Origin of the sequence: Aquidulcibacter paucihalophilus, from assembly GCF_002105465.1 — a bacterium.
In the GTDB taxonomy this organism is placed as follows: Bacteria; Pseudomonadota; Alphaproteobacteria; order Caulobacterales; family Aquidulcibacteraceae; genus Aquidulcibacter; species Aquidulcibacter paucihalophilus.
This window is the reverse complement of sequence record NZ_NCSQ01000165.1, coordinates 57,672-115,342: the sequence shown is the minus strand read 5'-3', so window position 1 is coordinate 115,342 and position 57,671 is coordinate 57,672. Positions and strand designations below refer to the sequence as shown.

The window sequence follows — 57,671 nt, the reverse complement described above, 5'->3', positions numbered from 1 at the left end:
CTAATCCAGCGCGCAACTTCAGCAGCCCTGAACAGCCTGATCGACGAACGTTTGCAATTGCAAGAAGCTGCAAAGTTCAAAGTGGATGCGTCTGACCGCGAAATCGACCGCATTTTGGCCAATCAAGCCCGTCAGAATGGGGCGACCTTGGAAACCTTCTTCCGGGACCTCGCTGATATTGGCGTTTCGGCTCAAAGTTATCGCGACAAGACCCGCGCCGAAGTTGTGTGGCAGCGTATTGTCAGCGGACGATTTGGCTCTCGTGTGCGGGTCAATCGGGATCAGGTTAAGGCCGCGCTTGATCGTATTTTGGCCAATACAAACAAGCCTCAATATCTGATTTCTGAGATTTTCTTGGAAGATGAAAATGCCCAGAGCGCGCCGCAAACCCTTGAAGGGGCACGGACTTTGGTGCAGCAATTGCGCGCGGGAACTCCATTCCAACTGGTTGCGCAACAATTCTCCTTTGCGCCTTCTGCCTCCACCGGCGGCGATATGGGGTGGATCACCTTAGGCGAGTTGAAAGCCGAAGTTGCCACAGCGGTGGAGCAAATGACGCCCGGAACGGTCAGTGATCCAATCGTCGTGCCCGGCGGCGTGATGATTGTCTCAGTGCGTGAAAAGCGCGAGCCCAGCCCACCCAAGGCCAAACTCAAGCTCAAAGAAATGACTCGTAAGGTCCCGGCAGGCGCAGATGAAGCAACGTGGCGGCGGGCCGAACAAGCCGCCCGCGGCAGCCGTGATGCGTTGCGCAATGGCTGTGATGGTGTGAATAGAGCCGCACAGCGCAGTTCGCTGGAAGTAATCGATTATGGTGAAATCCAAGACGAGGATTTGGGCGAACCCTTCCGCAGCCAAGCCCTAGGCCTTTCGAATGGTCAAGCCAGTGCGGTGTTCCGGTCAGAAACTGGTGTGCATGTTATGGTGCTGTGTGACCGCGAAAATACGGGGTCGGACATCCCAACTCTCGAGCAATTGGAAGACCGCCTGTATGAACAGGAATTGGCCCTGATCGCCCGCCGCTATTTGCGCGATATCCGTCGTGAAGCGGCGATCATCCAGCCCTGATCGCGTGGCGTTCGCTTTGTCAGGATACAAACGACCGCTGGTCATTTCCATGGGCGATCCAGCAGGCATTGGTCCAGAAGTTATAGCCAAGGCTTGGCAGGCCTTACATACAGGCCCAACCCCATTTTGTGTGTTGGGCGATCCTGCCCTATTTAGGTCAATTCCAACCCAACTTATCACACAAGTTTCTGACTCTCTTGCAGTTTTTAAAGACTCGCTCCCCATCCTCCATGGCTTTGAAACGCCTGGCGTTGTTGTTGGCCAGCCAGATCCTGCCCATGCTGAGGTGGTCTTGCGGGCGATTAAGCAGGGCGTCGACTTAGTCTTGTCTGGCCAAGCCCGCGCGCTGGTTACCGCCCCGATTGCGAAATCCGTCCTTATGGCCGCGGGCTTTCGTCATCCCGGCCATACTGAATTTTTGGGTGCCCTGTTGGAAGCCGCCCCATTCGAGCAGACACGCGGGCCCGTCATGATGTTGGCGGTAGATGGTCTGCGGGTGGTGCCTGTCACCATTCATTGTGCACTGTCCGAAGTGCCGCTTCGTTTGACGCAAGAGGCAATCATTCATGCCGCACGTGTGACGTCGGAGGCCTTAACACGTGATTTAGGCGTGAAGTCTCCGCGCCTGGTTGTCGCAGCACTCAACCCACATGCCGGCGAAGACGGGGCCTTTGGCGATGAGGAAAGCCGCATCATTGCGCCTGCCGTTTCGGCACTTCAGGCCATGGGCTTGAGTGTGCGTGGCCCCCTGCCCGCCGATAGTCTGTTCCACGCAGAAGCCCGCGCCACCTTTGATGCAGCCATTTGCATGTATCACGACCAAGCCCTAATTCCGCTGAAGGCGCTCGACTTCTGGGGCGGCGTAAATGCGACTCTCGGCTTGCCAATCATTCGGACGAGCCCGGATCATGGGACGGGCTTTGACATTGCCGGGCGCGGCCTTGCGCGTCCCGAATCCATGATCGCCGCCATCCAAATGGCCGCAACAATGGCAGAAGGGCGCAGTAATTCATGAGTGGGGACTTGCGACAAGCGCTTGAAGAGGCAGATTTGTTCGCCCGAAAAAGCTTGGGCCAGCATTTTCTCTTAGACCTTAATCTCACCGGAAAAATCGGCCGATTAGCAGGAATTCAACCAGGTGAAACTGTTTTGGAAATCGGTCCCGGTCCGGGCGGGTTGACCCATGCTCTTTTAGCTAGCCCAGCAGCAAAAGTCATAGTGGTTGAAAAAGACCCTCGTTTTGTGGCCCATCTTGGCCGCTTCTTTGCCGACCACTTAGATCGACTGTCCGTGATTGAGGCCGATGCGCTCGCCATTGATGAGGCAGCGCTTTTGGCCAGTCATGGGGCGAAGGGTCCAGCTCGAATCATTTCAAATCTGCCCTATAATGTCGGCACGCCACTTTTGGTGAAATGGCTGAAAGCAGGGCCGTGGCGGGGCCCGATGTGTCTGATGTTTCAAACCGAAGTGGCCGAACGTATTTGTGCTCGCCCGGGCAGCTCCCATTATGGGCGATTGGCGGTGCTTGCTGCGGCCCGTTGCACGGCCCGTCTGGCGCTGCATGTGCCCCGTCTGGCCTTTGTGCCGCCACCCAAAGTGGAGAGCGCGATTGTGGTTTTGGAGGATCATCAAAGCCCGTTTGACGATCTTGCTGGCCTTGAACATCTGACCGCCCACGCTTTTGGCCAGAGACGCAAAATGCTCCGCGCCAGCCTCAAGGGTCTGGGCAATTGCGAGGCGATTTTGGATGCGGCCGGGATTAACCCTACCGCTCGCCCCGAAACAATCGAGCCTGAAGGCTTTTTTGCGTTGACCAAGGCGTGGCGGGCACAGGCCTAGTCGCAGTCATTTTGAGGGGCGATGTTATCAAAAATGCCGCTCGCCGCGCCCCACATCCGAAGCCGCAAAGTTCCCTAAGATCCCCGCCTTCTGCTTTGTTCCTGCGGGGACGACATCATAGGGGGGCGAGGCAACCTAAGCATCTTGCGCCACTTTGGCAGGCTGGCTTGGATCATAGGCCAGAATGGGGGCGAGCCAGCGTTCGGCCTCGCGCATCTCCATCCCTTTGCGAATGGAATACTCGCTTACTTGATCGCGGTCGATCCGGCCGACACCGAAATATTCCGCCTGCGGATGGCTGAAATAAAGGCCCGATACCGAGGAACCCGGTAACATGGCAAGGCTTTCGGTCAACTTCATACCAACTTTAGCTTCTGCATCTAAAATACGGAACAATTGATATTTTTCAGTATGGTCAGGTTGGGCTGGATAGCCAGGAGCCGGGCGAATGCCGCGATATTTCTCGCCAATCAATTCATCCACCGCCAATTGCTCATTCGGTGCATAGCCCCAATGAATCTTGCGAACGAGTTCATGCATCCGCTCAGCAAAAGCCTCGGCCAAACGATCGCACAAAGCTTGGAACAAAATGGCGGAATAATCATCATTGGCATCTTTAAAGGCTTGGGTGCGTTCGCGTTCGCCATGACCGGCTGTCACTGCAAAGCCACCTATCCAATCCTCCACCCCTTCTGGGGCGACAAAATCTGCCAGTGCCAAATTGGCGCTGCCTTCGCTCTTGATCATTTGTTGGCGCAAGGTGTGGAAAGTCGCTTCCCGCTTGGTGCGGCTTTCATCTTGCCAGATGGCAATGTCATCCCCAACCCGATTGGCGGGCCAGAAACCGATCACGCCCTTGGCCGTCACCCATTTTTCGGCGACCATTTTGTCCAACATGGCACGTGCATCGGCATAAAGCGGCTTGGCCGCCTCCCCCACAATCTCATCTTCCAAAATGGCCGGGAATTTGCCGTGCAATTCCCAAGTGGCAAAGAAGGGTGTCCAGTCAATGACGGGGACCAAATCTGCCAGCGGATAATCGTCAAATACGCGGGTGCCGATAAAGCTGGGCTTAGGCGGGCTATAGTCGGTAAAGTCCAGCTTGGCCGCATTGGCGCGGGCCGCAGCCAAAGTCGCGCGTGGACGCTTGTCTTGCCCAGCAAAGTGGGCGAGGCGGGCGCGCTCTTGATCTTCAAGCGTTTCTTGAATGAGGTCTTGACGATCCTCGCCCAATAGCTTTTGCACAACAGGTACGGCTCGACTGGCGTCCGTCACGTAAAGAACCGGGCCTTTGTAATTGGGCGCGATCTTGACCGCTGTATGGGTGCGCGACGTGGTTGCCCCCCCGATCAGCAACGGCATATCGCCAAAGCCTTGACGCTCCATCTCGCTCGCCACCCAGCTCATCTCATCCAAGGAAGGCGTGATCAGACCGGACAAGCCAATAATGTCGACCTGATGCTCTCGTGCGGCTTCAAGGATTTTCTCGCAGCTGACCATGACGCCCAAATCGACCACATCAAAGCCGTTACATTGCAACACAACGCCGACAATATTCTTACCAATATCGTGCACATCGCCCTTCACGGTCGCCATCAAGACCTTACCTGCAGCCTGATCTTGGGTGCCAAGCCGCAGCTTTTCTTCCTCCATAAAGGGCAGAAGATGGGCGACAGCTTGTTTCATGACGCGGGCAGACTTCACCACTTGTGGCAAGAACATTTTGCCTGAGCCAAACAAGTCACCCACCACATTCATCCCGTCCATCAACGGGCCTTCAATCACATGCAACGGCCGTTCCGCTTCAAGGCGGGCGGCTTCGGTATCTTCAACAATGAATTCGGTGATGCCATGCACCAACGCGTGAGCCAGCCGCTCCCGCACTGGGGCGTCTCGCCACGTCATGTCCTTGACGGCGGCCTTTTGGCCACCCTTGCCGCGATACTCCTCAGCCGTTTCCAGCAAGCGTTCAGTCGAATCAGCGCGACGGTTCAAGATGACATCTTCGCAGCGTTCACGCAGTTCAGGGTCAATGGAGTCATAAACCGCCAACTGCCCGGCATTGACGATGCCCATATCCATGCCGGCTTTGATCGCATGATAGAGAAAGACGGCGTGCATCGCTTCGCGAACCGGCTCATTGCCGCGGAAGGAGAAGGAGACGTTGGACACCCCGCCCGACACATGGGCATGAGGCAAGGTTTCGCGAATGATACGCGTTGCCTCGATAAAGGCTACGCCATAATCATTATGCTCTTCAATCCCCGTTGCGACCGCAAAAATATTCGGGTCAAAAATGATGTCTTCGGGAGGGAAGTCGAGCTTATCGCGCAGGAGGTGATAAGCACGGGTACAAATCTCAACCTTGCGATCAACTGTATCGGCTTGGCCCAATTCATCAAAGGCCATCACGACGGCGGCGGCCCCATAACGGCGCACTTTCTTAGCTTGCGCCAAGAATTGGGCTTCACCCTCTTTCATCGAAATCGAGTTGACGATAGGTTTGCCTTGGGTGCATTTCAAGCCGGCCTCGATGATTTCCCACTTAGAGCTGTCGATCATCAAGGGCACTTTGGCGATATCGGGTTCGACCGAGATTAGATTCAAGAAGGTCGTCATCGCCTTCACGCCATCAATCAGCGCTGCATCCATATTGATGTCGAGCACATTCGCGCCACTTTCGACCTGTTGCAGCGCGACCGCCAAGGCGGCGGTATAATCGTCATTCTCAATGAGCTTACGAAACTTGGCAGAGCCGGTTACATTGGTCCGCTCGCCGACGATGACGAAATTGGAGAAAGGATTGGTCAAAGGCTTCTCGATCACGCTGATGCGGTAAAAGGTTCAAGGCCAGAAAGCCTCAAGGCGGTTTGAATCACGGGGGCAACACGCGGCTTACCATGGCTGGCAGCATGGGCGATGTGATGAATATGATCCGGTGTCGTGCCACAACACCCCCCCATCACATTGACCAGCCCTTCTTGCGCCCAAGGCGTCATGGTTTGGCACATATCGTGTGGTGTTTCGTCATAGCCGCCAAAGGCATTGGGCAGGCCCGCATTAGGATAGACGGACACCCGGCAGCTTGCCACCCGCGACAATTCTGCCAGGAAAGGACGCATTTCATTGGGACCTAGGGCGCAATTCAAGCCGACCGACCACGGGTTTACATGGCGCACGGCGTTCCAAAAAGCTTCAACCGTTTGACCAGACAAGGTGCGACCCGACCGATCTGTAATCGTGCCGGAGATCATGATAGGCACATTCTCGCCCCGCTGTTCAAGCACTTCGGAGATGGCATACAGCGCAGCCTTTGCCACCAAGGTGTCAAAGATGGTCTCGACCATCAAGAAGTCGACCCCACCATCAAGCAGGCCAAGCGTCTGCTCGCGATAAGCAACAACCATTTCATCAAATGAAGCAGCCCGGTAGCTGGGATCATTGACATCAGGTGACAAAGACAGAGTCTTATTTGTGGGCCCAATAGAGCCAACAACTACCTTGGGCGCGTCGGCTGTTTCAAAGGCTAAACAAGCCTGGCGAGCCAGTTTGGCAGCTTCGAGATTAAGCTCATAAGCCAGTGGCTCAAGCGCATAATCGGCTTGGCTGATCGTGGTCGCATTGAAACTATTGGTCGAGATTAGGTCCGCGCCAGCCTTCAAAAAGGCCTCATGAATGCCATAAATGATGTCGGGCTTTGTCAGCACCAATAAATCATTATTGCCCTTTAGGGGATGACCATGGTCAGCAAATCGGGTGCCGCGATAATCTTCTTCCTCCAATTTGAAGGTCTGGATCATCGTCCCCATCGCGCCATCTAGGATCAGGATGCGGTCTAAGGCAATGGCTTCGATCTTGGCCAAACGGTCTTGGCGGCTTGGAAAATGGGTCATGCCGCATCCTTGTCAGTGGTAGGCGTTTTGAGACCCAACCGACGACAGGTAGCAAGCGAGAGCTCTGCGCGGTTGAGGGTGTAGAAATGAAAGCGATCAACGCCTTCGGCTTGCAGCTTAAGGCACAGGTCTGCGGCAACCGAGGCGGCTACCATATCGCGTACCTCCGGGCTCTGATCGAGCCCCTCAAACGCTTGTGCAAACCAAGGCGGAATGCTGGTCCCGGTCGAAGTCGCCATACGTGTGTAGCCCGCAACATTTCCAACAGGCATGATGCCGGGCAGCAATGGAATTGTAACGCCAGCCTTGGCCGCCGCATCGCGGAAGCGCAGATAGACATCGGCCTCGCAAAAGAATTGACTAATGGCGCGGGTGGCACCCGCGTCAATCTTGGCTTTCAGCACATCGATATCATGCTGCAGACTGGGGCTTTCTGGATGCTTCTCTGGATAGAAACTCACCGAGATTTCAAAGTCTGCGATCCGACGCGCCGCAGCCGTAACTTCTGTCGCATTCATATAGCCGTCGGGATGGGGTTCAAACTTGGTGCCAACTCCAGTCGGGGGATCGCCGCGCAAGGCAACGATGTGGCGAACGCCAGCCGCCCAGTATTCCCGCAAAACCTCATCAACTTCCGCTTTGGATGCGGCAACGCACGTCAAATGGGCGGCAGGTTGGAGCGAGGTCTCATCCAAAATGCGCTTGACGGTGCGGTGCGTGCGCTCGCGCGTAGAGCCACCCGCGCCATATGTCACGGACACAAAATCAGGTGCAAGCGGTGCCAAGCGGGAAACAGCATCCCACAATTTCGCTTCCATCGCCTCCGATTTGGGCGGAAAGAACTCAAATGAAATGGTGGGTTGGCTCATGAGGTAATCCTAGATTCTAATTGCTTGGTAGTGGTGGGGGCTGGCTTGTTTGATGGCAACTCAGCCTTCCACAAGGTAACCGCAAGCCCTGACTGGCCGGCTTCTGGGGCGATATGCTCAACCGCATCCACCACCAAACCAAACTGCTCGCACCAATTTGTGACTTCGTGATCTGAGAAGCCCAAGCGCCGGTGGGCGTGGACTTGTCGCAACTCTTCAAACGCATGGGGCGCAAAGTCAGCTATCAGCAATGTTCCCCCAGGCTTGAGTATCCGGGCCGCCTCTTTGATTGCCGCCTGGGGTTCTGGCAGATAATGCAAAACCTGATGAATGGTCACAAGGTCAGCGCAATTATCCTCATAAGGCAGGCCCAAAATATCTGCCTGCCGGACCGAGGCTTGACCGCTGCCAGTATCGTCTAGGCGGGCACGGGCCAAAGCCAACATCTTCCGGCTCGAATCAACCCCTTCTGCGCGACGCGCTTGCGGAGCAAATAATTCGATCATGCGACCTGTGCCAGAACCGAGATCTATATGAAGAGAGAAGTTTTGACCGGCAACAGCCTCTACCAAGCGCGCTTCGACGAGGGCCTCTGGTTGATGCAGACGACGCAAGGCATGCCATTCGTCCGCTGCTGTTTCAAAATAGGCACGGGCCAATTCTTCGCGTTGAACTTGGACTTGTGCCAAGCGTTCGAGGTCCCGCAGAAGCATAGAATCATCCTTATCCACCTCATCCAAGATAGCGCGGATAATACGCCCCACAGAACCATCCGTCTTTAAGCGAAAGAATACCCATGCTCCTTCCGGACGTCGTTCCAGCAAGCCTGCCTCAGCCAAAAGTTTTAGATGACGCGAAACCCTAGGCTGGCTTTGATTAAGCACGGTGGACATTTCGCCTGCGGCGAGTTCGCCACGCGCGAGAAGAACCAAAATCCGCAACCGCGTTGGTTCCCCAATAGCCCTAACGATGTCGACAAGTTTATCCATGCTCAATCCTAACATGAAGATATAAACATATCTTTATATGATATAGCAAGGACTTTATGCGACACAGCAGACAAAGGGGTTTGAAGTCGCTGAAAACCTCCATACAGAGTAATCATGATAGATACTATGGCTACAACTACACCGGTCACCATTCATACAGACGGTGCGTGCTCGGGTAATCCCGGCCCAGGCGGCTGGGGTGCGATTCTGCAATTCAATGGTAATGAAAAAGAGATTTATGGCGGCGAGGCGCTAACCACCAATAATCGGATGGAGCTTATGGCTGCCATTATGGCACTGGAGAGCCTCAAACGCCCCTGCCCTGTGATTATTTATACCGATAGCCAATATGTGCGCCAAGGCATTACGGCTTGGATCCATGGCTGGAAAAAGCGGCAGTGGCGCAAAGCCGATGGAAAGCCAGTCCTAAATGCTGATTTGTGGCAACGCCTCGACCTGGCCAACAAAACGCATCAAGTGGACTGGCGCTGGGTGAAAGGCCATGCGGGTGATCCGATGAATGAGCGAGCAGATGCTTTGGCCCGTCAAGGCACAGAGTTTGCCCGCTCTACAAAGGCTTAGATGTCGGCGTACATATGGGTCTCAGCGGCTGCCCCTTCGTGGGTGACAGCACCCAGATAGGCAGGTCCAACCAATTTTGCATACTTGGCAATGGCACCGGAATTATAGTTGGTCTTGCGCGGCTTCCACGCCGCACGACGCGCAGCCAGCACCTCCTCAGAGACCTCGAGATTAATGGTTCCAGCCTGGGCATCAATAGCAATGATGTCGCCATTTTCAACAAGCGCAATTGGGCCGCCTACGGCCGCTTCAGGTCCGACATGGCCGATGCACATGCCACGCGTCGCACCAGAGAAACGACCATCGGTGATAAGGGCCACATCGCCGCCACGGCCAAGGCCATAAAGTGCCGCAGTCGTGGATAACATTTCGCGCATACCAGGCCCGCCGCGGGGACCTTCATAACGAATGACTAAGACCTCACCCGCCTCAAAAGCTTCGTTGGACACCGCCTCAAAGCAGGCCTCTTCGCCATCAAATACGCGCGCAGGACCGCGGAAGGTCAAATTGGCCAGACCCGCAATCTTCAACATGGCTCCTTCTGGTGCCATCGAACCCCACAGACCAACAACGCCGCCATTTTCGGTCAAAGGGGCTTTGACGGGGCGAATAACCTTTTGGTCGGGATTCCAAGTCACTTGTTCGATGTTTTCGCCCAAAGTCTTGCCCGTAACGGTCAGGCAATTGCCATCGATCAGATTTTCATCGAGCAGCGCGCGCAAAAGCATTGGCATACCACCGGCTTCACCCATATCTTTGGCGACATATTGGCCACCCGGCTTGAGATCAGCAATCCATGGCGTCAACATGAAGGCGTCGGCGACATCCTTCAGGGTAAACTCAATGCCGGCCTCATGCGCCATCGCGGGCAAGTGCAAGGCTGCGTTGGTTGAACCACCCGTCGCAGCAACCACAATTGCCGCATTCACAAAGGCTTGGCGGGTGCAAATGTCGCGCGGACGCAGATTGCGCGCGATCAAATCCACAACCGCATGGCCAGAAGCAACCCCATAAGCATCTCTGTCTAGATAAGGCGCTGGTAACGAGGAAGATAAGGGCAGACTAAGCCCGATTGCTTCGGCGACACAGGCCATTGTATTGGCGGTGAATTGGCCTCCACACGCACCATCGCTTGGGCACGCATGGCGTTCAATTTCGCACAATTCTTCAAAATCCATTCGGCCAGCTGCATGTGCGCCAACGGCCTCAAACACTTCTTGAACCGTGATGTCTTTGCCTTTGTGCTTGCCTGGGAGAATGGAACCGCCATAGAGGAAAACGCTTGGAACATTGAGGCGCAGCATGGCCATCATCATCCCGGGCAAGCTCTTATCGCAGCCTGCAACCCCGACCAAAGCATCATAAGAATGGCCCCGGATCGAAAGTTCGACAGAATCGGCAATCACTTCGCGCGAGACAAGTGACGAGCGCATTCCTTCATGACCCATCGCAATCCCGTCGGTGACCGTGATTGTGCAGAATTCACGCGGCGTGGCGCCAGCTTCTTTCACCCCAGCGGCCACCGCATGGCCCTGTCGCATCAAAGCGGTGTTGCACGGTGCACTTTCATTCCAGCACGTGGCAACGCCAACAAATGGGGCTTCAATCTCACGTGTGCCAAGCCCCATCGCGTAATAATAGGAGCGGTGTGGCGCGCGGGCTGCCCCCAATGTAACGTGGCGACTTGGCAGTCTTGATTTATCCCAAATGCGAGTGGTCATGGCTATTCCTCATTAGTCTCCAGCCTTATGGCGCGGGATCTATTCTTTTAAAAGCGCATCAGTGGATTTGTGACCATTTGTTGCAGGCCCAATCGGAGCGAGTGCCCACGATCCGGTCGCGCCTACCCTTTGAAACCGGTCGCAACCATAAACAATTCCACACTTTCAGCACGGCTGGAGGGTGGTTTTGCATGGCGAACCTCTTTGAAAGATTGCTTCAACCGTGTGAGGATTTCAGTCTCGGTTCCACCTTGGAACATTTTGGTTACAAATGCGCCACCAGGTGCCAAAACGCGCATCGCAAAATGCGCAGCGGCTTCAGACAGAGCCGCCGTACGCAAATGGTCAGTCTGCTTGTGGCCAACCGTGTTGGCTGCCATATCACTCATCACGAGATTGGGTTGCCCCCCCAGCAAAGCGATCAGCTGATCTTCCATGCCCTCCGCCAAAAAATCACCCTGAATAATTGTCGCCCCCTCAATCGGGTCCATCGGCAAGAGGTCAATCCCTACAATCGCTGCGGCACCGCGGCGAGCAACGACCTGCGTCCAGCCGCCAGGCGCCGCGCCTAGGTCGATAATACGACCATGATTTGGAATAAGTCTGAATTTCTCATCTAATTCAATGAGCTTATAGGCAGAGCGTGCTCGCCAGCCGTCGGCGCGTGCCTTGTGGACATAAGGGTCATTCAACTGGCGCTCGAGCCAGCGTGCCGATTGAGCCGTACGATTCTTTCCAGTCTTTACACGCGTGGGTGTTGCGCGGGTGTCGGTTTGGCCGACATCAAACACAACCCGCCGCCGGCGCTCTGGCAGCGCAGGTGGTGGCCCCTTCTTCGCCCATTTCCCCTTGTCTTTCTCATCACTCATGATTTGGCCCGCCTGCGCCTGCGCCGGCGGCGCGGTGGTTCTAACATAGTTAGGATTAGCCCCTCACGCAGGCCACGATCGGCAACACGAAGGCGAAGACTGGGCCAGCGATCCAAAATAGCTTCCAAAATAGCTGCCCCCGCAAGAACAAGATCAGCCCGATCTGGTCCAATACAGGGTTCTGCCGCCCGTCCGGCTTTGTCTCGTGCTGTCAGGTTCGCGATCGCAGCCCGCGTATCCTGTTCTGTGATCCAAAGCCCGTCGACGAGTCTTCGAGAATAACGCGCCAATCCAAGGTGCACGCCAGCTAGACTTGTAACAGCACCAGATGTTCCGACGATATGGGCCTTGCCCGACATTAAATGGTCGCGAACTTCATCGGGGGCTGAAAAGCCAGCCACATGATCGGACGCACATTGCTTCATGGTCGCATACCAACTGACGGTATCGCCATGTTCTGGAAACTGGTCGGCTAAGGTTACAACGCCAATCGGGGCTGAAAACCAATGCTCAAGTTTAGGTCGACGGTCAGGTCCTCGGTTAATGGCCCAGGATAATTCTGTTGAGCCCCCGCCAATATCGACAACCAAGGCACCAACGCCCGTAGGATCGAACAAATCGGCGCAGCCAATAACTGCAAGGCGGGCCTCCTCATTTGGACTAATCACCTCAAAACGAACCCCCGTCTTTCGGGTAATTTCCTTCAAAAAGGATGGTCCGTTACGGGCCGCGCGACAGGCCTGGGTGGCGACGCAGCGGACCCGAGTAGGCTTGTGACGCGCGATCTTTTCTGAACAGGCTTGGATGGCTGCAAAGGTTCGCTGCATCGCCCTGTCAGATAGAAGTCCCGTCGCCGAGAGGCCTTCGCCCAGCCGCACAATTCGCGAAAAGGAATCAACCACACGAAATCCGCCCGGCGCACGCTGTGCGACCAGCAGTCGACAATTATTGGTCCCAAGATCCAAAGCAGCAAAGCACTGCGCAGGATCGTGCGACGCGTGGACGCTCTGTGGCGGGCTTCTTACCAGTCCCGTCGCAAGCGTTGAAAGGCCGCCGGCCATGTCAAACCTCTGTTGCGCCAATATTCAGCGCTTCGTTGCACCTATCGTAACATCCTATTGGCGAAGGGCAATCTCTGCGCATGTATCGTCCGGGGTGCTTGCACGTCGTAACAATCGTGCATAACTCTTGGGCTCAGGAAAGGAGAGCCCTCGCATGTTGAATCAAACAGCCAAGTTTCGGATCGGAGAGATCGTGCGCCACCGCCTCTTTCCATTCCGGGGCGTTATTTATGATGTCGATCCCGAGTTTGCTAACACGGAAGAATGGTGGCAAGCGATCCCAGAGAATCTGCGTCCCCGTAAGGACCAGCCTTTCTATCATCTCCTAGCGGAGAATGACGAAACCCATTATGTCGCCTATGTCTCTGAACAAAATCTGTTGCCAGACACATCGGGTGAACCGGTCGAGCATCCAACGGTACCAGAGCTTTTTGCCGATTTTGACGGCAAGTCCTACATTCGAAAGCCAGACTTGAAGCTCAATTAGAGCGAAGGCTGATTGGAGAAAGGGGGTCGGTTGTGAATACAAAAGATAGGGACAGCATCCCACCCCCACATGCCGCTGCTGATTGGACGATTGATCAGAATTGGGCGGCCTATCGTGAGGAAGAGCACCAGCGTTGGACTCGGCTGCATGAGCGGCAGATGGAGATCCTGCCCGGGCGCGCCTGTGAAGCTTTTTTAGAAGGCTTATCTGTGCTTGACCTTCACGGCGAGGGCATTCCCGAATTTAAAACGCTAAACCGGCAACTTGAGGCTATATCTGGTTGGACCATCGTCGCGGTTCCAGGGCTTATCCCGGATATCGTCTTCTTTGAACACTTGGCGAACCGCCGGTTTCCAGCGGGCAACTTCATCCGCTCTGAAGCCGAATTCGATTATATCGAAGCCCCGGACGTGTTCCACGATATCTTTGGTCACGTCCCCATGCTGACCAACCGCGTCTTTGCTGACTATATGCAAGCCTATGGCCAAGGCGGACTGCGCGCCCAAAACCTGAACAGCCTCGACGCGCTAGCGCGGCTCTATTGGTATACGGTCGAATTTGGTTTGATCGCGTCAGCAAATGGTCCGCGAATTTATGGCGCGGGCATATTGTCGTCGCCGGCCGAGAGTTGCTTCTGCTTAGAATCCCGTTCGCCAAATCGGATCGGTTTTGATCTGATGCGTGTCATGCAGACACGCTATCGTATTGATGATTTCCAAGAAACCTATTTCGAAATTCAAGACTTCAACGACTTGTTTGAAGCAACTTCGCAAGATTTTGCGCCTTTGTATAAAGCATTAGAAATAGCCCCCGATTACCCACCCGGTCAGACACTGGCACGAGATCGGCTAATTCAAGTCGGGGACCAAACCTATGCAAACAAAACCCGCCTAACTTTAACTCACTGATTCGATGACACCCTAGCACGGGTGCAGAGGCGGCTAGCTCGCGGAGAGTACGTCCCCTCGGCAATCGTTTTGGTCAAACAAAAAAGGCCCGGCGAAACCGCCGGGCCTTCTGATTAGCTTGTGACAAGATCACTGGAAGGTGAAGGTCACTTCTGCACGACGGTTCAAGGGTTCCTTGACGCCATCTGCAGTTGGCTTTGCAGGCTTGGATTCACCAAACGCTTCGCCAGTCATCAAATCGCCTGGGACGCCACGGGCGACCAAAGCTTCACGGACAGCAACAACACGCTTTTGAGACAGCTCAATGTTGTATTGTGGCTTACCGGACAAGTCAGCGTGACCTTGGATCAATGCTGTCCGATAGTTGCAGCTTTGAGCCGACAACTCTTGCACCGCATTATCCAGCACGCTGGTCGCTTCCGCAGTCAGGAACGACTTATTGTGCTCGAAATACACCACAAGCGAGCGGCCGTCACACACAGGTGGTGGTGGCGGTGGTGGCGGTGGTGGTGGCGGTGGAGGTGGTGGTGGCGGAGGTGGTGGTGGTGGCGGAGGTGGTGGTGGCGGTGGTGGCGGCGGAGCCGGTGGTGGTGGTGGTGGTGGTGGAGCTGCGAAGGAATAACGCAGACCCAAGCCAAGGCCACCAATGCCTGGCAAACCGCTGGTACCCGAACCAGCACCCAATGTCAGCGGGGTCGTGGTCGAACCGCCGAACGAATTCGAACGAACGCGGCCAGTACCTGCAAACGACAAGTCAGCAACGTTGACATAGGTATAGGTGATGTCAGCGTTCAAACGCTCAGACAACTTCAAACCAAGACCAGCCACCAATTGCCAAGCAAAGCCCGTGTCGCTGTCGTTGATCGAAACGGCAGAAGCGCGGCTCAAAGCCAACAATGGGCTTGAAGCGTTTGCCTTGTCGAACGATCCAGCCAGCAAATCGACGCGTGCTAAGCCGACGCCAGCACCAACGAATGGGTTGATGTTACCGTCACGGTTAAAGTCATAAATGCCGTTGACCATTGCGGTCCAAACGCCAATGTTACCAACCGTAGAAGAGACGCCGCTGTCTTTGAAGCCAGCATTGCCCTTGGCCAATTGTGCTTCAACGCGGAAACCGTTCTCGAAACCATAGCCTAATGCAATGTTTCCGCCCCAGCCGCCATCGCCCTTGGCACCCTTGCCAATGATGTAAGGCGACTGACCGACGCCCGATGGGTTGACAGGAGCATCAATATCTACGCTGCCACCAATGCTGTAGCCAGTGCCTGCGCTACCATACCAGCCATCGGCGGATACGATACCTGGCGCGGCTGCCAATGCGAGGACCGCAGTGGCGCAAAGCCAAATTCTCTTCATGGGTCTATTTCCCTCATAAATCGATAACGCCCGGTTGGGCGCTCCACAAACCTAATAAACGATGAAATTGAGAGGTCAACCACTTGCTTAAGGGTTAGTCATGTTCGAAACCGCAATTTTGCGTGTTAACTGCAACAGTGTTGCAATCGCGCCTCATACGTACAAACAACCATTTAGTTCCGCCGAAATATAGGCGGAATTTCACGTTTAACTGAGCAGAACGACACACGATTAGAAGATGGTGAGCCCGCCGGGGTTCGAACCCGGGACCTACTGATTAAAAGTCAGTTGCTCTACCGGCTGAGCTACAGGCTCCCAAAAATTGGGCATCGCGAATCCGCGGTCCGGGTGTGAGCGGCGCTGATAAGCACAGGCCCGCGTCCAGTCAATGCCTCGAGGTGAAGTTCGTCAACGAATCGAGCCTATCCCTGCACTGTTTTTCTGTTTCTTTTGCATTCAAATCGCTTTGTTGAGCCCAAACCTGCACGGGGCGACCTTAAGTCAGCTCAACAAAATGGACGTAGCGTGCAAGTTTGGCTTGACCAAACCTGTCACGGCAAGGCAAGTCTGTGCTGGGGACGATTTGGAACAAGTTGCACGGAAGTTGTACAAATATCATGTTCAAGGGTCACCGCTCAAATATTTGTCAGACTAAACATCGTAGCGGCGTAATGTTGTCTTTGGTGCTGGTCGCCATCAGTGCGAACATCGCCACAGGGTGTGCCAGTTCGCGTGGCGGAAAGACACCGGCCTCCTCTACCACGGCGACCGATCGTGACGGTGCCAATGGCGAGGCAATTCGAGCAGCGGCAACCGACGCTGCGGTTCAGCCTTTGCGCGACATTGGTATGGTTAAGCGGAGAATTCCACCGGCTCTGGCTCGAATCGGTGACCCCTATGCTCCGCCATCCGGGCAAAGCTGTGAGTGGATTCAATATGAGATCCAGCAATTGGACGCTGCGCTTCAGGGCGATGTCGAAGCCCCTGACGGCCACGATGACCGTCCGATAACAGCTCGAGGCGGAAACATTGCCAGAGAAGAAGCAACAGAGGCCGTTCGTGGCGTTGGGTCTATGCTTGTACCGCAGCGGAGTTTGGTGCGAATGCTGACAGGAGCGACGAAGGCCGACCGCCTGTACGCCGAGGCTGAACAGCGTGGCATGGTGCGGCGTGGCTATCTGCGTGGACTTGCTGATTCCAAAAAATGCTAAACTAAACCGTTGCCTCGGCCATTCCAAAACCCCAACGTTCGCGCAAAGCCGCGCGGGCGGTTTTGAATTCACCTGCCGCGATGGCCGCCCGCAGATAGGCCATTAAATCTTGGTAGAACCCCACATTGTGCCACGACAACAAGGTTTGCCCCAAAATCTCTTCGGCTTTGAACAAATGATGCAAATAAGCTTTTGACCATTGGCTACTGGCCGGACAAGAGCTCGTCGGATCGATAGGATCTTTGTCTTCAGCAAATCGGGCATTCTTGATATTGATCGGTCCGTCCCACGTCCACGCTTGGCCATGCCGGCCAGCTCGAGTTGGCAGAACGCAATCAAACATATCGACCCCGCGCGCAACCGCCTCCAGAAGGTCAATTGGTTTTCCAACTCCCATCAAATAGCGCGGCTTTTCTTCCGGCAGTTCTGGTACCGTCACATCAAGTGTTTGGCACATCAACTCGTGTCCCTCGCCGACAGCCAATCCACCAATCGCATACCCATCAAAGCCAATCGACTTGAGGGCTGCAGCCGAGCGGGCACGAAGATCTGGAAAGACTGACCCTTGCACAATGCCAAACAGAGCTTGGTTCGGCCGGGTTCCACCAAAAGCTTGTTTAGATCTCTCACCCCAGCGGGCGGATAGCTCGAGGGAGACCAAAGCCTCTTCATGCGAGGAACCGAAGGTCGTGCACTCATCCAATTGCATGATAATGTCAGAACCGATCAAATCAGCTTGCAATTCGATAGAGCGCTCCGGCGTCAGCATATGCTTTGACCCATCAATATGGCTGCGGAAATCAACCCCCGCCTCACTCATCTTGCGTAAGCCCGCCAAGGACCACACTTGGAAGCCGCCCGAATCAGTCAAGATCGGTTTATCCCACCCCATGAAGTGATGCAGACCACCTAGGCGAGCCAAGCGCTCGCCCCCCGGGCGCAGCATCAAATGATAAGTGTTTCCCAAGACAATGTCGGCCCCGGTAGACTTTACTTGATCCACACTCATCGCCTTCACGGTGGCAGCTGTACCAACAGGCATAAAGGCAGGGGTTCGAATCTGGCCCCTTGGCGTCTCCAACACGCCAGTGCGTGCTAAGCCATCAGTTGCGTGGCGCGAGAAGATGAAGCTCATGACGTCGGTGCTTTCCAAAGCAGGCTCGCGTCGCCGTAGGAATAAAAGCGATAGCGCTGGTCAATGGCATGGCGATAGACGTCACGTAAAGCCTCCATGCCGATTAAAGCACCCACCAGCATCAAAAGCGTCGACTTGGGTAAATGGAAATTGGTGATAAGGCCGTCGACGACTTTAAAGCGATAGCCTGGGGTAATGAAAATCGAAGTATCGCCGCCGCCATAAGTGATTTCACCATCTGGATCGACAATTGATTCTAACGTCCGCAGACTGGTTGTACCAACCGCAATGACCCGCCGCCCCTCCGCCTTGGCCCGCGCGACAGCCGCCGCCGTCTGCGCGCTTACTTCATAGGTCTCCGCATGCATCACATGGTCATGGATATTGTCGACTTTTACCGGCAGAAAAGTACCTGCGCCCACATGCAGCGTAACCCAATGCCGTTCAACACCCGCGTGGTCTAATGCCTCAAGCAAACTTGGCGTGAAATGAAGACCAGCTGTTGGCGTCGCCACCGATCCGTCTGCACGCGCATAGACAGTCTGATAATCTTGCGCGTCTTGGGCATCCACGGCCCGCTTACGCGCGATATAAGGCGGCAAGGGCATCGAGCCGAACTGCGCGATGGCTCGGTCAAGCTCCGCGCCGGCTTTCGAAAAAGCCATGGTAACCTCCCCGGCATCACCAAGCCCGACAACATGAGCCTGTAAAGAGTCGTGAATGGTCAAGACATCACCGAGACCGACCCGTTTGGCCGGGCGCACAAAAGCCTTCCAAGTCGAACCATCCAGCCGCTGATGCAGATTGATATCCACAGATACAGGTCCACCAACCCGGCTGCGTTGTGCGCGCGTTGCCTTCAAAGATGCGGCAAGAGTGCGCGTATCGTTGAAAATCAAAACATCGCCTGCCCTTAGATAATGGGGCAAGGCCGAGACAACGGCATCTTCAATTGGATAGTTGGGTTTGGAAACCAACAAGCGCGCCGAATCGCGCGGCGCTGCTGGCCGCAGAGCGATCAATTCTTCGGGCAGGTTAAAATCAAACTCAGAGAGCTGCATCTTCGTCTTTCAAATCCGGCGGTGCGAGAAGCGCTTCAATTGCGGTGAGTAAAGGCTTGGGCAAGGGGCCAAATCGATCAAGCTCGGTCAAAAGAATTTGAGCCGCTTCAACTGATTGATCATAGCCTGCGCATACTTGCCTCAACCAAGCGCGCCGATCCGGCCAAATCAGTTCTGCGCGGCGACTAGAATTGAACGGGTCACCCCGCTGCTCGCCTTCAATAGAGGACCACATCAGGTTCAAGACTAAGTCGAGCGCATGGCCTTGGATCATGCGGTGAGACGCCAGCACCTCCCCTCGCCGAAAGCGGCAGAGACCAACATAGATACAGGTCAAAGCCTCTGATAGGGTCCACGTGATATCGATCGGTTCTATTTGCCGCGAAGGCTTTAGAGTTTTGACGTCAAAACCTTCACGCGACCAGATTAGTCGGCCAGCTTGAAATGGAATATTGGGTAATTGCTCGGGGGCAAAGACTGCGAATTCGCCAAATATTCCATCTAAAAACAGAACTTTCCAGCCATCAGCCGTGTTGCGATGAGCGAAGCTTAGGGTCTCTACTGACGAAAGCCAGCTTAGATCTTCCCGAAGCCAGACAGCCGTTTCTGCCTCGGCAATGACAAAAAAATCGAGATCGGAAAAGCGATCTGCCCGCCAAACATCTAAACCTACAGAGCCCAAGCCCAAAAGGGCCAATGCGCCTTTTTGTCTCTCAAGGCATGTGCCGATGGCATCCAAACGGCCCAGCAGATGCTGAACCGCTGGGCCAATCGTGCGGTCGCTCATGCGACGTCTGCTGCGACTTTCATCGAGATAATCTTGCCCGGTGCACGTGGTGGTTCGCCCTTAGGCAAAGCGTGAACAGCCTCCATACCCGAGGCAACTTTTCCCCAAACCGTATATTGGCGATCGAGGAAAGTGGCGTCATCCAAGCAAATAAAGAATTGGCTGTTAGCGGAATGGGGCGCATTAGTCCGCGCCATTGAGCAGACGCCTTCAACATGCGGCTCCGCATTGAACTCGGCTTTCAGGTCTGGCTTCTTCGAACCCCCCATGCCGCTGCCATTCGGGCAACCGCCCTGAGCCATGAAACCATCAATCACGCGATGGAAGATGATTCCATCATAAAAGCCTTCCCGCGCCAGTTCTTTGATACGTGCCACGTGGCCAGGGGCCAAATCAGGACGCAAGTCAATCGTGACCGTGCCTGTGCTAAGTTCCAGAATAAGGGTGTTTTCGAGGTCTTGGCTCATAATCATCTCCATGTCGCAACGCGTCCTAGACGCAGAAGCGGGCGCGGCAAAGCCCTTGCTGGCATTTGTTGGCAGCAGTCACGTCGCAGATTAGCGGACGATCCGGCCTTCGGGGGCCAAATCGCAGTTCGAAAACGCCGCTCCACGTTGTTCCAAAGTCGCCTTAAGCCTGGCTTGAAAGCTCGGTCCATCGGTTCGTTGAACCATAACTGTCGGGCGATCTTCCTCAGGCACATCCGCCAAAACCCGAACCGAAATCATTCTATCTGGATCAACTACAGGCTCACCAACTTTTAGCGCGCGAATAACATCGGTGCCCACAACAGCACGGCCCCAAATCGTATAGCGCCGGTCCAAGGTCGGGTAGGCCGCCCGCATCAAAAAGAATTGGCTATTGGCTGAATTCTCATCACTTCCACGTGCCATGCTAGCAACACCCAAGCAATGGTTCCCCCAAGCTGCAACTTTTTTGTCTGAGGTTCGCTCCATGAGGAAGTCGGTCTGTGATGTGACCGGGATCGTCCCTACCCAGCCTATTGTAGCGCCTCCCCGATCCACAGCGCGAACAAAGTTGGTGCTGGTACCGCGCCGGAAGCTAAACTCAGCTCGCAAGTCGGGCTGATCAGACCCGCCTGTACCATCGCCCTTTGGATCACCACCTTGGGCCATAAAATCAGCCACCACCCGGTGAAAGGACAAGCCATTGTAAAAACCTTCACGCGCCAGGGTCTTTATCCGTGCCACGTGATTGGGTGCCATTTCTGGAGCTAACTCAACAATAATGCGCCCCTTGGTGGTCTCATAAATCAAGGCATTCTCTGGATTAAGCACACGCCAATCTTCTTGCGGGAAAGCCACTTTGCTCGTTGCTGCGGCTGTTGGAGCCGACGCGACGGGCTTAGCGTTCGCAGCTGAAGCGGTCGCAGCCGGTGGGGTAGTCCATTGCGCGACGGCGGCTGCAGGTTTGCCCGCAACAGGCCTAGCCGCACTAGCTGCGGCGGGTGATGCGGGACGAGCTGCTGCCGGTGCAGGGGTAGAGGTCGACTTTGAGGCAGCCGCTTTGGTGGCTGACGCCTTTGGCGCAGGGGCAGGTGCCTTCTTTGCCGGAGCTTTTTTGGCTGGTGGCGCTTCCCCCATGGGAACAACCCGCAAAGCAGGCGCACTGGATTGAGCATACACGACGGCACCGCCTAACACGGCGAAGCCAAAACAGCCTAAAGCAAGAATCTGCTTTCTCACGTGAATTTCTCCTTCAGGGCATGCACAACGTTTGGGCTTACAAAGGGTGTGACATCGCCGCCGAGGCGGGCAATCTCCTTTACGAGCCGAGAGGCAATCGCCTGGTGCTGTACATCAGCCATGTAAAACACGGTTTCGATATTGGGGTTGAGCTTCTGGTTCATACCAACCATTTGAAACTCATATTCAAAGTCGGATACCGCCCGCAAGCCTCTGACAATGCAGGATGCGCCGACTTGTTCGGCAAAACTGATCAGGAGCCCTTCCATAGGGCGAACTTCAATCTCGCCATATTGCAAGAATTGCTCAGTATCTTTGACGACCATAGCCACACGTTCTTCCAGCGTAAACATCGGGCCCTTGTCACGATTGATCGCAACGCCAATCACCAATTTGTCGAACAGTTTGATGGCCCGACCAACCACGTCTAAATGGCCTAAGGTAATGGGGTCAAAAGTACCAGGATAAAGACCAACGCGCATCAACGTCTCCTCCGTATGGCGTAGGGTAGTCCGATCAACTGCTGGGGGCAGCTGGTGGGAATTCTGTACCCTCGGCTGGACCTTCAGCATCATCTGAGCCCATATCGGCCAAACGTTCTACCGAGACCACGCGCTCGCCTTCTGAAACGCGGATGATCATAACACCTTGGGTGGAACGACCGGCCCGCCGGATCTGATCTACACGTGTGCGAATCAATTGACCACCGTCCGTCACCATCATGACTTCATCAGATTCCTCGACCGGGAAGGCCGCAACCAACTGACCGCCTCGACGGGAGAGATCATGGGCAACAATGCCCTTCCCGCCGCGATTGGTGACGCGATATTCATAGGATGATGCCCGCTTGCCTAAGCCTTCCTCGGCAACCGCCAAGACAAATTGTTCGCGGGCTGAGAGTTCAGCATATCGCTCTGGTGACAATTGGACTGGCCCGGCCTCGGAGTCACTGACCTCCTCGGCAATCTCCGCGGTTATCGAAGTATCAACTTCCTCACCCTGAACCGAACGACTCTGCTTGAGATAGGTTGTCCGCTCTTCAGCTGTCACGTCAACATGACGCAGGATCGACATGGCAATGACTTCATCACCTTCTGCCAATGTAATGCCGCGTACCCCAGTCGAGTCCCGACCTTTGAAGACGCGGACGTCCGTCGCTTGGAAACGAATGCACTGCCCCAAGCGGGTTGTCAGCAGCACATCGTCTTGATCAGAACAGATGGCGACATCGACGATTTGGTCGTCCTCGTCATCGAATTTCATTGCGATTTTGCCGCCGCGCGCCACGCGTTGGAAATCGGCCAGGGAATTGCGCCGCACATTGCCTTTGCGGGTAGCGAACATCAATTCCAAAGCACCCCAACTGTCCTCATCCTCGGGCAGAGGCATTACTGTGGTGATTTTCTCATCCTTCTCGATTGGCAAAATATTGGCGATCGAACGGCCCTTCGTGCGTGGGTCTCCCTGCGGCAGACGCCAAACCTTTTCGCGATACACGATGCCCTTTGACGAGAAGAAAAGGATTGGCGCGTGGGTTGAGGCTGCAAACAAGCGGACAACAAAATCCTCGTCCTTCGTTTCCATGCCCGACCGACCACGGCCGCCACGGTTTTGCGTACGATAAGTCGACAACAAAGTCCGCTTTACATAGCCAGCATGTGACACCGTTACGACCATGTCCTCACGCTCGATGAAATCTTCATCATCCAGATCGAGATCTGCTTCAATGAAGACCGTGCGGCGCGGCACCGCATACGTGTCGCGGACGTGGGTGAGCTCGGTGCGAATAATTTCAATAACCCGGGCTCGGGAACGCAAGATATCGAGCAAATCAGCGATCTTGGCGGCCAGAGACCGGACTTCGTTTGACAATTCCTCACGACCTAAGCCGGTTAAGCGCTGAAGGCGTAGGTCCAAAATAGCGCGCGCTTGATCTTCGCTCATCCGGATTGTGCCCGCGTCTGTTAGGACAGAACGCGGGTCAGCAATCAACTGAATGATAGGTGCCAAATCATGGGCAGGCCAATCACGGCTGGTCAAAGCCAACCGGGCCGAGGCCGGATCAGGCGATTCACGGATCAAGCGGACCACTTCGTCGATGTTTGCAACAGCAATCGCTAAGCCAACCAAATCGTGGCCCCGCTCGCGAGCTTTGTTCAGGCGGTGGCGGGTTCGACGTGCGATGACTTCTTCGCGGAAGGTCAAAAAAGTCTCAATCAAGCCACGCAACGATAATTGTACGGGCCGCCCGCCCACCAGCGCCAGCATATTGACACCAAATGACGTCTGTAGCTGCGAATAGCGATAGAGTTGGTTGAGCACGACTTCCGCCGAAGCATCGCGCTTCAACTCGACGACAACCCGCATGCCACGACGATCACTCTCATCCCGCAAACCCGAGATGCCCTCGACCCGTTTCTCGCGTACCAGTTCAGCGATGCGTTCAATCATTGCCGATTTGTTCACTTGATAAGGAATTTCGGAAATGATGATCGCCTCGCGATCCCCACGAATAGACTCAACCGCCGTCTTGCCACGCATGATGACAGAGCCGCGCCCGGTCAATAGGCCATTGCGGGCACCGGTTCGGCCAACAATTTCGCCACCTGTTGGAAAGTCTGGCCCCGGGACAATGTCGAGCAAGTCCTGATCTGATAGGCTTGGATTGTCCAAGATTGCCAAAGTTGCATCGCAAATCTCACCCAGATTATGGGGAGGAATATTGGTCGCCATGCCGACAGCAATACCACCGGCGCCATTGACCAAAAGGTTTGGATATTTGGCTGGAAGGACTACCGGCTCACTCTCAGAGCCATCATAATTATCCTGGAAATTGACGGTCGACTCATCAATATCGTCTAGCAACGCCATGGCGACCTTGGCGAGTTTGCTTTCCGTGTAGCGCATCGCCGCAGGCGGATCGCCATCGACCGAGCCATAATTCCCCTGCCCGTCGATTAAGGGCAGGCTCATGGAGAAACCCTGCGCCATGCGCACCATCGCGTCGTAAATCGCGCTGTCACCATGTGGGTGATATTTACCCATTACCTCGCCGACGATTCGCGAAGACTTCACATGCTTTTTGTCGGGGGTATAGCCACCCTCTCCCATGGCGTACAAAATCCGCCGGTGCACAGGCTTCAAACCATCGCGCGCATCAGGCAGGGCCCGCGCCACGATCACACTCATCGCGTAATCCAGATAAGAGGACTTAAGCTCATTCTCGATAGAGATGGGCGTAATGCCCTTCACATCGACAATTGCTGTCTCTGTGCGGTTAGGTTCAATCGGATCTGCGCCGTCTGTTTCTGGAGTATCGGTCAAAGGGTAAGCCGTCTGTTGCTGGTCAAAATGATTGCGATTCGGATGCAACCTTGCACTAACAGTCTAGCATTCGCCTGTGCGCAGGTCCAAACTTCGTGCATGCATTTGCCGCCATTTGGTGATAGAAGATGTGGGCAATGACCGGAATGGATGATCTTCCCCCCATCAGCCAACAGGACGGGCAAGTTAAGCCAAGGCATAAAGGTCATTTACACGCGATTTTGACAAAACTGGCGATGGTTGGTGTTGTTTTGGGGTGCGTGGGGGTGGTGGTAGCCCTACTTATGCCAAAGCCCGATTATGAGGGTCGTCTAGTTGGCCAAATTGGCGACATCCATGTCTATGCGATTCCAATTTCTGAAACCGAAGAAACACTGGTCGTCTGGAAGGGCAGTCGAAAGCTGGCACCTCTAAAGCTCGATCAAACCGGGCCAATTCAACAGTTTGACCTGTCCTCGGCAGATCGTCAGGCCGCCGGCACCCGCCATCCAGACCTCGTCATAGATGGATGGTCTGGCGGTATGCGTTGTTGCCTGACACGCTTTGTTTTTGACGGTCCGAGCGGAAACCCCATCGGCAAAGTGTCTCTTGGCGGTAGTAGCGCCTCACGCTTTGTGCCTCTTCGACGCTCTGAGCCATTTCCCGCAGCATTTCTGGCCTTTGATGATGTCACGTTAGATGGGCAGAGCTTTGAACTCGGTGCGTCACTCGCGCCGATCGTCGTTGTCTGGAACGGCACGCGCTTTAGCCTCCTTCTCGACGCGATGAAGGCCACGACCGCCGAAAGCCATGCCCCATTCTTGCTCTCTGAGACTTTCCAAGAGGCGCAATTGGAATTGGACAGCACACGTGCACTTTCTGATGCGGGCTCGAAAGGCGAAATTGCAAAGGCCCTAGACCTTGCTGCGTCAACTCGTTTAGCGGCGATGAAAGCGGCGGAGCTAGATCCAAGCGATGCGGCTAGTTTCGCCCCTGTGACAGCGTTTTTGAACGACTATGTCTATAAGGGCCAAGCAGAAGCAGGCTGGGCCGCGGTTCGAAGCGCCCATGTAAAGAAGCCAGAAGCGTTGCGAGCGGCCCTGATGACGTATGCCACGCTGCTTCGTCAATCTCAGTGGTTCGATGATTTAAATCGCCTCAATGATGGCAAGCTGACTGGCCTGTTAGATCAGATCGCCCCCCCGGGCTGAACTTGGGCCAACGAAGCCTGATTATCTCCTGTTTTCACCCATTAGGATGAATTACCTAAGAGTAATATATCAAAAATGCAGATCGGCTGCTGCATCTAAAATGGCTTCGCAATCTAAGCGATAGGTCCGATATAGGTCTGGGAGGTCGCCGGTTTGACCAAATTGTTCAACCCCCAGGGCACGTACGCGATGCCCAAGCACAGAACCCACCCAAGACAGTGCAGATGGAGAACCGTCCAATAGCGTAATCAAGCCAGCGCGCGCATGCAGCGGGCTCAGTAACTGCTCAATGTGACTAGCCAGACGGGGTCCACCTGTCCAACGCGCGCGCCCCGCGGCTGTCCAGCCACGGTGCAAAAGATCAGGCGATGTTACTGCCAGCACACCGACACCCGGGAAATCCTCCTTCAGTGCTTCAAAGCCTGCAAGTGCCTCAGGGGCCAGCGCTCCACAATAGATCAAGGCCAACTCCGCCCCAGGGCTCGGGGGGATCAACCAATAGGCCCCCTGCAAAGCCCCTTCTCGCCAAGTGGCATCAATGCGTTGGGGTTGGGCAAGCGTACGGGTCGATAAGCGGAAATAGTGGCATCCCCCAGTCTCTTCTTGCATATCGACAAAACTATGGCGTAGCAAAAGGGCTAGCTCATCGGCAAAAGCAGGCTCCCAATGCGTCAACCCTGGCTGGCCCATGCCGATCAGCGGTGTATTGATCGACTGGTGCGCACCGCCTTCTGGCCCAAGCGTCAACCCCGACGGTGTTGATACTACCATGAAACGCGCATTCTGATAGATTGCATAATTCAGCGCATCGAGACCACGGGCGATAAATGGGTCATAAAGTGTGCCGATCGGGAACAGGCGCTCGCCAAAATGCTCCCCAGCTAACCCGAACGCGGACAGATTGAGAAAGAGATTATTCTCCGCAATCCCTAACTCGATATGTTGGCCAGCGTCAGAGCCCGTCCAGATTTGTGGACTGGCAATCTTGCGGTCCTTAAACACATCCTTGGTTGCGGTGCGCGAAAACAAGCCACGTCGGTTCACGAAGCCACCTAAATTGGTAGAGACTGTCACGTCGGGCGAAGTGGTCACGATGCGGGCGGCAAAGTCGCTTTCGGTCTTAGCAATATCGGCAAGGATTTTTCCAAACGCGGCTTGGGTGGATTGTTGGTCGCCACTGGGCACCTCAAACTTCTCAGGAATGGCAACCGGGGCAGGATTAAAGCGGCGCTTCACGTCGGCTTGGAACGGGGCCTTGGAAATCAACGCGCGAACGGCAGCTTCATCGGACTGACTGAGCCCCGCCAGCGCCTCCCATTCTTGGCCCTCTGGAATGCCTAGCGACTGGCGTAGGGCATCAATTTGAGTTGGGGTCATAAGACCGGAGTGATTGTCCTTATGACCCTGAAAGGGAAGCCGCCAACCTTTTACCGTGTAGGCAATGAACAATTTCGGGCGATCATTCTGAGCGGCTTGGTCAAAGGCTTCCACCAAAGTCTCAAGGCAATGACCGCCTAATTGGGTCATCAGATTGGAGAGCGCCGCATCATCGTAGCTGGCGATCAGAACCTGCCCGTCCTGGGGCAAATCTTGCAACAAATGTTCGCGCCAAGCGGCCCCACCTTGATAACTCAAGGCCGCGTAAAGATCGTTGGGGCATGACTCAATCCATGCTTGCAAAGATTGTCCGCCGGGCTTTGCAAAGGCTTCCAACTGGCGTTTGCCATATTTGAGGGTCAAAACGTCCCAGCCAACAGTTTCGAAGATATCGTCAAACCGATCCCACATCCGCTCAGAAGTTGTGGCATCCAAGCTTTGGCGATTATAGTCGACGATCCACCAAATATTGCGCAAATCATGCTTATAAGCCTCAATCAAGGCTTCATAAATATTGCCCTCATCCAACTCTGCATCGCCCAAAAGCGCAATCATCCGCCCCATGGACTCAGCGGGGACCCGGCCCCGAGCGGCCAGATAATCCTGTACCAAAGCCGCAAAGGCGGTGACGCCTACCCCTAGACCAACAGAGCCAGTCGAGAAGTCCACATCATCTTTGTCTTTTGTTCGGCTCGGATAAGATTGGGCACCACCCAACCCGCGAAATCGTTCCAATTGTTCCCGTGTTTGTCGGCCAAACAAATATTGCGCTCCGTGAAATACCGGGCTGGCGTGAGGCTTTACCGCTACACGGTCCTGTGGACGCAGAGCCTTGAAATACAGCGCCGTCATCAAGCTGGTCATGGACGCACAGGAGGCTTGGTGCCCGCCTACTTTAAGACCATCGCGATTTGGACGCAGATGATTGGCGTTATGGATTGTCCATGAAGCTAGCCACAATAGGCGTTCTTCGATGGTGGCAAGGGCTTGAAGTTCTTGCGGGGAAAGGGAGGGCTTGGGTACCGGAGCTATGGCGTTCATGCTAACACATTAACGGCAGCCGTCAGAACTTGCCAGTAGTGATAACCAAGCTGTTACTCCGCTGGGGCGGCTTGTGCCAGAGCTTCATTGCGTTCAAATTCTTCAATGGCTTTTGCACGCGCTTCTGGGCTACCGGTAAAGCGTGCCAGCAACATGTAAACGACTGGCACCACATAAAGTGTCAGAGCCGTTGCGCACAAAACGCCAAACACCACAACAACCCCAATATTGGCGCGTGCCTCACTGCCTGCCCCATGCGACAATGCCAAGGGCAAGGCCCCAGCAACGGTCGCCACAGACGTCATCAGAATGGGGCGCAGACGAAGATCGGCTGCTTCAGCAATCGCGTCGCGGACTGCGCGCCCCTCGTCGCGCAATTGATTGGCAAACTCCACAATCAAGATGCCATTCTTCGCCGCTAGGGCAACCAGAATAATCAAGCCAATTTGGGAATAAATATTAAGGCTAAAGCCCGCCGCATAAAGCCCAAATAGCCCCCCCGCGATGGCCAAGGGTACGGTGATCATGATCGTCAAAGGATGGACGAAGCTTTCAAACTGCGCTGCCAAAGTCAAAAACACGATGAGGATGGCCAAAGCAAATGCAAACCCAATTGCCGAGCCTGCCTCCTTAAATTGTTGTGACTGGCCGGTGTAATCAATCTTCATGTCGGGCTTCATTTCCGCCGCTGCAGCTTCTTCCAACCATTTCACCGCTTCGCCAATTGAATAGCCCTTATTCAAATTGGCCGTCACAGTGACCGCGCGCAATTTATTGACGCGCGGCAAATCATCGGTGCCGCCCAGATTTTTCGTTGTGACCAGATTAGATAGTGGCACGAGTTCGCCTGTCCGGTCTGAGCGCACATAGATACGGCCCAAGGCTTCAACACTTTGACGCTCGCGCCGATCAACCTGCAGAATTACGTCATATTCCTCGCCCTCGGCGGGGTAAGTACCCACCCGGCGCAAGCCAGTCGTCGCTTCCAACGTCCTGCCAATGGATTGCACCGAAACACCGAGCGCAGCCGCCCGTTCGCGGTCAATGACAATCTCAATCTTGGGCGAGATCGGCTCATAATTCATGCGAATGCGAGCAAATCCTTCGTTGGACCTCCCCTTAGCCACGATCTTTTCGGCGACAGCGGCTAATTGTTGATAGTCACTGCCACCCAGAACAATTGACACACCATCATTGCCGCCGCCACCGCGACCTCCAGAGAATGCATTCTGCATCGACGCCCGAAACTGGGCCCCCGGAATGCCAGCAAGCTTTCGATTTAGCTCGTCTACAATCTCATTACCGTCCCGACGGGTGCCCCATTCGGCCAAAAAGATCCGGCTGAGGCCACGATTCATCCGGTTGGTGCCTTGGTCTTGAAAGTTCGGGGCGATCACAAGGGTACGGGTTGCCTCACCACTCTTAACATATTCGGCCAGAACAGGCTCGATCTTGGCCACAATTTGACGGGTATAGGCAAAGCCCGCCCCTTCCGGCCCACTGAACTGTACCGTGATATTGCCGCGATCTTCTAGCGGAATGAGTTCGCTGGGGAGTTTGGTTGCGAAAAAGCCCGCCGCCAGAATGGCCACACCCATCACTGCAAAGGCCGTTTTCGGGGCCTTTAAACTTGCTTGGACCGACGTTGCATAGGAGGCACGGACCGCATCAAATGACTTGTCGATAAAGGCTGAGAGCTTATTGGTCTTGTCAGCCGGACGCAGCAGGAGCGAGCCCATCATCGGTGTCAGAGTAAGGGCAACAAAGGCCGAAATGGTTACCGCAGAGGCAATTGTAACGGCGAGCTCGACGAATAGTCGCCCAACAAAGCCGCCAGTGAACAAGAGCGGCGTAAAGACAGAGACCAGCACGGCGGTTGTCGCGATAACCGCAAATGCCACTTGGTTTGTCCCGCGTTGCGAGGCGATAAGAGCGGGTTCACCCTGGTCTATTCGGCGCTGAATATTTTCCAAAACGACAATGGAATCATCAACTACCAAGCCAATAGCAAGAACCAGCGCCAAGAGCGTGATCAGATTTATGGAAAAGCCGAAAACGCCCAAAACGCCAAAAGTCGCGATCAAACACACCGGTATGGTTGCAGCCGGCAAAAGGGCCGCGCGAAAAGAGCCAAGAAACAAGAAGATTACGAGGATAACCAGTACGATGGCTTCACCCATCGTCGTCCAAACACCCGAAATGGCTCGCTCAATGAAAACTGTTGAGTCAAAAGCAACCACAATCGTTGTGCCTTTGGGCAGGGTCTTGGCGATGACATCATTTTGTGCTCGAACGGCTTTGGCAACTTCTAGTGCATTTGCATTTGATTGCCGCACGATGCCCAGGCCCACCTGATTGACCCCATTGCCGCGGAAAATCCGTCTGTCATCTTCAGGCTCAACGGCCACGCGGGCCACATCTTCAAGGCGGGTCACTCTGCCATCGCCGCTGCGCCCAATAGGCATACGGCGGAATTCTTCTGCGGTCCGATATCCGCGCGCAATCCGCATCGTATAATCGCGCTCTTGGCCTTCAATTGTGCCAGCCGGCAATTCAACATTTTGGGCGCGAAGTGCTGCGTCCACATCATCAGGGGTGAGTCCGCGTGCAGCTAAGGCCTCGGTATCTAGCCAAACACGCATCGATTGGCGCAAGCCACCAAAGACCCGAACCGTTGCTACGCCGTCAATCGCACTCAACCGATCGACCAAAGTTCGTTCCGCAAAACTCGTCAATTGCGCCGTTGTCAAGTTACTCGACGCCAAGTTGAGGAACATGATGGGATCAGAGTCGGCGTCCGACTTTTCTACCTGCGGCGGATCTACCCCTTGCGGGAGGCGATTCTGGATACGACTGACTGCCGCACGGACATCGTTTGCTGCTTCGTCGAGATTTCTTGATAGCTTAAACTCAACCCGAATGGACGAGCGCCCATCCCGGCTAGAAGCCTGAATCGACGCAAGACCTTCAATCCCCGTCAACTGATCCTCGATGATCTGGGTTATACGCGTCTCGACAATATCTGACGAAGCCCCGCGATATTGCGTTGTGATTGAGACTATCGGAGGATCAACAGCTGGCAGCTCTCGCAGCGGTAGGGTGCGAAACGCGATTAAGCCAAATGCAATGAGGAGAAGGCTGGCAACAGTGGCCAGAACCGGGCGTTTGACGGAGACGTCAGCAAGAAACATCAGCCGCCACGCCCATCGGTTTTTGCTGCCGCAGGGGCTGCTTTAGCATCAGCGCTTTTGGGGCCCGGTGCAGCGCTGACGGGTTTGATGGGCTGGCCATCCCGCAGACCAACAAGGCCTTCAGTGATTACCATCGCGCCGACTGGCAGCCCGCTGACGATCTCTGCAAAGCCGTCTCGACGCATGCCTATGCCAACCGGCACACGCTTAGCTTTTTGTCCTTCTTTACCATCGCTGTGTGCGATAAACACAAAACTCGAGTTACCTTCTTCCAAAAGCGCGACTTCTGGAACGGCTGGCATGCGACGGTCTGGGGTCATCAAATCAACGCTCATCAACATGCCCGGCCGCAAGCGCCCGTCATTGTTTGGAATATAGGCGCGGGCACGAATGGTACGAGAACGCGGGTCAATGCGCGTATCAACAAACCGAACAGTTGCCTTATACAGCTGGCCAGGGATAGCGGTGGAGCGAATAGCGACCTCTGTTCCTACCTGAAGAGAACCCAGCCGAGTTTCGGGAACGTCAAAATCTACTTTGATCTGCGAAATATCATCAAGGGTGGCCAATACATCGCCGGGCCTAGCCAACTGGCCAGGACTAACATTGCGCAGACCAATTCGGCCTGAAAATGGTGCTCGAATGATCCGATCTGAGAGGCGCGACTGGACGGAATTGGTCCGTTGTGCAACGCTTTGAGCGCGTGCTCGCGATGATTGTGCGCGTTGATCGACGCTCTGGGCGCGCCGGGTTAGGGCATTGGCGCGCGCCTTTTGGGTTTCAATCCGTTGGGAAGCCCCCTCTGCGCGCTCTTTTGCAACCTGCAAACGGGACTCCGCGGACTGCAATTGTGCACGCGCCGAATCGAGACGCGCTTTGGAAGCAAAGCCGCGCTCAGCCAGCGCGGTTACGCGATCAAAATTCAACTTGGCTTCGCTTCGAACAGCTTCAGCTTCAACAATCCCTGCCCGTGCGGCTTCAAGATCACGGCTTACGGCATTGATTTCATTATAAGCTGCATCGGCTTCGGCTCGGGCCGCGGCGGCCTCTTGATAAACACCGTCCGCATCGTCAAACGCAGCAGCGACATCATTGCGTGCCCCACCAAGGTCAGCAGATTGCTCTGTTCGCGCCAAAACGATCAAGACCGCCCCACGTTCAACGGTCTGGCCACTCTCAAATCGGACCTCGTCCACCACATCTTGGACTTTGGATGTGACGGTGATGGATTCGTTGGCGAGTGCAGTGCCAGGCACTTCGACCCGATCAGAAAAGGTACGTACCTCTGCTTTCGCCAAGGCAACGGTTGCAGGCCGTGCTCCACCTTTGCTTGCGTTTCCTTTGCCTTGCCCGGCGGAAGCACCCGCTGGTCCGCCTGCGCCCGGCTTACCGAACAGACCCACTTCTTTCAGCAAGACGAATGCGAACATGGCGACAAACGCCGCCCCTGCTAGCGCAAAGAAAAAGTGACGTCTTAGAAACTCAGGCAAAACAAAAATCTCCGAGACAGGCTTTTCTCTGACTTTTTGGCTAAAGCTCGCGAAGCTTAGCGCGCAGCTAAGCGCCTTGTCATTATAATTCCCTGCACTTTTATCGGCTTGTCGGCAACATGAACACTTCGCGATCAGCGGGTGCTTTACTCAAGCACCAACAACACGAATTAGTGCGAGGATCGCACGTTTCCAGTCAAAACTTCTGCCATAGCCCGACAACAAAGCCACGATCAGCAGTGACTTCACCTTGGTCTAGGCGCTGCCGCCACCCTAACTCAACGGCCAAATTCTGAGTTATCGGACGAACATAGCCAATCTGCGCCCGAACAATTGCCTTGGTACAGCCGTTGCCATCCCCAAATACTTTTACAATAGCCTTTTGTTCTTTGTCCATTTTTAGGCCCAAAGTGGCGTCAAATCGAGTGCCAACACCACCTTGGCCACAGGATCGCGATGCCGCCTCAAAATTAGCCCAAGCGCGCTCGCCCAGACTTTTGCCAATCGCAAACCTGGTCTCCAGCCCATAGGACCGACCATTTTCATCACCCGTGCTTGGAACCGAAAAGCCACCTATTTGAGCAGAAATTGCTAAGGTTTGGCCGAGGTAGAGCTGACGGCGCGCAGCAATTTGAATCTCATCCAGTACCCAATCCGTCGAAGGGGATTGAACAGCTTGACTCCAAGAAGGCGATGCAACAAGTGCCCAACCACGGGTCAGGCCATATTCGCCATACAGCTCAAACGAAGCACCAGATGGCGTTAGCTCGGAACTGACGTCGACCAGATTTGCAATCAAAAGCCCTTGTTGGGGTGACGGGACCCAGGCCCCTGCAACCGCGGGGGCGGGAATAATCCCGCCGCACAGCCAAGCTAGCCACACCGCAAGCTGGTAAAAGCCTATGTGTTGAACCCGGGAGATTGGCGTGCCACCTTCCGTAACAGGCCCGGCCACGCCAACATTCCGCCAAGCGCCTGAGTGAATGCAGGTTTGACTTGCTGGCCCACCCGCTCCTCCATCGCCTCATCACAGGTCAAAAGCTCACCACCAGCTTGGGCGAGGACCTGCATCTTGCAAGCGCGTTCGAGATAAAACATTCGCATAAAGGCCGAAGCGGCGGACTCTCCAACCGTCAATGTGCCGTGATTGCGTAGCAGCATGAAATTCTTGTCACCGATGTCGGCTACCAAACGCTCGCGTTCATCAAGGTCGAGCGCAACACCCTCATAATCATGATAAGCAAGATCAGCAGTGCAAGCCATGGCGGTTTGGGAAATCGGCAATAGCCCGCCTTTTTGCGCACTCACAGCGACTCCCGCATCACTATGGCAATGAATCACACACATGGCGTCTTCGCGCGCGGCATGAATGGCGGAGTGGATCGTAAAGCCCGCGGGGTTGATGAAGTAGGGTGTTGGCTCAATGACATTGCCGTTCAGATCAACCTTCACCAAGGACGAAGCGGTAATCTCATCAAACATAAACCCATAAGGGTTGATCAAAAAGTGATGGTCGGGCCCAGGTAGGCGCAGCGATATATGCGTGAAGATCATATCGTCCCAACCATACAACGCAATGAGACGATAAAGTGCGGCACAATCGACACGCGCCCGCCACTCCATATCGTCGACCTTGTCGCCATAAATCGGAGCAGCGCTTGCCATCATACCAGTCAAAGCCGGTGCTGCGCCCGCTGGCAGAGCTGTCCCACTTCCGGAGCCTGAATTCTGGATATGAGCGTTCATCTGACATTTCCTCCGCTACTGGACACAAACTCTCTCAGCTATTTTGAAACCGGTCAAGTTACCTGCAGAAACTCTGCATTTTTAAGAAGGTCGTTTACATTCTGGTAACCACACCCACCCTACCGATCATAACGCAATGTCGACAAATAACACCAACCATCCGCTGATTACGCTCGCAGAAAACAGTTCGCGAGAGGCACGCGAGGCATTGGTAGCCGCCACGGCAGCACAATTTCTGGATACGGGCACGGAAGCAAGCCTTATGGAGCGCACGCTTTTCTCCGATATCCTTGTCAAGCTTTACAATTTTGCCCGCCAAGAGGTCAGACTAAAGCTCTCAGCGACACTTGCCATGGCTGATTGGGCACCGATCGAACTGGTCCGTGAACTTGCCTTAGATTCATTTGATATTGCCCAGCCCATCCTTGCGTTTTGCCCCATCCTCAATGACGACATCCTTGTCGAGGTGGTTAAGGCCTGCGGGTTCGATCATCGCGCCACGATCGCGGAGCGTTCGTGCATTGGAGAGATTGTCTCAGAAAGTCTCATTGAGACCGAAGATAAGAAAATCTTGAGTACCCTTGCCGCCAATGTCACGGCGCGTATCGCACCGAAAGACTTTGAGCGAGCCATGAATGTGCTGTCTGATACGCCAGAGTCGCTAAACGCTCTCATCACAAGGCATGATTTACCCCCGAGCCTAGTTGCTGCCGCCTTTGCCATCGCCGGTGCAGAAGCACGAGATGCCATCACCGCCCGTGTATCGCCTCGGATTGCAAGTCGTCTTGTTAGCATCGTCGCGGATACGGCGGCTAATGTCGCCGCCACCATGACAAAAGGCCTATTCCACCATCCGATGCCCGAGCGTGTGGTCGAAACGGTAAGGAAAACTGCGCGCAACATGGATGTGAAGCCCACACCGGGCTTCCTAGTTGCAGCCCTGATGCGAGGGGAAAGAGAGCAGTTTATTCGGGGAATTGCACAAATTCTCGAGCTGCCCGTTGCAGGTGTTAGCCGAAAACTGATTAGCGCAGAGACCGAGAGTATTGCATTGGCAGCGCGGGCAGCCAATTTTGACTCATCCATTGTTAGAACGATTTACGAGACGCTTGAAACACGTTCCATCCCCTGGACAATTGGTGATGATCGCACCGTAGCGCTTGTTTGGATGCGTTGTTCCCCTGGTGCCGCACGGACTGCCTTTGCAAAAGGCATGACCAACTAATAAAGAACAAAGGTCGACTCCCTTGGTGGGGTCAGGCGGTCTTTAGACTTTGGTTGGATCGAGTGCATGACCTCTTCGCGCAGACGCCTTGAACGTATTGCCTTTGTTGCCAGTGCGCGCCCAGAGGCGCGTGAGGCCATGACGCGGATGCGCCACCTGTATGGCTCGGTTAAAGAAAGCGATGCCGATGTCATTGTGGCCCTGGGTGGCGATGGCTTGATGCTTGAAACCCTTCGACGTCACATGGATGACGGCATTCCCGTGTTTGGCCTCAATCAAGGCACCATTGGTTTTTTGATGAACGATTATCGCGAGGGTGATCTGCCTGACCGGATCGCTGCCGCAAAGGCTTCTGTGATCCACCCGCTGCGCATGTCCACCGTGCAAGTGGATGGGCAAGTGCACGACCATGTTGCCATCAATGAAGTGTCGCTCCTGCGCCAGACCCACCAAACGGCTCGCCTGCGGATCGTGGTAGATGAGGCAGAGCGGTTGAACGAAATCATTTGCGACGGCGTATTGGTGGCGACCCCGGCAGGTAGCACAGCCTATAATTTATCGGCGCACGGGCCCATTTTGCCCTTAGGATGTGGGCTTTTGGCGCTAACGCCCATCAGTGTATTTAGACCTCGTCGGTGGCGGGGGGCCCTCCTTCGTCGCGAATCGCATGTCCGCTTTGAGGTCCTTGACGCTGACCTACGCCCGGTGGCCGCCTCGGCGGATAGCCAAGAAGTTCGCAATGTCGCGAGCGTGAGCATTCGCGAGGATCGCTCGCGCAGCATGGTCATGTTGTTTGACCCCGACAGGTCCTTGGACGAGCGGATGTTGGCCGAACAATTTGCGCAATAATTCAATTATTTCGTATAACCGACGCGTAGGCACCACAGAGATTGAGGCAGTTTCATCACATCAATTAAGCGTCTTTCATAATCTATTAAACGCAATTTGATAACATTTGGTCTTGATTGGAGTATCCGATGTCAAGTCAAGATGACCAAGTTGAATTTATCTCGCCGCCCAATCGCCTAAAGGCGAAACTAGGTAATCGACTTGGCGGGTTTGACGCCGCGGCGATTGCGCGGGCTGAAGCCGCCCTTGCCTCTATGTCCGACCAATTTGCCGGTTGGCTAAATGACGAGCTCACCAAGCTGGAGGCCGCTTATGCGGTGGTCAATAGAGCCGGTTCTGGCGAACATGAGCTTGAAGAATTTTACCGTCGCGCGCACGATTTAAAGGGCTTGGGCTCCACCTATGGCTTTCCAATTGTCTCGCAATTTGCTGCGTCTTTGTGCAAATTGATTGACAGTCCTGAGGGCCGCGCCAAAGCCCCTCGTCAGATACTTGATGCCCATGTGGGTGCTATTATTGCTGCGGTCAAGCAAAACATCAAAGATAGCGACCATCCAATTGGCAAAGCTCTGTTGGTTGAGTTGCAGACACAAGTGAATCGCTACGCTGCCTCTCAATAAGCGGCACCTAAGCCTAGAAATATTGAAGCCCGGCCGATTGGCCGGGTTTTTTCGTGCTGAATACCACTAAAATTGTCGAGACTGACCTGAGTGGTGCTTAAGGCCTGCTTGTTATGGAGGTGTCCTCGAGCCCAACACGCAAAAGGATTAAGTTCGAAACAATGGTGACACAGGTTGTTTCTTTAGCGCGTGTCGAATTGCTTCAAAGCCTCGCTGCAGGTGAAATTCAATTGGCCTTTCAGCCGCAAGTTGATTTAGCAACAAAGGCGATTGTTGCCTTTGAAGGCGTCGCGCGCTGGCACCACCCCAAACTGGGTCAAGTGTCACCAGGCTTGTTCTTTAGTCTTGCAGCAAAAGAAGGGCTGATGGGGGTCATCAGTCGCACTTTGGGTGCACAAGCCGCTCGCGCCGTCCACACGTGGCGTAATCATGGCTACAAGATTGATATTGCGATTAATGTCGGGATCACCGACGTGGTGGACCCCACTTTTGGTAAAGACTTGTATGCTTGTGTTGCCAGTGAGGGCGCACGACCCGAGTGGATGATTTTAGAAATCGATGAAGAAGAATTGGTATGCGCCGGAACTGACGGCTTGGCATGCCTCGAAATTCTAGCAGGATATGGGTTTAGAGTGGCACTGGATGCCAAAGGCCCCCCAAGTCTGGCCCTCGACAAGCGCGCTCGGGCATTGTTCTGCCAGCTAAAATGTGGTGGCACCACCATGTTAGCGGTCGCGAGTCGGCTTCACTCGGTGGGGGCAAGTGCCTTTATGCGACGGATTCAAGCGGCTCAAGCGGCAGGGATGCCGGTTGTCGCCGTAGGGGCGGAGTCCGGAAAGGCCATTCGCCAATGCTATCACATCGGCTTTACACGTCTTCAGGGCCACTTTATCGCGCCCCCGCTCAGCTTTCAGGCCGCCTCAGAAATGCTATTGGAACAGCCTGCAAGTTTGAACGACAGCGAAGAATCTTGCGGCCCAGACTTGGAACTTGAATCAGAAGGCAAAAGCGTAGACCTGTGTCCAGAAATAGTCGACACGAGGACCTTGGAGGTCACGTTGCACCACCCGCTACAACTCTTCAGTTTGGAAGATGTAACTGAGCCCGAGCCGTCTAAGTCTGAGGCTGCCTAACCGACAGCAACCCGCTTTTCTTCCGCTTCTTCGCGGACAAAGTCGAGCTTTTCGAGAAGATAATTTAGGTCCTCATCCGGGATCGATTGGAAGCGTGTTAGGACACGTTCGATCATCCGTTTGCGGAATCTTGTGCGATCATCCGCTGTCCCATCAAACTCTGTTTCATGGAGAACTTCGATGGCAGCACGGAATGCCGGGTAAAGACTTGGGGGCATATTGGCCCGCTCAAAAATCGCGCGTAACCCCATGGTGCCGCCATCATGGACCAGAAGCCACGCCTTATTGTGCGCAATGCCTGCGAGCTCCGCAAACGCATATTCTACCAAGCGCACTTCACCTTGGCACAGAGCCCGCAAGACAAAACTGGGGGTCAGACGCCCATTGAGATGCAGTTGCTGGACATAGCGCTTCATGTCAGCCTGCAGACCTGCTTGCGCGATCAAATCAATGCCAGCACGTTCGCGCGTGTTGGTGGCGAGATCAATCGCCATTTGTGGCGGCATGGCATGCTTTTCGACCAAGCGATCGAACAATTCGCCCGTCAGGCGTGCAGCCAATTTTTCAGAAATCAGAACCGGCAGAATAGGACGCTCAACCATAGCTTCCTGTAGGGCGCGAACGGTGGGGAACCGATCCAGTGCGCGGGACATGCCCACTTCATTGAAACTTGCCCCTTCATTATGCAAAGCTTCGATAATGGCGCCATCAATACCATGGGTGCAGAGTGCGGTTGTCACTGTTTCGGACAATGTCTCGCGGCGGGCAATCGCATATTGGCGTGCAGGCTCGGCAGATTCCAAAATTTCCACCAGATCCTCATCACTTAGGACGGGCGAGCTTTCAAGCAAAGGTATCGCGATCGAATCGATATCGCGTGCCAGTTTTGCCGCAATCTCTGGGGGGAGATTTGGAGATGCTTTCAGAGTTACTGCCAAAGCCCGTCGGACGCGCTCTGCTGCACCGGCGACGACAATCTGCAAAATCTGCTCGGCATACTGACGTTCTTCATCTGTCAATGTGACCGTATCAATCCGCCGACACAGCCGATAACATGCCAAAGCACGGTCTTCATCCGTATCGCCTTTGATCAAAGCCCGAATGTCTGCTTCACTCAGATTTACGCGTAGCGTTGAAACGCCCATGACACATCGCTCCCAGAACCACATTTGCCGTGATTCGCAACACAGCTAAGGTGCTCTGTTAGGGTTAATGGCGTCTTTACACAGGTAAATACTTGGGCTGTTGTGGTGCAGGCTGAGACCAAAATGACAATCGCAAAATCAAAAACTTCAGGGGGGAAATTATGCTGCTCAAAGGACTCAAAGTCATCGAATATGCCACATATATCGCAGCACCCGGTGCCGGTGGCTTAATGGCTGACTGGGGGGCAGATGTGATCAAGATTGAGCCACCCGGTGGTGATCCTATCCGCCGTTTTTTTGATACAATTGGGTCAGATATTGCCGAAAACCCCGTTTTTGATCTCGATAATCGCGGTAAGCGCTCCATTATTATTGATACCGGGCAAGATGAGGGCCGAGACATTGTCCGTAAATTAGTCAAAGATGCAGATGTCTTCATCACCAATGTCCGCCCCGGTGGATTGACGCGCGCAGGCTTGGATTATGCAGCTTTGTCTCTCGTTAACCCCCGCCTCATCTATGCCAATGTCACCGGCTATGGGCTTGAAGGCCCCGACGTTGACCGCGCAGGATTTGACGTAGCTGCTTTCTGGTCGCGCTCTGGCTGGGCGCGCTTGACTGCCCCTAAGGGCGTTGAGCCATTTCCTATTCGAACCGGCGTCGGCGACCACATTTGCTCACTCTCAACCGTTGCTGGCATTCTCGCGGCCCTCCACGGCCGGCAAACCTCTGGCAAAGGCCAGCATGTCGACGCCTCGCTTCTGCGGGCCGGGACCTATACTTTGGGATCGGACATGTCGATCCAAATGCGTTTTGGACGTTTGGCCTCGACCCGACCACGCCACGAAGCCGTCAATCCGCTCGCCAATTTCTTTCAATGCCGCGACGGACGCTGGTTGACCCTCTTGCCCCGCCAAGGAACGGCGGACTGGCCGCTCTTCTGCCAAGCCCTCAGTTTGGAAGCACTTCAGAATGATCCCCGCTTTGCAACATCTAAAGCACGGCGCGAAAACGGGGCGACCCTTGTTACCTTGATGGACGAAGCCTTTGCCTCCCGAGACTTCTCCAATATCGCAACACGGCTGGATGCACATGATCTTGTATGGGCCCCTGTGCAAAGCCCAGCCGAAACTGTGGCCGACCCGCAATTCCTTGCCGCTGGCGGTATAACCCAAATTGACGATGGGACAGGTGGATCAAAAGCCTCCCCTTCTGGTCCTATTCGCTTTCCAGGAATCCCAGAAGCATCCAAGCGGTCCGTCCCGACCCCAGGCAAAGATGCACGCGCTGTTCTGGCGGAAGCGGGCTTTAGTGCAGACGAGATTGAAGCATTACTCGTGAAATCTACCGTTGCCGAGAAGCTCTAAGTGCGTTGGGTGGTCGGTTCCCGGACTGGCCACCATAAAGGCCCAACAGCCATCAACAAAACCAGGATGTTAATGACAGCATTGGATGCATTCCCCGAGGCAATGGATCCGGCACTATCAAGACAAAACCAGGTCAAGATACCGGCCAACGCAGTCCGCCTAACGGCCTCTGGTGCGTGATCATAGACCCAAACGGATAAGCACCAGATCATCACGCCCCAGCCTGCCAAAAAACCACCTGTCAGGGCCGATAGGAAGCGCGTGTCGGGCGAGGCGTAAGTGGTCGCCCCATCCAACGGCCAACTCAGCAAGTCCAATGTCCAACGAGCAGGTTCTGAGGTTGCTGCCATTGTTCCCAAAAAGAAAACCGGACCGAAAGAGCCAACAATAATGGCCATCACCTTCAACCAGAATTTGTGTGACGCATGGTTCACGACCCGATTCACCCGGTCGGCCATTGGGTTAGAATGGTAGCCGCATCAAAATAGTCTCGCCAATAGGTAATGAGCCCGTCTTTGACTTCGAAGACACCAGTAACAGGCAGTTCGACCCATTTATCCTTGAGGCGGTGACGATCAAGGCGTTCCAGAAAGACAATTCCGCCACTGGCAGATTCCCGCAAGATCTTGAACTCATTTTCCAAGGTTGGCGAGAAGAAGGGCTTGAGAACGGCGCGAATGCCTTGAGGACCCATCACCTCACCAATCGGTGGCGGGTTGATATAAACGCAGCTTGGCGCAACAAAAGCCAAAGCGGTGTCATAATCCAATGGCTCCATGGCCTTTAAAAAGCTGCGGACAACTTCAATCGATTGGTGGCCTCTATCGGTCATGATGCACTCCTGATGACTTAGACCCTGAACTTCCCAATGATTGAAGTCCGTTGCAATTACGTCACTGGTTATTGGCTGTTTGCTTGGGCTGTCGCGCGAAACATCGCTTCGGTTTCGGGGTCGGCAGGAAATAGCGTTTCAAGGCGCAATTCATCAGCTGTAATGTCTTGAGCCGTGCCAAACGTCGCCACAACGGCAAACATGGAGATCTTCAAACCTCGAATATCCATGTTAAACGGGATCACCGGCACCAGCGAAGCATCAGCCGCCGACCAAAGGACATGAGGATCCTGATAGGGGGCAAGCTCATCCAAAACTGCCTTCATCTCACGACCTGCCAAGGCTTCTGCCTCGCGCTGTGCGCGCTGCCACATCAAGGGGCCAACGGCCGACCAATTGGTCACATAAGGCCGGATTCCGTTAGGATGAAAAAAAAGTCGCATAAGATTGCGACCCTCGCCACCAACGCGGCTCCAAATATCCGCCCCTAGCATGACGCCCAATTGATCAAACGATCGATTTGACAGGCGGACATTCCAACCCCGGTCCAAGGCAAGAGCCGGAAACGGTTCATGCGCTGTCAGCATCATTCGGATAGCTGACATCACTTGCCCCATTTGAGGGTCATCCAAGGCACGCGTTTTGAAGATCGGTGCATATCCAGCTGCGGTCAGCCACGCATTGCGCTCGCGCAAGGGCACTTCCAGAGTTTCACTCAGCTGCAAGATCATGTTGCGACTGGGATTGGCACGTCGAGATTCCAAAAAACTGACGTGACGCTGCGAGACACCCGACATCAAAGCAAGGTCCAATTGCGATAAACGGCGCTTTTGCCGCCAGTCTCGCAATAATTTGGCAAAGCCACCATCGCCATCGACATAATTTGTCTGAACCGAAATCGTCATAGGTTGCCCCCATTGATACATCCAGACTGACACGGCCACAGTGTCGGTTCAATAACGCTGGAGGTAATTGCCGACCTGCAGTTTAGCCGCCAGTCTGCGCGTTACAGGCATGCAAGATACACAATTACCAAAGAGGAGAAGTTCACATGTCAGCATTTTGGCGCGCGTATTTTGGGGTATTCTGTCTGTCTTTGGTCTTGTTCGGGGCACTGCTCAGCGCCGGAGCTTTTGCGCCCTCCAGCGGCCCCATTGCGGGTTTAATGGCAATCTTATCCGGCGGTGAAACCATTGTACTTACGTCAGCACTGCGTTTCTGCTTGGGTCTGATGGGGGCAATTACCATTGGTTGGGCGGTCATGATTTTTGGGGTGATGCAGGTTGCATTCAAACTTGGTGCGCCAGGCCGACCCCTTTGGGATGCCATCACGTCGGGTTTGATCATTTGGTATGTGATTGACGGTGTCTGCTCGATTGCGACGGGCTTTGCTCTCAACATTATCCCCAATACCGCTTTAGCTGCCATGTATTTGGTCGGCCTTACCCAGAGCGGCGCACGTAAGACAGCACTTTGATTTTGGAGGATGGGACAGAAGATGGAAGCGCTTAGAACGCCAGAAACCCAGTTTGAAAACCTACCAGGTTTCGAGTTTTCACCCCATTATATCAGTGATCTTTCGGGTTATGAGTGGTTGCGGGCGGCCTATTTGGATGAAGGGCCGCACGATGCAGACCAAGTCTTTCTCTGCCTGCATGGTCAACCAACATGGAGTTACCTGTACCGAAAAATGATCCCTGTCTTTGTGCGGTCTGGTGCGCGCGTCATAGCCCCGGACCTATTGGGATTTGGACGATCCGATAAGCCGGTCGATGAGGAAATTTATGGTTTCGACTTCCATCGCAACTTCCTGATCTCATTGGTGGAACGGCTCGATCTAACCAATATCACGCTAGTCGTGCAAGATTGGGGTGGCTTGATCGGTCTCACCCTTCCCGTCGAGGCAAGCATCGCGAAGCGGGTTACACGCTTGATCATTATGAATACTACCTTGGCGACAGGCCACCCACCCAGTGACGGCTTTATGGCGTGGCGGGCCTATGCTGGGGCTCGACCGGATTTGGCGGTCGGGGCCCTCCTCCATCGTTCTGCCCCTCACCTTGGGCCAGCCGAAGTAGCCGCGTATGATGCCCCCTTCCCTAACGCGGACTATAAGGCGGGTGTGAGAGCATTTCCAAAGCGCGTAATGACCGACCCAACCATGGAAGGGGTGGATGTTTCATTGGCCGCACGCACATTCTGGGCCGAAGCTTGGCAAGGACAGAGCTTTATGGCCTGGGGTGCCGCAGACCCTGTTTTTGGACTCGACATCATGCGGGATATGCAGCAATTGATCCGCGGCTGTCCTGAACCGATGATTATTCCAGAAGGTGGGCATTTTGTTCAAGAATGGGGCAAAGAAATCGCCGAAGCCGCTCTCAAGAGCTTTGACGCAGGGCTCGGCCACGCGCTTTAAGGATGTGATACGATCAGTCGCAATTGGCACGTGATGAAAGCTTGGCGACGAAAATGGCCGTAACGTGCGTCCCATGTTCCAGCTTTCAAGTCCGCGGCAAGCTGGGCAACAAAGCGATCTTCGACGCCATCGACTAGAAAGTTCCAAGCGCTTTGTGCCCGTCGAACTGCCCCGTCCAGAAACGCCTCTGGTCGGCCGTACAGTGCAACCTGAAAACGGTCGGTACAGTCTAAGGCAACTGGCAGTGCCATAACCTCACAACGCCCACCAAGACCTGCCTCAATTCGATTGAGTTTCGGATAGCGCTTTTGTTCCACAATCCTCATTTCGGGCACGTAGTCGAACATCCAGAAGTCCGTTGGCGCGTCTGGATCAAAACTCATCACGAGGCATGGGCCTCGGGTAACCCGACGCATTTCGCCAAGGCCCCTTTCGAGGTCAGGCCAGTGATGCACCGTCAGCATGGCCATACTGGCATCAAAGCAAGCGTCATCAAATGGGATGTTTTCGGCAGTCGCGATCAGCGCGGGGGCTAAATGCTTCGGGCGTTGACGGCGCATGGTTGCTGAAGGCTCAATCGCAACAACATGACGGTCGAGCGGCTCATACGAGCCTGTGCCTGCGCCTAAATTGAGGACAGTGCGGGCTTCGCCGAGACTTTGATGGACCATTGCCTCAATCCGCCGATCAGGCTGTCGGATCAGGCTGTAGGACTGGGCTTGTTGATCGTAGTCGGCAATGGTGTTGCGCATTGCTTTTTCAAAGCTGAGATAGAGAGACTTTTCAAGCGCTGCAACAAAGAAAAAGACCGGCCACCTGAGGCAGCCGGTCGTTTTGTTTGAGTTTCGCCTAATCTCTACTCGTCCAATCGACGCTTGAAGGTTTCTGGCAAGAAGAACAAGCCAACCACGGCGGTTAAACCCGCAATCAAGACTGGATACCAAAGGCCGTAATAAATATCCCCAGTTGCCGCAACCATGGCGAAGGCCGTGGTAGGCAAGAAGCCCCCGAACCAGCCATTGCCGATATGATAGGGCAAGGACATAGAGGTATAGCGGATCCGGCTTGGGAAAATCTCGACCAAAAGGGCAGCGATCGGCCCGTAAACGGCTGTCACCAACAAAACCAGATAGACCAGGATAGCGATAACCAATGGCTTGTTCATGGCTGCCGGATCAGCCTTTGAAGGATAGCCCGCCTTGGCCAGCGCAGCCTTCACATTGTCCTGATAGGCCGTGATTGCCGCCTTTTTGTCAGCGCCCGTCACATCCGCTGGATCTGGCGCTGTGAAGGTCTCGTTGCCAATCTTGATCGAGGCAATGGTGCCAACAGGTGCATCGACCTTTGAATAGCTGACACCGCTTTTTGCCAAGAAGGATTTTGCGATGTCACAGCTTTTGGTGTCGAACTTATTCTTACCAACAGGGTCAAATTGAACCGAGCAATCGGCGTCATTGACCACAACCGTAACCGGAGCACTGGCTTGAGCTTGGGCTAAAGCGGGATTGGCGGCTTTCGTCAGCGCGTGGAAGGTTGGGAAATAGGTCAGAGCAGCTAGGGCGCAACCAACCAAAACGATAGGCTTACGACCAATCTTATCCGACAACCAGCCGAAGAACACAAAGCCTGGTGTGCCGATCATCAAAGCGATAGCGATGAGGACATTGGTGCTAGCCCCATCTACTTTCAGCATCTTTTCTAAGAAGAACAACGCGTAGAATTGGCCCGTGTACCAAACCACAGCCTGACCGGCGACGGCACCGAACAGAACGATTACTACCCACTTCAAGTTACCCCATTTAGCAAAGGCTTCGGTCAAGGGTGCCTTAGAAGTTTTTCCCTCGTCCTTCATCTTTTGATACACGGGGCTCTCGTTGAGTTGCATGCGGATCCACATGGATACGGCCAGCAAGATCATCGAAACGAGGAACGGCACGCGCCAGCCCCAGGCCTTGAAGACTTCCTCGCCAAGCAAGGTGCGGGTCCCAATCACGATCAATAGGGCAGCAAATAAGCCCAATGTCGCCGTGGTTTGAATCCAGCTTGTATAGAGGCCGCGTTTGCCTTCAGGTGCGTGTTCGGCGACATAGGTGGCAGCACCCCCATATTCACCGCCCATTGCTAGACCTTGTAGCAGGCGAAGACCAATCAGAATGATGGGGGCGGCAACGCCAATCGTGGCGTAAGAAGGCAAAAGCCCAACCGAAAAGGTTGCAAGCCCCATCAGGCCCATCGTGACCAGGAACGTGTTCTTCCGGCCCACCATGTCGCCAATGCGACCAAACACGAGGGCACCAAATGGCCGGACGGCAAAGCCGGCCGCAAAAGCGCCGAGGGCAAAGATGAAACCTGTTGTCTCATTCACGCCCGAGAAGAACTGGGCTGAGATATAAGTAGCCAGCAGGCCGTAGAGATAAAAGTCATACCACTCGAACACCGTGCCGAGTGAGGATGCCGCAATTACCAGCTTTTCATTCTGCCCTTTGGCCGATTTGGCTACGTGGCCTCCGGCAGCTATGGGCATGGGTTTTACTATAGCCATGTCTCTCTCCCTCCATTTTTTCCGCTTAGAAACTATATTTTGCTAAGAACTCGAGCCGATCGAGCGAACCGTCCGCGCCACTCACGACTTCGCGAACGCCGTGACGATATTCTGCTCCCAAATCCACGCCCTTGATGGGGGAGTAGAAAAGATTGGCCGAGACACTCCACGCTTGCTTGTTGAAATTGGCCAAGCTGGCCAAAGCTAGACCGCTGTCATAATCAACGGTCTGGATACTACCGGTCAGGGTGGAGCGTAGTTTGGGGGTCCAATTGACCTTAATGGCCGAATAGCCGCCCAGAATTTCGACGTTTTTGAGTTGCCCCGTTGCGGGCACGAAAACGGCATCAGGTGCAAAGTTCAGGCCGACATAGCGACCAATGCCACTGCCATAGGTCGCCATGAACTTCCATTCATAGCGCTTGGCAGTATCTAAGGTCATTTTGCCGGTTACGCTGAGGCCATAACCAGATGACACATCGCCAATGGCTCCATTATCAACCGATAAACGCCGTGCGATCCCAGCCACTGAAACCTCGCCTGTTGCAAAGCTATGGTTCAATCGAACGATGAAATCCGGCACGGAATCATCGTCATTCTCAATCAACGTCGGCGAGCCCAAGTTGGCGCTTGCAGTTTCTGGATTCTCGACCGCCAGATGCAAGGTCGTGGTTTTGCTCAAAGGATAAGAGTAGCGAACCAGGGCTTGGCGAGCGAAGACAATGCTTTCGGTCGGACCAATATAATCGGTGGACTCTGGCAAGGTGGCGACATTCTGGAACGTTGTCCAATCCTCGCCAAAGGTGAAGCGATCATATTGGATATAGGCGCGGCGCAAGGCGAAGTTATAGCCATTTGTTGTGCGTTCATTGCCTTGTGTGCCGGGCGAGGTCTGAAAATCACCTTCAACATAGCCCTTCAAAACATGGCCGTTGACTGCTGTTTCCGTAGTCAGCCAGAGGCGGGTCTGTTTGGCGTTAAAGTCATTGTCGAGACTTTCCCGTTGCCCTGAGATCGGGGTTGATTGGGGCAGATAAAAGTCACGTCCCAAATTGCCAGTAGCCACATCGCCATCATTCCACCGCGTGAAGTCAACGGTTGTCTTCAAAAATCCGCCAAGCTTTACGGTCGTAGCGCCAACTTTAAAGCCGTCTGCGGGGGCAGAGATTGGTGCTGGATTTGGTGGTGGCGCCGGGGCGCGGCGGATTGCTTCCACAGACGTTGACAGCTCTAGCGTTCGCGCTTGGGCGAGCGCTGCCTCAGCCCGCAATTTCTGATTCTCTGCCTTGGTTGCTGCGAGGTCAGACTGCACGGCCCCGAACAGCTGCTCTAGGGCTGCAATCCGCGCCTCAAGCTCTTGCTCTTTCGGGGTATCGGCATGCGCGCCGGTCGCGGCTAAAGCGAAGCAGGCAATCCCAGACAATAATTGGTGACGCCGTTTAATCTGTAACATAGTCGTTCCCTCGGTCGATATTCTGACAGGCCGAGACGATTGCACTGCTGGCCCTTGGGACTAACCTCTCAGGTCATGGCTCGGGGCGATAGCTAGACTTTAGTCGTAGTCCCGATAGACTTTGGTCTAGGGTGCGGTTGGCGCTAAAAGACTCTAAAAAACACGAAACATCGCCCAAGCAGTTGGGTTGACGAGGGAGACGATCATGGCAGCTCTTTATCCAGTTCCAGCCGAATGGGCTGAAAAAGCACGCATTACCGAGCAGGGTTATCGTGAGGCCTATGCCGCATCGATCGATAATCCCGATGCGTTCTGGACCAAGGAAGCCCAACGCGTCACCTGGATGAAGCCCTTTACCAAAGTCAAAAATACAAGCTTCAAAGAAGCAGATTTCGGCATCAAATGGTTTGAAGATGGGGTGCTGAACGTCTCTGAAAATTGCCTCGACCGGCATCTGGCCGAACGTGGAGATCAGATCGCGATCATTTGGGAAGGTGATGAACCAACTCAATCACGCAAGATTACCTATCGCGATCTGCATCGTGGCGTATGCCGACTGGCCAATGCATTGAAGAATCTCGGGGTCAAAAAGGGAGATCGGATTACGCTTTATTTGCCCATGATCCCAGAAGCGGCCATGGCCATGTTGGCTTGCACCCGGCTTGGTGCCATCCACACTATCGTCTTTGGCGGCTTCTCCCCCGAAGCTTTGGCCGGACGGATTCAAGATTGTGATTCCAGCATCGTGATTACCGCCGACGCTGGCATGCGGGGCGGCAAAACCGTGCCATTAAAAGCCAATGTCGATGCAGCACTGACGCATTGTACATCCGTCCAACATGTGCTGGTCATTCAACACGTCGGCCATGAAATCACCATGCAAAAGGGGCGTGACCATTGGTATCATGAGGCCGTTGCCGCTGTTTCAGACGAGTGCGCGCCAGAGCCCACGAGCGCTGAGGATCCCCTATTCATCCTGTACACATCGGGAAGCACGGGCAAACCCAAGGGCGTCTTGCATACAACGGGCGGCTATTTAGTTTGGGTCTCGATGACTTTTTCCTATATTTTCAACTATCAGGATGGTGAAGTCTTCTGGTGTGCTGCCGACATCGGCTGGGTGACGGGCCATTCTTATGTCGTCTATGGCCCGTTGGCGAACGGCGCGACAACCCTGATGTTTGAAGGGGTACCCAATTATCCAGATTTCAGCCGTTTTTGGAAGATTGTCGACAAATATGAAGTCAATATCTTCTATGGTGCGCCAACGGCCCTGCGCTCATTGATGCGCGAGGGCAATAGCTACGTCACCGCTACATCGCGCAAGTCCTTACGCCTATTGGGCAGCGTCGGAGAGCCGATCAATCCAGAAGCTTGGGAATGGTATTATCATGTGGTCGGCGAAGGCCGTTGCCCCATCGTCGACACCTGGTGGCAAACTGAAACGGGCGGTGCGATGATTTCGCCATTGCCCGGCGCGATTGCCCTAAAACCCGGTTCTGCCACATTGCCAATGTTTGGCGTGAAAACAGTCTTGCTTGACAGCGAGGGCAAGATTCTTGAAGGCGCTACCGAGGGTAATTTGTGCATCACCGATAGCTGGCCTGGCCAAATGCGCACGGTTTGGGGTGATCATGAGCGCTTTTTCCAAACCTATTTCTCTGCTTATCCCGGCTATTATTTCACGGGCGACGGCTGTCGTCGGGACGAAGACGGCTATCATTGGATTACAGGCCGGGTTGATGATGTCATCAATGTGTCGGGTCATCGCATGGGCACGGCAGAAGTTGAAAGCGCACTTGTGGCCCATGCCAGTGTCGCAGAAGCCGCCGTAGTCGGCTTCCCACACGACATTAAGGGCCAAGGCATCTATGCCTATGTGACCTTGAATTCTGACGCGACAGAGAGCGATGAGGTCCGCAAAGCTTTGATCCAATGGGTTCGCAAAGAAATCGGCCCCATCGCAACGCCTGATGTCATCCATTTCGCGCCGGGATTACCTAAGACCCGAAGCGGCAAAATCATGCGGCGGATCTTGCGCAAAATTGCAGAAGGCGATGTGTCGAGCTTGGGCGATACGTCAACTTTGGCCGACCCTTCTGTTGTTGATGCGCTGATCGCATCGCGGTAGCGATCATGACACGCACCATTCTGATAGCCGATGACCACCCTCTGTTCCGCCAAGCCCTTGCGATGGCGGCCGGCAATGTCGCCAAGGATGCACGGCTCGTTGAGAGCGCAACCTTGGCGTCGGCCTTATTAGAGGCCCAAGCCGCCGATGATTTGGCCCTCATTCTTCTGGATCTGAAAATGCCGGGGGCAGAGGGCTTTTCGGGGGTTGCGCTGCTCCATGCCGAGAAACCAGCCGTACCTATCCTTGTGGTGTCCAGCGAAGCTGCTGCGGGAACAGCGCAAAACGCGCTTCGATTTGGCGCGGTTGGCTTCATTGGCAAGGATTCCGATCTGTTGTTGATCGAGGCGGCAATTGCCGATGCTCTTTCTGGAAAGCGGCTCGCTGCCCCGGTTGATCCGCTGCTAGACCCAGTCGCTGCCCAGATCGCCAGCTTAACCCCGACGCAGCTCAAGGTGATGTTGGGTGTGATGCAGGGCCGTCTCAACAAACAAATCGCTTTTGACCTTGGCCTCAGCGAAGCGACCATCAAGGCGCATATGACCTCGATCCTCAAGAAGCTAGACGTGCAGAACCGAACCCAAGCGGTTTTGGCTGCTAAAGCCCTCGGATTGTCTCCCGTCTGACACTGGCGGGGTTTGCGCCAGCCAATGATCGAGGGTGGACGGATCAACCGGTTTACGAAACACATCCACCTGCATCGATTGAGCGCGCTCCATAAAGTCTTGTGGTGCAGCGGCAGTCGTCAACGCAAAGCGAGCATATGGGTGATGCCCGCGTAGCGTTTCGATCACGTCTAGCCCCGAATAGTCGCTGCCCAAATCATAATCTACCAGCGCGCAATCAAAAGGCATTCTAACCTGCATGGCCGATTTCGCATCACCGAGGCAATGATACGTAAACTGGCGACTATCCAGAAAAGCGCGCATGGCTTCCTGGTTGGCAAGATCATCTTCTACCACCAAAATTCTCAATCCCTTTGGCGGAGCCGATGCCATAGGCCCTGCCGATAAATTGGGGGCGGACTGGCTCGAGAAGGTGTGTGGATGGGCATCTAGTGCAACGCTAAAGCGGCTCCCTTGACCCACATTAGACGCGAGCGAGATCTGCGCATCCAAGACCCGCGCGGTCCGCTCAACAATGGCCAATCCCAAACCAATCCCGCCACCATAGGCATGGGGCAATCGCTCAAACTCTCGAAAAATCCGCCCGTGATCGGCAGGATCAATGCCCGGCCCTGTATCAATTACGTCGATCCGTATCACCTCCCCACGCGCACGGATCGCGACAACGATACCGCCAGCCTGGGTATATCGAATGGCGTTGGACAAAAAGTTCTGCAGAATAGAGCGCAGAAGACTGGGGTCAGTTGCGACTTGGCGATCGCGTCCGAAAAGCCGCAGTTGAAGGCCCTTTTCTTGCGCCAAAGGCATCATTGTATCAACTAAATCGCGCAAAAGCGGCTTCAATTGGATAGGCTCAATCGATGCAACAACCCCACCAGCATCCAATTTGGAAATATCCAACAGCGACCGCAAAAGTGTATCGGCTGATTGAATCGATAAATCCAATTTGCGGAGCAAGTCTTGATCACCGTCGCCAATCTGTCTGGCTAAAGCGGAGGAAAACAGACGCGCAGCATGAATAGGTTGCAACAAATCATGACTGGCTGCGGCGAGAAAGCGGGTCTTTTCGGCATCCGCTGTTGCCAAGGCATGGTTGGCCTCGCGCAGGTCTTGTGTGCGTTCTTCCACCCGTGCCTCAAGTTCGGCACGTGCACGTCTAAGTCCAGCCAAGGCTTCAGCCTTTGCTGTAATGTCGGTAAAGCACATAACATAGCCGCCACTCGGCATTGGCCCACCAACGGTTTTGATTACGCGGCCGTCAGGGCGAATGCGCTCAAAACTATGAGCTTGGCCACGCCGCATATGTGTCAGACGGCGCTCTACATGGCTCTCGATTTCTCCGGGACCACATTCGCCCCGCTCTGCATTAAAGCGAATAAGGCTCGCGACAGGCGCACCAACATAAACCATGCCATCTGGATAATTGAATAGGTCTAGATATCGGCTGTTCCATGCAACAATATTAAGGTCGCGATCAACCACACTGACGCCCGGATCAATATGCTCTAGCGTCGCAGCCAGAAGGTCTTTCGAGAAGCGCAAGCTTTGGCCCGTCTCGTCTAGAAGACGTGATACCTCATCGGCAGATAGGCGCGCACCAAAAAGCCGTGAGCCGATCAGAGCCCGTGCGGAAGGCAAACCAACAACGCCTGCAATGAGTCGCTCTGCTTTGCGGGCATTTTCCTGACTGACGACAGCATGATCTTTCAGGTTTCCAAATGCCTCCTGCGCCAAATTCGGGCCAACAAATCGCGCTACCAAAGCCTTCAAGTCTTCAATTCGCGCCGATTGCAGAGAGGAGTCAGGCGTAGGAGAACGCAACAGACCTGGGAGGGCGCTGGGTTGCACACGACGCGCGGTCACAAGCAAATAGACAGCAAGGTTGAGGCCTAAGCTCCACACCGCACCATGGCTGATCGGGCTCAAATTGCCGATGCCAAACAGATGATAGGGATTGAATGGGCTGGTCGCCAATTGTGCCAGCACCTGAGGACCGAGAAGTTGCGGTAAGGCTAAGGTATAGAACCAAATCATCAGGCCAGTGATCAAGCTGTAACGGGCGGCAACAGCATCTCTATTGCCGCGATAAACCGCCAAAATCAGGACAGGTACAAACTGCGCCATTGCCGCAAAGGCCACCAAACCAATCGAGGCCAGTTTTTGATTGTCTGAGATGGCAAGCGCCCACAAAAGCGCAAATACCATGATGGCAGCAATGGCAGCGCGGCGGACCAACAACATCAGCTTGCCAAAATTGCGCGGCCCATCCTGTCCCTCGCGCCTCAGTAATGCGGGTGCAACTAAGTCATTCGAAACCATTGTGGAAAGGGCTATAGTTTCCACCAGCACCATGGCCGTTGCAGCAGAAAATCCACCTAAAAATACAATCATTGCAAGCAGATGCGCGCCTTCGCTCATAGGCAATTGCAGCACATAAAGATCGGGACGCGCCGCGCTGGGCAAAAGCGCAATCCCCGCACTTGCAAGGGGAATAACGACAATCAGTGTCGCCACCATATAGACGACAAAGGGCCAACGGGCCTGTTCCACATCACGACTGGATTGAGCCGCAATCACCATAAAATAGAATTGGCGCGGTAGGGCAATGATTGCTGCCATCGACAAGAGGGTAATGATCCAGAAATCCGCATTGATGGCGCGAGGGCTAAATGTGGTTGCCAAAGTGTCTTGTGTCCGCGACAGCAAATCGGGCGGCGTCTTCGCCAGCAAGAAACACGAAAAACCGGCAACCGCGAGAAGTGCTGCGAGCTTAAAAAAAGACTCAAAGCCTGCGGCAAACAAAACCGCATCATTGCGGGCAGCGGCCTCGTAACGCCGGGTTCCATAAAGCATGGCCCAGCCTGCTAATAAACCCGCAGCCGAAATCAGGATCCAAGGCGTATTCTGCGCCCCGGATACCAAGGCATAGGTGCTGCTTAAGGACTTGAGTTGCAGTGCGATATAGGGGATTGCTCCCAAGAGGGCCAAAAGCGTAACAAGGGCTGCAACACTGCGGCTTGATCCAAATCGACCTCCAATGAATTCAGAGATTGAATTTGCGCCATCGGCTTTAACTGCCTCAACCATGCGCACCAAAAATTTGCGGCCAAAAACAAAAACAAGGATAGGTCCAAGATAAATAGGGATATAGGCCCAGCCATCAGCAACTGCACTGCCGACTGCGCCATAAAAGGTCCAACTTGTGCAATAAACAGCTAAAGCGAGCACATAGGTCGGCCGACGCAATTGCGCTTTCAAGCCCTGCCCACCCCGCCCTTCAGCCCAAGACGCACAGGCAAACAGAAGCGCTGCATAGCTCAGGATGATGATTAGCGGCAGTGAGCCTTCCATGATCCCCCCAGGGTCGACAGTCCTTTTGGACTTTGTCTTTGCTTAATCGCGACGCTAACCGGTCGCCTTTTGTACAGTTTCTCCGGTTATGGCTTGATAGCAATGGTAGGTTGCATGTCCGAGCCAGGGAAAGACAATCAAGAGGCCGACAAACCCAGTGGCCAATGATAAAGCAACCAGCATCGCGATGTTAAAGGCAAACGAAGCCATAGCACCCTTGTTACGGGAGACAGCAATCACCGAAACGAGCATCGCCGTCATGGCGTCAACGGGTCGGTTGGCCGCAAGCGGTATCGACACAACCGAGACCACATAGCCAATGGTGGCTAGGGCTGCGCCCACCACTGTGCCAATACTCACCATCATCAGGCCTTCGGGCGTTTGCAACGCAAAATCCAAGAAATCCATATTCCTAGCAGGCTCCCCCGCGCTGCTCGCAAAGGCGAACAGAAAACTGGCAAGCCGTGCCCAAACCATCAAAATCAACATGAGGACAAAGGCGATAATGGCGACTTGACCAGGCGAGACGATACGCGGACGCACAATCGCCTGTAATGTAATGGGCTTACCTAACGCGCGAAGCCGCGAAATTTCGTAACAGCCAATCGCCAGAATAGGCCCAACCAAAGCAAAACCCCCGCAAACGGCAGGCAGAAATCCAAGCATATTAGCCTGCCACAGAACCAGCACCATCCCCCATGCCACCGCCACCGGCACCATGCCGATCAGCATGCCATAACGCCAGGTAGCTTTGAAATCGACCCAACCATCCGCCAGCCAAAGCCAATGTGCGTCTGGCATTAAGCGCACGACTGCGACCCGCTCATTTTCCCCCAAAGTGATCTCAAACTCGCTCATGCGTGCCTCCGGCTTTGGGGTTTAGGGTAAGGGAAAATCATCATTATTGAGGATGCGCATCGCCGCACCCTTTGGATCATCATATTGCCTATTCTTCAGGTTCCACAAAAACGCCAGCAGGCCTATAAGGCCCATAAACAAGGCAATTGGAATCAAAAACATCATTCCATCCATAGCCTTATCCCTCTCTGTTACGATTTGATGCGAGGCGTAGCGCATTAAGCGTGACGATAATGGACGACGACGACATCGCAATCGCCGCAATAAAGGGCGTTACCAACCCGAACATGGCAATGGGCGCTGCGACGAAATTGTAAAGGGCAGCAAACCAGAAGTTCTCCATAACGCGCTTTTTGGCTGCGCGTGCCACATCTATCGCCTCAAGTACGGTACCGAGTTGCTCCCCTTGGAAGACCAGATCGGCCGCCGATTGGCTGGCGTCGGCAGCTGTTCCCGGTGCCATAGAGACAAAAGCTTTGGCGAGTGCGGGGGCATCATTGAGGCCGTCACCTACCATCAAAACCCGGTGGCCACGTGCTTTTAGGTCATCGAGATAGGCAGCCTTCTCGAAGGGGGTCAATTCACCCAAATAGGTCTCAATTGCTGCAGCTTCTGCTACCCGAGCGACAGCACCCTGACGATCACCTGATAGTATGATGGGTTGGAATCCACGCACTTTTAGAGATTGAATGGTGTGAAGTGTATCCGACCGTAGGGTGTCATCGAAACAGAAGCGCACTGGGTCTTGCCCCTGGACACCAAAATACAGCTCTGTTTCTTCTGATTGGGCGTGCTCAACCCCAACCCAAGATGCACGCCCTAAACGGGCTCTCAGGCCACCGAGTTGGGCCTCTACGCCACATCCGGGAACTTCGTGGGCGGCTTCAATGGCGGGGCCAGGTCCTGCTGCGCGTGCGATTGCGCGGGCTAATGGATGGCGAGACGCACGTGCCAACAAGGCAGCTTGGGTAAGGGCCTCGTCGGAGACGCCACCATGTGTGCGCAACTGGGGTTGCCCCAGCGTGAGAACACCAGTTTTGTCAAAAGCGATAAAGTCAATCTCTGCCAGTCGTTCCAAAGCATCGCCCGATTTCAGCAAGATGCCGCGCTTAAACAGCCGACCTGAAGCCACGACTTGCACAGCTGGGACGGCGAGGCCAAGTGCGCAGGGACACGTAATGATCAGAACTGCGCAGGCGTTCAAAATCGCTACCCGTGGCTCCGCTCCAAGCAAGAGCCATGTCACAGCGGTCAAGAAAGCGGCTGTGTGAACAACAGGCACATAGAGCTTGGCGGCCTTATCAGCCCAGCGCACATAAACGCTTTTGCCCTGCTCACCCATGTCAACCAAGCGGGCAATCTCGGCCAGAAAGCTATCGTCGCTACGAGCACTCGCCTGCAAGACCAAGCGCCCGGATAGATTCAAGGCCCCTGCCCTGACTGCTTGGCCTCGGCCGAGCGCTATGGGGGCGGTCTCCCCGGTCAGAAGTGAAAAGTCGGCTTCTGAAACCCCTTCCAGAATGCTTCCATCAACAGGGATCCGGTCACCCGGCATAATGACAAGACGATCCCCGGGCTTGATTTCGCTAATTGCGACACTGGTAGCCATGCCATCCGTGGACAAACGCGAAGCCGTAACAGCCTGCAGTGCCAAGAGGTCGCGTGCCGCTTGGCGCGCCTTCTGACGCAAGGCATGATCCAGATAACGACCGATCAATAAGAAAAAGAGCAACATGGCGACGGCATCAAAATAGGCATGCTCACCACCGCGGAAGGTTTCTATGACCGAAAGACTAGAAGCCAATAAAACGCCCAAAGAAATCGGCACATCCATGTTTGCGCGCCCCTTTTTCAGGGCATTCCACGCACTCTTAAAGAAAGGCATGCCGGAATAGGCAGCAGTAGGCAGCGCGATACAGGCAGATATCCAATGAAACATGGTCCTTGTGCCCTCTTCCATCTCCCCATTGAAATGGGCCGACCAGATCGGCACAGAGAACATCATGATATTCATCGCGGCAAATGCGGCTACCGCCATGCAGATGAGAAGGTGACGCCCCTCCTGATCAATGACCGCTTGGGCTTTGCTGGGATCGAACGGTTGCGCTTGATATCCCAGATCAATCACCCGTTGAACAATGGTGCGCGGATCAATCCGATCATCCTGCCACGCGACGCTGAGGCGGCCGGTCGTAAGATTGAGGCGCGCGGTAGAGACG

General features: G+C 54.6%; 49 protein-coding genes and 1 tRNA gene (2 of these 50 cut by a window edge). 18 read left to right on the top strand and 32 right to left on the bottom strand.

The genetic code is table 11. The annotated features are described in order from the left end of the window. The 3 genes in view from B7364_RS13420 to rsmA are tightly spaced (at most 16 nt apart) and all read left to right on the top strand, a layout consistent with a single transcriptional unit that may run on beyond the window. Nucleotides 1-1,068: the 3' portion of a peptidylprolyl isomerase gene (locus B7364_RS13420; protein WP_198534250.1), read on the top strand. 228 nt of this gene lie to the left of the window's left edge; the window shows 1,068 of its 1,296 coding nt (coding positions 229-1,296); the start codon falls outside the window, past its left edge; the stop codon is at nt 1,066-1,068. Between the two features lie 16 nt (nt 1,069-1,084). Next, the gene (pdxA, locus tag B7364_RS13415; RefSeq protein WP_198534249.1) at nt 1,085-2,083 is read left to right on the top strand and encodes a 4-hydroxythreonine-4-phosphate dehydrogenase PdxA; all 999 of its coding nucleotides are present in this window, start codon (nt 1,085-1,087) and stop codon (nt 2,081-2,083) included. After that, on the top strand, nt 2,080-2,907 hold the full coding sequence (gene rsmA, locus B7364_RS13410) for a 16S rRNA (adenine(1518)-N(6)/adenine(1519)-N(6))-dimethyltransferase RsmA (protein ID WP_085340537.1): 828 nt from the start codon (nt 2,080-2,082) through the stop codon (nt 2,905-2,907). The genes pdxA and rsmA overlap by 4 nt, the downstream gene beginning before the upstream one ends. A 135-nt stretch (nt 2,908-3,042) precedes the next feature. Here the strand turns inward: rsmA and metH are convergent, their stop codons facing one another. From metH to B7364_RS13390, 4 genes are read right to left on the bottom strand one after another with little or no spacing between them, the layout of a single operon-like run. After that, a complete protein-coding gene (gene metH / locus B7364_RS13405) occupies nt 3,043-5,718 on the bottom strand; it encodes a methionine synthase (RefSeq protein WP_232780914.1) in 2,676 nt (891 codons plus the stop codon). Nucleotides 5,719-5,729: 11 nt separating this feature from the next. Continuing rightward, nucleotides 5,730-6,800, bottom strand: a complete 1,071-nt coding sequence (locus B7364_RS13400) for a homocysteine S-methyltransferase family protein (protein WP_085340536.1) — start codon at nt 6,798-6,800, stop codon at nt 5,730-5,732. Next, on the bottom strand, nt 6,797-7,669 hold the full coding sequence (gene metF / locus B7364_RS13395) for a methylenetetrahydrofolate reductase [NAD(P)H] (protein ID WP_085340535.1): 873 nt from the start codon (nt 7,667-7,669) through the stop codon (nt 6,797-6,799). Before metF ends, B7364_RS13400 begins: the two co-directional genes overlap by 4 nt. After that, nucleotides 7,666-8,658 (bottom strand): ArsR/SmtB family transcription factor, encoded by a 993-nt coding sequence (locus B7364_RS13390; protein ID WP_085340564.1) that lies wholly within the window; start codon nt 8,656-8,658, stop codon nt 7,666-7,668. Before B7364_RS13390 ends, metF begins: the two co-directional genes overlap by 4 nt. Nucleotides 8,659-8,784: 126 nt before the next feature. On the opposite strand from B7364_RS13390, the gene rnhA reads away from it, so the two are divergent. Next, nucleotides 8,785-9,240, top strand: coding sequence for a ribonuclease HI (gene rnhA / locus B7364_RS13385; RefSeq protein WP_085340534.1), 456 nt, complete (start codon nt 8,785-8,787; stop codon nt 9,238-9,240). Here rnhA and ilvD read toward each other — a convergent pair. The 3 genes from ilvD to B7364_RS13370 form a co-directional block, all read right to left on the bottom strand. After that, on the bottom strand, nt 9,237-10,961 hold the full coding sequence (ilvD, locus tag B7364_RS13380; RefSeq protein WP_085340533.1) for a dihydroxy-acid dehydratase: 1,725 nt from the start codon (nt 10,959-10,961) through the stop codon (nt 9,237-9,239). The genes rnhA and ilvD overlap by 4 nt on opposite strands. A gap of 122 nt (nt 10,962-11,083) precedes the next feature. Next, on the bottom strand, nt 11,084-11,830 hold the full coding sequence (locus B7364_RS13375; protein ID WP_085340532.1) for an RlmE family RNA methyltransferase: 747 nt from the start codon (nt 11,828-11,830) through the stop codon (nt 11,084-11,086). Next, complete coding sequence (locus B7364_RS13370) at nt 11,827-12,891, bottom strand: Ppx/GppA phosphatase family protein (RefSeq protein WP_085340531.1); 1,065 nt, start codon at nt 12,889-12,891, stop codon at nt 11,827-11,829. Before B7364_RS13370 ends, B7364_RS13375 begins: the two co-directional genes overlap by 4 nt. A gap of 154 nt (nt 12,892-13,045) precedes the next feature. Here B7364_RS13370 and hspQ point away from each other — a divergent pair, with 154 nt between their 5' ends. Both hspQ and phhA read left to right on the top strand, forming a co-directional pair. After that, entirely contained in the window at nt 13,046-13,378 is a 333-nt protein-coding gene (hspQ, locus tag B7364_RS13365; protein WP_085340530.1) for a heat shock protein HspQ, read from the top strand. 32 nt (nt 13,379-13,410) lie between these two features. Next, nucleotides 13,411-14,286: a phenylalanine 4-monooxygenase gene (gene phhA, locus B7364_RS13360; RefSeq protein ID WP_085340529.1), complete on the top strand. Its 876-nt coding sequence runs from the start codon at nt 13,411-13,413 to the stop codon at nt 14,284-14,286. 129 nt (nt 14,287-14,415) lie between these two features. Here phhA and B7364_RS13355 read toward each other — a convergent pair whose 3' ends face one another. Continuing rightward, a complete protein-coding gene (locus B7364_RS13355; protein WP_085340528.1) occupies nt 14,416-15,645 on the bottom strand; it encodes an OmpA family protein in 1,230 nt (409 codons plus the stop codon). A gap of 239 nt (nt 15,646-15,884) precedes the next feature. Then, nucleotides 15,885-15,960: transfer RNA gene (locus tag B7364_RS13350), tRNA-Lys, on the bottom strand. Nucleotides 15,961-16,316: 356 nt separating this feature from the next. On the opposite strand from B7364_RS13350, the gene B7364_RS13345 reads away from it, so the two are divergent. Beyond that, nucleotides 16,317-16,856: a hypothetical protein gene (locus B7364_RS13345; RefSeq protein ID WP_085340527.1), complete on the top strand. Its 540-nt coding sequence runs from the start codon at nt 16,317-16,319 to the stop codon at nt 16,854-16,856. A 1-nt stretch (nt 16,857) separates the two neighbouring features. Here the strand turns inward: B7364_RS13345 and tgt are convergent, their stop codons facing one another. The 5 genes from tgt to B7364_RS13320 all read right to left on the bottom strand — a co-directional run bounded on the left by tgt (nt 16,858) and on the right by B7364_RS13320 (nt 21,137). Continuing rightward, nucleotides 16,858-17,991: a tRNA guanosine(34) transglycosylase Tgt gene (gene tgt / locus B7364_RS13340; protein WP_085340526.1), complete on the bottom strand. Its 1,134-nt coding sequence runs from the start codon at nt 17,989-17,991 to the stop codon at nt 16,858-16,860. Next, on the bottom strand, nt 17,988-19,052 hold the full coding sequence (queA, locus tag B7364_RS13335; RefSeq protein WP_085340525.1) for a tRNA preQ1(34) S-adenosylmethionine ribosyltransferase-isomerase QueA: 1,065 nt from the start codon (nt 19,050-19,052) through the stop codon (nt 17,988-17,990). The genes tgt and queA overlap by 4 nt, the downstream gene beginning before the upstream one ends. Then, entirely contained in the window at nt 19,039-19,839 is an 801-nt protein-coding gene (locus B7364_RS13330; RefSeq protein ID WP_106407641.1) for a hypothetical protein, read from the bottom strand. The genes queA and B7364_RS13330 overlap by 14 nt, the downstream gene beginning before the upstream one ends. Continuing rightward, nucleotides 19,836-20,306: a peptidylprolyl isomerase gene (locus B7364_RS13325; protein ID WP_085340563.1), complete on the bottom strand. Its 471-nt coding sequence runs from the start codon at nt 20,304-20,306 to the stop codon at nt 19,836-19,838. Before B7364_RS13325 ends, B7364_RS13330 begins: the two co-directional genes overlap by 4 nt. Nucleotides 20,307-20,396: 90 nt before the next feature. Next, on the bottom strand, nt 20,397-21,137 hold the full coding sequence (locus B7364_RS13320; RefSeq protein WP_232780913.1) for a peptidylprolyl isomerase: 741 nt from the start codon (nt 21,135-21,137) through the stop codon (nt 20,397-20,399). Nucleotides 21,138-21,165: 28 nt separating this feature from the next. On the opposite strand from B7364_RS13320, the gene B7364_RS18185 reads away from it, so the two are divergent. Next, nucleotides 21,166-21,477 carry a hypothetical protein gene (locus tag B7364_RS18185; RefSeq protein WP_106407639.1) on the top strand — a complete coding sequence of 104 codons (312 nt, stop codon included), beginning with the start codon at nt 21,166-21,168 and terminating at the stop codon, nt 21,475-21,477. Nucleotides 21,478-21,541: 64 nt separating this feature from the next. Here B7364_RS18185 and coaD read toward each other — a convergent pair whose 3' ends face one another. Next, entirely contained in the window at nt 21,542-22,027 is a 486-nt protein-coding gene (gene coaD, locus B7364_RS13315; protein WP_085340524.1) for a pantetheine-phosphate adenylyltransferase, read from the bottom strand. Between the two features lie 34 nt (nt 22,028-22,061). Further along, nucleotides 22,062-24,833 carry a DNA gyrase subunit A gene (gyrA, locus tag B7364_RS13310; RefSeq protein WP_085340561.1) on the bottom strand — a complete coding sequence of 924 codons (2,772 nt, stop codon included), beginning with the start codon at nt 24,831-24,833 and terminating at the stop codon, nt 22,062-22,064. 173 nt (nt 24,834-25,006) lie between these two features. Here gyrA and B7364_RS13305 point away from each other — a divergent pair, with 173 nt between their 5' ends. Then, nucleotides 25,007-26,059, top strand: a complete 1,053-nt coding sequence (locus B7364_RS13305) for a hypothetical protein (protein WP_157893703.1) — start codon at nt 25,007-25,009, stop codon at nt 26,057-26,059. Nucleotides 26,060-26,128: 69 nt separating this feature from the next. Here B7364_RS13305 and B7364_RS13300 read toward each other — a convergent pair whose 3' ends face one another. From B7364_RS13300 to B7364_RS13280, 5 genes are all read right to left on the bottom strand, one after another. Beyond that, nucleotides 26,129-28,477, bottom strand: coding sequence for a transketolase (locus tag B7364_RS13300; RefSeq protein ID WP_085340522.1), 2,349 nt, complete (start codon nt 28,475-28,477; stop codon nt 26,129-26,131). Nucleotides 28,478-28,530: 53 nt separating this feature from the next. Continuing rightward, complete coding sequence (locus B7364_RS13295) at nt 28,531-31,668, bottom strand: efflux RND transporter permease subunit (RefSeq protein ID WP_085340521.1); 3,138 nt, start codon at nt 31,666-31,668, stop codon at nt 28,531-28,533. Next, nucleotides 31,668-33,158 (bottom strand): efflux RND transporter periplasmic adaptor subunit, encoded by a 1,491-nt coding sequence (locus tag B7364_RS13290; RefSeq protein ID WP_232780912.1) that lies wholly within the window; start codon nt 33,156-33,158, stop codon nt 31,668-31,670. The genes B7364_RS13295 and B7364_RS13290 overlap by 1 nt, the downstream gene beginning before the upstream one ends. Nucleotides 33,159-33,354: 196 nt before the next feature. Next, nucleotides 33,355-34,113 carry a hypothetical protein gene (locus B7364_RS13285; RefSeq protein ID WP_157893702.1) on the bottom strand — a complete coding sequence of 253 codons (759 nt, stop codon included), beginning with the start codon at nt 34,111-34,113 and terminating at the stop codon, nt 33,355-33,357. Beyond that, on the bottom strand, nt 34,059-34,826 hold the full coding sequence (locus tag B7364_RS13280; protein WP_085340560.1) for a class II aldolase/adducin family protein: 768 nt from the start codon (nt 34,824-34,826) through the stop codon (nt 34,059-34,061). The genes B7364_RS13285 and B7364_RS13280 overlap by 55 nt, the downstream gene beginning before the upstream one ends. Before the next feature lie 214 nt (nt 34,827-35,040). Here B7364_RS13280 and B7364_RS13275 point away from each other — a divergent pair, with 214 nt between their 5' ends. The 4 genes from B7364_RS13275 (at nt 35,041) to B7364_RS13260 (ending at nt 38,731) form a co-directional block, all read left to right on the top strand. Beyond that, a complete protein-coding gene (locus B7364_RS13275; protein ID WP_085340518.1) occupies nt 35,041-36,129 on the top strand; it encodes a DUF2336 domain-containing protein in 1,089 nt (362 codons plus the stop codon). Between the two features lie 66 nt (nt 36,130-36,195). Continuing rightward, nucleotides 36,196-36,978, top strand: a complete 783-nt coding sequence (locus tag B7364_RS13270; protein WP_085340517.1) for an NAD kinase — start codon at nt 36,196-36,198, stop codon at nt 36,976-36,978. Between the two features lie 128 nt (nt 36,979-37,106). Beyond that, nucleotides 37,107-37,598 carry an Hpt domain-containing protein gene (locus B7364_RS13265; RefSeq protein WP_085340516.1) on the top strand — a complete coding sequence of 164 codons (492 nt, stop codon included), beginning with the start codon at nt 37,107-37,109 and terminating at the stop codon, nt 37,596-37,598. Nucleotides 37,599-37,759: 161 nt separating this feature from the next. Next, the gene (locus B7364_RS13260; RefSeq protein ID WP_157893701.1) at nt 37,760-38,731 is read left to right on the top strand and encodes an EAL domain-containing protein; all 972 of its coding nucleotides are present in this window, start codon (nt 37,760-37,762) and stop codon (nt 38,729-38,731) included. Here B7364_RS13260 and B7364_RS13255 read toward each other — a convergent pair. Beyond that, a complete protein-coding gene (locus B7364_RS13255; protein WP_085340514.1) occupies nt 38,728-39,876 on the bottom strand; it encodes a DUF2336 domain-containing protein in 1,149 nt (382 codons plus the stop codon). The two genes, B7364_RS13260 and B7364_RS13255, sit on opposite strands and share 4 nt — an antisense overlap. 161 nt (nt 39,877-40,037) lie before the next feature. On the opposite strand from B7364_RS13255, the gene B7364_RS13250 reads away from it, so the two are divergent. After that, nucleotides 40,038-41,243, top strand: a complete 1,206-nt coding sequence (locus B7364_RS13250; protein ID WP_232780911.1) for a CaiB/BaiF CoA transferase family protein — start codon at nt 40,038-40,040, stop codon at nt 41,241-41,243. On the opposite strand, the gene B7364_RS13245 is transcribed toward B7364_RS13250, so the two are convergent. From B7364_RS13245 to B7364_RS13235, 3 genes are all read right to left on the bottom strand, one after another. Beyond that, on the bottom strand, nt 41,240-41,677 hold the full coding sequence (locus B7364_RS13245) for a hypothetical protein (protein ID WP_085340558.1): 438 nt from the start codon (nt 41,675-41,677) through the stop codon (nt 41,240-41,242). The two genes, B7364_RS13250 and B7364_RS13245, sit on opposite strands and share 4 nt — an antisense overlap. Before the next feature lie 8 nt (nt 41,678-41,685). After that, the gene (locus B7364_RS13240; protein WP_085340513.1) at nt 41,686-42,075 is read right to left on the bottom strand and encodes a limonene-1,2-epoxide hydrolase family protein; all 390 of its coding nucleotides are present in this window, start codon (nt 42,073-42,075) and stop codon (nt 41,686-41,688) included. A 68-nt stretch (nt 42,076-42,143) separates the two neighbouring features. Beyond that, nucleotides 42,144-42,980 carry a helix-turn-helix domain-containing protein gene (locus B7364_RS13235; protein WP_198534247.1) on the bottom strand — a complete coding sequence of 279 codons (837 nt, stop codon included), beginning with the start codon at nt 42,978-42,980 and terminating at the stop codon, nt 42,144-42,146. Nucleotides 42,981-43,126: 146 nt separating this feature from the next. Between B7364_RS13235 and B7364_RS13230 the strand changes: the two genes are divergently transcribed. Then, nucleotides 43,127-43,552, top strand: coding sequence for a hypothetical protein (locus B7364_RS13230; protein WP_085340511.1), 426 nt, complete (start codon nt 43,127-43,129; stop codon nt 43,550-43,552). Between the two features lie 21 nt (nt 43,553-43,573). Continuing rightward, nucleotides 43,574-44,491 carry a haloalkane dehalogenase gene (locus B7364_RS13225; RefSeq protein ID WP_085340510.1) on the top strand — a complete coding sequence of 306 codons (918 nt, stop codon included), beginning with the start codon at nt 43,574-43,576 and terminating at the stop codon, nt 44,489-44,491. On the opposite strand, the gene B7364_RS13220 is transcribed toward B7364_RS13225, so the two are convergent. The 3 genes from B7364_RS13220 to B7364_RS13210 form a co-directional block, all read right to left on the bottom strand. Further along, nucleotides 44,488-45,243: a class I SAM-dependent methyltransferase gene (locus B7364_RS13220; protein ID WP_085340509.1), complete on the bottom strand. Its 756-nt coding sequence runs from the start codon at nt 45,241-45,243 to the stop codon at nt 44,488-44,490. The two genes, B7364_RS13225 and B7364_RS13220, sit on opposite strands and share 4 nt — an antisense overlap. Before the next feature lie 104 nt (nt 45,244-45,347). Further along, on the bottom strand, nt 45,348-47,033 hold the full coding sequence (locus B7364_RS13215; protein ID WP_408606343.1) for an MFS transporter: 1,686 nt from the start codon (nt 47,031-47,033) through the stop codon (nt 45,348-45,350). A 25-nt stretch (nt 47,034-47,058) separates the two neighbouring features. Then, nucleotides 47,059-48,486 (bottom strand): DcaP family trimeric outer membrane transporter, encoded by a 1,428-nt coding sequence (locus B7364_RS13210; RefSeq protein ID WP_085340507.1) that lies wholly within the window; start codon nt 48,484-48,486, stop codon nt 47,059-47,061. Between the two features lie 205 nt (nt 48,487-48,691). Between B7364_RS13210 and acs the strand changes: the two genes are divergently transcribed. Both acs and B7364_RS13200 read left to right on the top strand, forming a co-directional pair. Next, the gene (gene acs / locus B7364_RS13205; RefSeq protein ID WP_085340506.1) at nt 48,692-50,617 is read left to right on the top strand and encodes an acetate--CoA ligase; all 1,926 of its coding nucleotides are present in this window, start codon (nt 48,692-48,694) and stop codon (nt 50,615-50,617) included. 5 nt (nt 50,618-50,622) lie between these two features. Beyond that, nucleotides 50,623-51,243 carry a response regulator transcription factor gene (locus tag B7364_RS13200; protein ID WP_085340505.1) on the top strand — a complete coding sequence of 207 codons (621 nt, stop codon included), beginning with the start codon at nt 50,623-50,625 and terminating at the stop codon, nt 51,241-51,243. On the opposite strand, the gene B7364_RS13195 is transcribed toward B7364_RS13200, so the two are convergent. The 4 genes in view from B7364_RS13195 to B7364_RS13180 are tightly spaced (at most 54 nt apart) and all read right to left on the bottom strand, a layout consistent with a single transcriptional unit that may run on beyond the window. Then, the gene (locus tag B7364_RS13195; protein ID WP_085340504.1) at nt 51,178-54,594 is read right to left on the bottom strand and encodes a PAS domain-containing hybrid sensor histidine kinase/response regulator; all 3,417 of its coding nucleotides are present in this window, start codon (nt 54,592-54,594) and stop codon (nt 51,178-51,180) included. The genes B7364_RS13200 and B7364_RS13195 overlap by 66 nt on opposite strands. Nucleotides 54,595-54,648: 54 nt before the next feature. Next, the gene (locus tag B7364_RS13190; RefSeq protein WP_085340503.1) at nt 54,649-55,452 is read right to left on the bottom strand and encodes a DUF2189 domain-containing protein; all 804 of its coding nucleotides are present in this window, start codon (nt 55,450-55,452) and stop codon (nt 54,649-54,651) included. Nucleotides 55,453-55,473: 21 nt separating this feature from the next. Further along, the gene (ccoS, locus tag B7364_RS13185) at nt 55,474-55,614 is read right to left on the bottom strand and encodes a cbb3-type cytochrome oxidase assembly protein CcoS (protein WP_232780910.1); all 141 of its coding nucleotides are present in this window, start codon (nt 55,612-55,614) and stop codon (nt 55,474-55,476) included. 16 nt (nt 55,615-55,630) lie between these two features. Continuing rightward, nucleotides 55,631-57,671, bottom strand: partial view of a heavy metal translocating P-type ATPase gene (locus B7364_RS13180; protein WP_269798782.1) — the 3' portion only. Its footprint extends 107 nt past the window's final position; the window shows 2,041 of its 2,148 coding nt (coding positions 108-2,148); its start codon lies off the right edge, out of view — the gene reads right to left on this strand; its stop codon occupies nt 55,631-55,633.

Excerpts from the sequence above, each read along its gene's own strand:
- rsmA (WP_085340537.1), top strand. The coding sequence starts at position 2,080 with ATGAGTGGGGACTTGCGACAAGCGCTTGAAGAGGCAGATTTGTTCGCC.
- B7364_RS13400 (WP_085340536.1), bottom strand. The coding sequence starts at position 6,800 with ATGACCCATTTTCCAAGCCGCCAAGACCGTTTGGCCAAGATCGAAGCC.
- metF (WP_085340535.1), bottom strand. The coding sequence starts at position 7,669 with ATGAGCCAACCCACCATTTCATTTGAGTTCTTTCCGCCCAAATCGGAG.
- B7364_RS13390 (WP_085340564.1), bottom strand. The coding sequence starts at position 8,658 with ATGGATAAACTTGTCGACATCGTTAGGGCTATTGGGGAACCAACGCGG.
- rnhA (WP_085340534.1), top strand. The coding sequence starts at position 8,785 with ATGGCTACAACTACACCGGTCACCATTCATACAGACGGTGCGTGCTCG.
- ilvD (WP_085340533.1), bottom strand. The coding sequence starts at position 10,961 with ATGACCACTCGCATTTGGGATAAATCAAGACTGCCAAGTCGCCACGTT.
- B7364_RS13375 (WP_085340532.1), bottom strand. The coding sequence starts at position 11,830 with ATGAGTGATGAGAAAGACAAGGGGAAATGGGCGAAGAAGGGGCCACCA.
- B7364_RS13370 (WP_085340531.1), bottom strand. The coding sequence starts at position 12,891 with ATGGCCGGCGGCCTTTCAACGCTTGCGACGGGACTGGTAAGAAGCCCG.
- hspQ (WP_085340530.1), top strand. The coding sequence starts at position 13,046 with ATGTTGAATCAAACAGCCAAGTTTCGGATCGGAGAGATCGTGCGCCAC.
- B7364_RS13355 (WP_085340528.1), bottom strand. The coding sequence starts at position 15,645 with ATGAAGAGAATTTGGCTTTGCGCCACTGCGGTCCTCGCATTGGCAGCC.
- B7364_RS13345 (WP_085340527.1), top strand. The coding sequence starts at position 16,317 with ATGTTGTCTTTGGTGCTGGTCGCCATCAGTGCGAACATCGCCACAGGG.
- tgt (WP_085340526.1), bottom strand. The coding sequence starts at position 17,991 with ATGAGCTTCATCTTCTCGCGCCACGCAACTGATGGCTTAGCACGCACT.
- queA (WP_085340525.1), bottom strand. The coding sequence starts at position 19,052 with ATGCAGCTCTCTGAGTTTGATTTTAACCTGCCCGAAGAATTGATCGCT.
- B7364_RS13330 (WP_106407641.1), bottom strand. The coding sequence starts at position 19,839 with ATGAGCGACCGCACGATTGGCCCAGCGGTTCAGCATCTGCTGGGCCGT.
- B7364_RS13325 (WP_085340563.1), bottom strand. The coding sequence starts at position 20,306 with ATGAGCCAAGACCTCGAAAACACCCTTATTCTGGAACTTAGCACAGGC.
- coaD (WP_085340524.1), bottom strand. The coding sequence starts at position 22,027 with ATGCGCGTTGGTCTTTATCCTGGTACTTTTGACCCCATTACCTTAGGC.
- B7364_RS13305 (WP_157893703.1), top strand. The coding sequence starts at position 25,007 with ATGACCGGAATGGATGATCTTCCCCCCATCAGCCAACAGGACGGGCAA.
- B7364_RS13300 (WP_085340522.1), bottom strand. The coding sequence starts at position 28,477 with ATGAACGCCATAGCTCCGGTACCCAAGCCCTCCCTTTCCCCGCAAGAA.
- B7364_RS13295 (WP_085340521.1), bottom strand. The coding sequence starts at position 31,668 with ATGTTTCTTGCTGACGTCTCCGTCAAACGCCCGGTTCTGGCCACTGTT.
- B7364_RS13280 (WP_085340560.1), bottom strand. The coding sequence starts at position 34,826 with ATGATGGCAAGCGCTGCTCCGATTTATGGCGACAAGGTCGACGATATG.
- B7364_RS13275 (WP_085340518.1), top strand. The coding sequence starts at position 35,041 with ATGTCGACAAATAACACCAACCATCCGCTGATTACGCTCGCAGAAAAC.
- B7364_RS13270 (WP_085340517.1), top strand. The coding sequence starts at position 36,196 with ATGACCTCTTCGCGCAGACGCCTTGAACGTATTGCCTTTGTTGCCAGT.
- B7364_RS13265 (WP_085340516.1), top strand. The coding sequence starts at position 37,107 with ATGTCAAGTCAAGATGACCAAGTTGAATTTATCTCGCCGCCCAATCGC.
- B7364_RS13260 (WP_157893701.1), top strand. The coding sequence starts at position 37,760 with ATGGTGACACAGGTTGTTTCTTTAGCGCGTGTCGAATTGCTTCAAAGC.
- B7364_RS13255 (WP_085340514.1), bottom strand. The coding sequence starts at position 39,876 with ATGGGCGTTTCAACGCTACGCGTAAATCTGAGTGAAGCAGACATTCGG.
- B7364_RS13250 (WP_232780911.1), top strand. The coding sequence starts at position 40,038 with ATGCTGCTCAAAGGACTCAAAGTCATCGAATATGCCACATATATCGCA.
- B7364_RS13240 (WP_085340513.1), bottom strand. The coding sequence starts at position 42,075 with ATGACCGATAGAGGCCACCAATCGATTGAAGTTGTCCGCAGCTTTTTA.
- B7364_RS13235 (WP_198534247.1), bottom strand. The coding sequence starts at position 42,980 with ATGACGATTTCGGTTCAGACAAATTATGTCGATGGCGATGGTGGCTTT.
- B7364_RS13230 (WP_085340511.1), top strand. The coding sequence starts at position 43,127 with ATGTCAGCATTTTGGCGCGCGTATTTTGGGGTATTCTGTCTGTCTTTG.
- B7364_RS13225 (WP_085340510.1), top strand. The coding sequence starts at position 43,574 with ATGGAAGCGCTTAGAACGCCAGAAACCCAGTTTGAAAACCTACCAGGT.
- B7364_RS13220 (WP_085340509.1), bottom strand. The coding sequence starts at position 45,243 with ATGCGCAACACCATTGCCGACTACGATCAACAAGCCCAGTCCTACAGC.
- B7364_RS13215 (WP_408606343.1), bottom strand. The coding sequence starts at position 47,033 with ATGGCTATAGTAAAACCCATGCCCATAGCTGCCGGAGGCCACGTAGCC.
- B7364_RS13210 (WP_085340507.1), bottom strand. The coding sequence starts at position 48,486 with ATGTTACAGATTAAACGGCGTCACCAATTATTGTCTGGGATTGCCTGC.
- acs (WP_085340506.1), top strand. The coding sequence starts at position 48,692 with ATGGCAGCTCTTTATCCAGTTCCAGCCGAATGGGCTGAAAAAGCACGC.
- B7364_RS13200 (WP_085340505.1), top strand. The coding sequence starts at position 50,623 with ATGACACGCACCATTCTGATAGCCGATGACCACCCTCTGTTCCGCCAA.
- B7364_RS13195 (WP_085340504.1), bottom strand. The coding sequence starts at position 54,594 with ATGGAAGGCTCACTGCCGCTAATCATCATCCTGAGCTATGCAGCGCTT.
- B7364_RS13190 (WP_085340503.1), bottom strand. The coding sequence starts at position 55,452 with ATGAGCGAGTTTGAGATCACTTTGGGGGAAAATGAGCGGGTCGCAGTC.
- ccoS (WP_232780910.1), bottom strand. The coding sequence starts at position 55,614 with ATGTTTTTGATTCCAATTGCCTTGTTTATGGGCCTTATAGGCCTGCTG.